The sequence below is a fragment of the Mesorhizobium sp. B3-1-7 genome (assembly GCF_006439385.1).
Classification (GTDB): Bacteria; Pseudomonadota; Alphaproteobacteria; order Rhizobiales; family Rhizobiaceae; genus Mesorhizobium.
In genome coordinates this window covers 1-52,746 of sequence record NZ_VFTL01000031.1, presented here as the reverse complement: position 1 = coordinate 52,746, position 52,746 = coordinate 1, and the positions used below count along the sequence as shown (strand labels likewise).

General features: G+C 64.2%; 64 protein-coding genes and 1 riboswitch (1 of these 65 only partly in view). Of the genes, 23 read left to right on the top strand and 41 right to left on the bottom strand.

Annotation, left to right across the window (positions count from 1 at the left end; all coding sequences use genetic code 11):
• The 5 genes from FJ417_RS24000 to speB all read right to left on the bottom strand — a co-directional run.
• Nucleotides 1-526: the 5' portion of an ABC transporter permease gene (locus FJ417_RS24000; protein ID WP_140680686.1), read on the bottom strand. The gene continues 350 nt to the left of window position 1, outside the view; 526 of the gene's 876 nt are visible here — the first part of the coding sequence; the start codon lies at nt 524-526; its stop codon lies off the left edge, out of view.
• Nucleotides 527-539: 13 nt separating this feature from the next.
• Nucleotides 540-1,394 (bottom strand): ABC transporter ATP-binding protein, encoded by an 855-nt coding sequence (locus FJ417_RS23995; protein ID WP_140785134.1) that lies wholly within the window; start codon nt 1,392-1,394, stop codon nt 540-542.
• Between the two features lie 259 nt (nt 1,395-1,653).
• A complete protein-coding gene (locus FJ417_RS23990) occupies nt 1,654-2,631 on the bottom strand; it encodes an ABC transporter substrate-binding protein (protein ID WP_246672542.1) in 978 nt (325 codons plus the stop codon).
• Between the two features lie 201 nt (nt 2,632-2,832).
• Nucleotides 2,833-3,606, bottom strand: a complete 774-nt coding sequence (gene dapB / locus FJ417_RS23985) for a 4-hydroxy-tetrahydrodipicolinate reductase (RefSeq protein WP_140785133.1) — start codon at nt 3,604-3,606, stop codon at nt 2,833-2,835.
• Between the two features lie 74 nt (nt 3,607-3,680).
• A complete protein-coding gene (speB, locus tag FJ417_RS23980; RefSeq protein WP_140785132.1) occupies nt 3,681-4,484 on the bottom strand; it encodes an agmatinase in 804 nt (267 codons plus the stop codon).
• 258 nt (nt 4,485-4,742) lie between these two features.
• On the opposite strand from speB, the gene FJ417_RS23975 reads away from it, so the two are divergent.
• On the top strand, nt 4,743-7,451 hold the full coding sequence (locus tag FJ417_RS23975; protein ID WP_140785131.1) for a sel1 repeat family protein: 2,709 nt from the start codon (nt 4,743-4,745) through the stop codon (nt 7,449-7,451).
• 23 nt (nt 7,452-7,474) lie between these two features.
• Here FJ417_RS23975 and FJ417_RS23970 read toward each other — a convergent pair whose 3' ends face one another.
• Nucleotides 7,475-8,962, bottom strand: a complete 1,488-nt coding sequence (locus tag FJ417_RS23970; RefSeq protein ID WP_140785130.1) for a winged helix-turn-helix domain-containing protein — start codon at nt 8,960-8,962, stop codon at nt 7,475-7,477.
• Between the two features lie 174 nt (nt 8,963-9,136).
• On the opposite strand from FJ417_RS23970, the gene FJ417_RS23965 reads away from it, so the two are divergent.
• Complete coding sequence (locus FJ417_RS23965) at nt 9,137-9,355, top strand: hypothetical protein (protein WP_140648072.1); 219 nt, start codon at nt 9,137-9,139, stop codon at nt 9,353-9,355.
• Nucleotides 9,356-9,439: 84 nt separating this feature from the next.
• Here FJ417_RS23965 and FJ417_RS23960 read toward each other — a convergent pair whose 3' ends face one another.
• Complete coding sequence (locus FJ417_RS23960) at nt 9,440-11,545, bottom strand: molybdopterin oxidoreductase family protein (protein ID WP_140785129.1); 2,106 nt, start codon at nt 11,543-11,545, stop codon at nt 9,440-9,442.
• Nucleotides 11,546-11,631: 86 nt separating this feature from the next.
• Complete coding sequence (locus tag FJ417_RS23955) at nt 11,632-13,509, bottom strand: ABC-F family ATP-binding cassette domain-containing protein (protein WP_140648074.1); 1,878 nt, start codon at nt 13,507-13,509, stop codon at nt 11,632-11,634.
• Between the two features lie 238 nt (nt 13,510-13,747).
• On the opposite strand from FJ417_RS23955, the gene FJ417_RS23950 reads away from it, so the two are divergent.
• From FJ417_RS23950 to FJ417_RS23940, 3 genes are all read left to right on the top strand, one after another.
• Entirely contained in the window at nt 13,748-13,984 is a 237-nt protein-coding gene (locus tag FJ417_RS23950) for a hypothetical protein (RefSeq protein ID WP_140785128.1), read from the top strand.
• A 242-nt stretch (nt 13,985-14,226) separates the two neighbouring features.
• Nucleotides 14,227-15,024 carry a lysozyme inhibitor LprI family protein gene (locus FJ417_RS23945; RefSeq protein ID WP_140785127.1) on the top strand — a complete coding sequence of 266 codons (798 nt, stop codon included), beginning with the start codon at nt 14,227-14,229 and terminating at the stop codon, nt 15,022-15,024.
• Between the two features lie 290 nt (nt 15,025-15,314).
• The gene (locus tag FJ417_RS23940) at nt 15,315-15,515 is read left to right on the top strand and encodes a hypothetical protein (protein WP_140648077.1); all 201 of its coding nucleotides are present in this window, start codon (nt 15,315-15,317) and stop codon (nt 15,513-15,515) included.
• A gap of 1 nt (nt 15,516) precedes the next feature.
• On the opposite strand, the gene FJ417_RS23935 is transcribed toward FJ417_RS23940, so the two are convergent.
• The 5 genes from FJ417_RS23935 to FJ417_RS33200 all read right to left on the bottom strand — a co-directional run bounded on the left by FJ417_RS23935 (nt 15,517) and on the right by FJ417_RS33200 (nt 18,639).
• The gene (locus FJ417_RS23935; RefSeq protein ID WP_140648170.1) at nt 15,517-15,819 is read right to left on the bottom strand and encodes a hypothetical protein; all 303 of its coding nucleotides are present in this window, start codon (nt 15,817-15,819) and stop codon (nt 15,517-15,519) included.
• Nucleotides 15,820-15,822: 3 nt separating this feature from the next.
• On the bottom strand, nt 15,823-16,266 hold the full coding sequence (locus FJ417_RS23930) for a MucR family transcriptional regulator (protein ID WP_140648171.1): 444 nt from the start codon (nt 16,264-16,266) through the stop codon (nt 15,823-15,825).
• 354 nt (nt 16,267-16,620) lie between these two features.
• Entirely contained in the window at nt 16,621-16,842 is a 222-nt protein-coding gene (locus FJ417_RS23925) for a hypothetical protein (protein WP_140648172.1), read from the bottom strand.
• Nucleotides 16,823-17,806: a DMT family transporter gene (locus tag FJ417_RS23920; RefSeq protein ID WP_140785126.1), complete on the bottom strand. Its 984-nt coding sequence runs from the start codon at nt 17,804-17,806 to the stop codon at nt 16,823-16,825. Before FJ417_RS23920 ends, FJ417_RS23925 begins: the two co-directional genes overlap by 20 nt.
• The gene (locus tag FJ417_RS33200) at nt 17,806-18,639 is read right to left on the bottom strand and encodes a hypothetical protein (protein ID WP_181181982.1); all 834 of its coding nucleotides are present in this window, start codon (nt 18,637-18,639) and stop codon (nt 17,806-17,808) included. Before FJ417_RS33200 ends, FJ417_RS23920 begins: the two co-directional genes overlap by 1 nt.
• Before the next feature lie 112 nt (nt 18,640-18,751).
• Here FJ417_RS33200 and FJ417_RS23905 point away from each other — a divergent pair, with 112 nt between their 5' ends.
• Nucleotides 18,752-19,720 carry a LysR substrate-binding domain-containing protein gene (locus FJ417_RS23905; RefSeq protein WP_140648174.1) on the top strand — a complete coding sequence of 323 codons (969 nt, stop codon included), beginning with the start codon at nt 18,752-18,754 and terminating at the stop codon, nt 19,718-19,720.
• A 123-nt stretch (nt 19,721-19,843) separates the two neighbouring features.
• On the opposite strand, the gene FJ417_RS23900 is transcribed toward FJ417_RS23905, so the two are convergent.
• The 3 genes from FJ417_RS23900 to FJ417_RS23890 form a co-directional block, all read right to left on the bottom strand.
• Complete coding sequence (locus FJ417_RS23900) at nt 19,844-20,284, bottom strand: hypothetical protein (protein WP_140648175.1); 441 nt, start codon at nt 20,282-20,284, stop codon at nt 19,844-19,846.
• A 65-nt stretch (nt 20,285-20,349) separates the two neighbouring features.
• Nucleotides 20,350-20,754: a hypothetical protein gene (locus FJ417_RS23895; protein WP_140648176.1), complete on the bottom strand. Its 405-nt coding sequence runs from the start codon at nt 20,752-20,754 to the stop codon at nt 20,350-20,352.
• Between the two features lie 263 nt (nt 20,755-21,017).
• Nucleotides 21,018-21,200 carry a hypothetical protein gene (locus tag FJ417_RS23890; protein ID WP_140648177.1) on the bottom strand — a complete coding sequence of 61 codons (183 nt, stop codon included), beginning with the start codon at nt 21,198-21,200 and terminating at the stop codon, nt 21,018-21,020.
• A 145-nt stretch (nt 21,201-21,345) separates the two neighbouring features.
• On the opposite strand from FJ417_RS23890, the gene FJ417_RS33195 reads away from it, so the two are divergent.
• The 3 genes from FJ417_RS33195 to FJ417_RS23880 all read left to right on the top strand — a co-directional run bounded on the left by FJ417_RS33195 (nt 21,346) and on the right by FJ417_RS23880 (nt 24,138).
• Entirely contained in the window at nt 21,346-21,513 is a 168-nt protein-coding gene (locus FJ417_RS33195; protein WP_181175235.1) for a hypothetical protein, read from the top strand.
• A 99-nt stretch (nt 21,514-21,612) separates the two neighbouring features.
• On the top strand, nt 21,613-23,694 hold the full coding sequence (locus tag FJ417_RS23885; protein WP_140648178.1) for an ATP-dependent helicase: 2,082 nt from the start codon (nt 21,613-21,615) through the stop codon (nt 23,692-23,694).
• Nucleotides 23,695-23,835: 141 nt separating this feature from the next.
• Nucleotides 23,836-24,138, top strand: a complete 303-nt coding sequence (locus FJ417_RS23880; RefSeq protein WP_140648179.1) for a DUF982 domain-containing protein — start codon at nt 23,836-23,838, stop codon at nt 24,136-24,138.
• A gap of 65 nt (nt 24,139-24,203) precedes the next feature.
• On the opposite strand, the gene FJ417_RS23875 is transcribed toward FJ417_RS23880, so the two are convergent.
• Nucleotides 24,204-25,019 (bottom strand): sterol desaturase family protein, encoded by an 816-nt coding sequence (locus tag FJ417_RS23875; protein WP_140644540.1) that lies wholly within the window; start codon nt 25,017-25,019, stop codon nt 24,204-24,206.
• Nucleotides 25,020-25,314: 295 nt separating this feature from the next.
• On the opposite strand from FJ417_RS23875, the gene FJ417_RS23870 reads away from it, so the two are divergent.
• Nucleotides 25,315-25,734 carry a hypothetical protein gene (locus FJ417_RS23870; protein WP_140644539.1) on the top strand — a complete coding sequence of 140 codons (420 nt, stop codon included), beginning with the start codon at nt 25,315-25,317 and terminating at the stop codon, nt 25,732-25,734.
• An 84-nt stretch (nt 25,735-25,818) separates the two neighbouring features.
• Here the strand turns inward: FJ417_RS23870 and FJ417_RS23865 are convergent, their stop codons facing one another.
• Both FJ417_RS23865 and FJ417_RS23860 read right to left on the bottom strand, forming a co-directional pair.
• The gene (locus FJ417_RS23865) at nt 25,819-26,604 is read right to left on the bottom strand and encodes a GGDEF domain-containing protein (protein WP_140651861.1); all 786 of its coding nucleotides are present in this window, start codon (nt 26,602-26,604) and stop codon (nt 25,819-25,821) included.
• A 370-nt stretch (nt 26,605-26,974) separates the two neighbouring features.
• On the bottom strand, nt 26,975-27,484 hold the full coding sequence (locus FJ417_RS23860; RefSeq protein ID WP_140651860.1) for a DinB family protein: 510 nt from the start codon (nt 27,482-27,484) through the stop codon (nt 26,975-26,977).
• Nucleotides 27,485-27,545: 61 nt separating this feature from the next.
• Between FJ417_RS23860 and FJ417_RS23855 the strand changes: the two genes are divergently transcribed.
• Nucleotides 27,546-28,238 (top strand): glutathione S-transferase family protein, encoded by a 693-nt coding sequence (locus FJ417_RS23855; RefSeq protein WP_140785125.1) that lies wholly within the window; start codon nt 27,546-27,548, stop codon nt 28,236-28,238.
• A 22-nt stretch (nt 28,239-28,260) separates the two neighbouring features.
• Entirely contained in the window at nt 28,261-28,557 is a 297-nt protein-coding gene (locus tag FJ417_RS23850; protein ID WP_140785124.1) for a DUF1905 domain-containing protein, read from the top strand.
• 3 nt (nt 28,558-28,560) lie between these two features.
• Here the strand turns inward: FJ417_RS23850 and FJ417_RS23845 are convergent, their stop codons facing one another.
• Nucleotides 28,561-28,827 carry a hypothetical protein gene (locus FJ417_RS23845; protein WP_140785123.1) on the bottom strand — a complete coding sequence of 89 codons (267 nt, stop codon included), beginning with the start codon at nt 28,825-28,827 and terminating at the stop codon, nt 28,561-28,563.
• Nucleotides 28,828-28,952: 125 nt separating this feature from the next.
• Here FJ417_RS23845 and ndk point away from each other — a divergent pair, with 125 nt between their 5' ends.
• The gene (gene ndk / locus FJ417_RS23840; protein WP_140644534.1) at nt 28,953-29,375 is read left to right on the top strand and encodes a nucleoside-diphosphate kinase; all 423 of its coding nucleotides are present in this window, start codon (nt 28,953-28,955) and stop codon (nt 29,373-29,375) included.
• A gap of 58 nt (nt 29,376-29,433) precedes the next feature.
• Here the strand turns inward: ndk and FJ417_RS23835 are convergent, their stop codons facing one another.
• The 4 genes from FJ417_RS23835 to FJ417_RS23820 all read right to left on the bottom strand — a co-directional run bounded on the left by FJ417_RS23835 (nt 29,434) and on the right by FJ417_RS23820 (nt 31,284).
• Complete coding sequence (locus FJ417_RS23835; RefSeq protein WP_140679906.1) at nt 29,434-29,778, bottom strand: DUF190 domain-containing protein; 345 nt, start codon at nt 29,776-29,778, stop codon at nt 29,434-29,436.
• Nucleotides 29,779-29,809: 31 nt separating this feature from the next.
• Nucleotides 29,810-30,217 carry a fluoride efflux transporter CrcB gene (crcB, locus tag FJ417_RS23830; RefSeq protein ID WP_246687530.1) on the bottom strand — a complete coding sequence of 136 codons (408 nt, stop codon included), beginning with the start codon at nt 30,215-30,217 and terminating at the stop codon, nt 29,810-29,812.
• 18 nt (nt 30,218-30,235) lie between these two features.
• Entirely contained in the window at nt 30,236-30,628 is a 393-nt protein-coding gene (gene crcB, locus FJ417_RS23825) for a fluoride efflux transporter CrcB (protein WP_140785122.1), read from the bottom strand.
• A 97-nt stretch (nt 30,629-30,725) separates the two neighbouring features.
• A riboswitch (Fluoride riboswitch) is annotated at nt 30,726-30,788 on the bottom strand.
• A 40-nt stretch (nt 30,789-30,828) separates the two neighbouring features.
• Nucleotides 30,829-31,284 carry a MarR family winged helix-turn-helix transcriptional regulator gene (locus tag FJ417_RS23820; RefSeq protein WP_140785121.1) on the bottom strand — a complete coding sequence of 152 codons (456 nt, stop codon included), beginning with the start codon at nt 31,282-31,284 and terminating at the stop codon, nt 30,829-30,831.
• A gap of 64 nt (nt 31,285-31,348) precedes the next feature.
• Between FJ417_RS23820 and FJ417_RS23815 the strand changes: the two genes are divergently transcribed.
• A complete protein-coding gene (locus FJ417_RS23815; protein ID WP_140785120.1) occupies nt 31,349-31,825 on the top strand; it encodes a cupin domain-containing protein in 477 nt (158 codons plus the stop codon).
• Nucleotides 31,826-32,103: 278 nt separating this feature from the next.
• Here the strand turns inward: FJ417_RS23815 and FJ417_RS23810 are convergent, their stop codons facing one another.
• The 7 genes from FJ417_RS23810 to FJ417_RS23780 form a co-directional block, all read right to left on the bottom strand.
• Nucleotides 32,104-32,373, bottom strand: coding sequence for a hypothetical protein (locus FJ417_RS23810; RefSeq protein ID WP_140785119.1), 270 nt, complete (start codon nt 32,371-32,373; stop codon nt 32,104-32,106).
• A 178-nt stretch (nt 32,374-32,551) separates the two neighbouring features.
• Nucleotides 32,552-32,965, bottom strand: coding sequence for a YbaY family lipoprotein (locus FJ417_RS23805; protein ID WP_140785118.1), 414 nt, complete (start codon nt 32,963-32,965; stop codon nt 32,552-32,554).
• Nucleotides 32,966-33,100: 135 nt separating this feature from the next.
• On the bottom strand, nt 33,101-33,580 hold the full coding sequence (locus tag FJ417_RS23800; protein WP_140785117.1) for a molybdenum cofactor biosynthesis protein MoaE: 480 nt from the start codon (nt 33,578-33,580) through the stop codon (nt 33,101-33,103).
• Between the two features lies 1 nt (nt 33,581).
• The gene (gene moaD, locus FJ417_RS23795) at nt 33,582-33,839 is read right to left on the bottom strand and encodes a molybdopterin converting factor subunit 1 (protein WP_041001878.1); all 258 of its coding nucleotides are present in this window, start codon (nt 33,837-33,839) and stop codon (nt 33,582-33,584) included.
• A 5-nt stretch (nt 33,840-33,844) separates the two neighbouring features.
• A complete protein-coding gene (gene pgsA / locus FJ417_RS23790; RefSeq protein ID WP_040984724.1) occupies nt 33,845-34,441 on the bottom strand; it encodes a CDP-diacylglycerol--glycerol-3-phosphate 3-phosphatidyltransferase in 597 nt (198 codons plus the stop codon).
• A gap of 324 nt (nt 34,442-34,765) precedes the next feature.
• Nucleotides 34,766-36,850 carry an excinuclease ABC subunit UvrC gene (uvrC, locus tag FJ417_RS23785; RefSeq protein WP_140785116.1) on the bottom strand — a complete coding sequence of 695 codons (2,085 nt, stop codon included), beginning with the start codon at nt 36,848-36,850 and terminating at the stop codon, nt 34,766-34,768.
• Nucleotides 36,847-37,611, bottom strand: a complete 765-nt coding sequence (locus tag FJ417_RS23780) for an SDR family oxidoreductase (RefSeq protein ID WP_140644523.1) — start codon at nt 37,609-37,611, stop codon at nt 36,847-36,849. Before FJ417_RS23780 ends, uvrC begins: the two co-directional genes overlap by 4 nt.
• A gap of 413 nt (nt 37,612-38,024) precedes the next feature.
• On the opposite strand from FJ417_RS23780, the gene FJ417_RS23775 reads away from it, so the two are divergent.
• Nucleotides 38,025-38,672, top strand: a complete 648-nt coding sequence (locus FJ417_RS23775; protein WP_140644522.1) for an outer membrane protein — start codon at nt 38,025-38,027, stop codon at nt 38,670-38,672.
• 93 nt (nt 38,673-38,765) lie between these two features.
• On the opposite strand, the gene FJ417_RS23770 is transcribed toward FJ417_RS23775, so the two are convergent.
• From FJ417_RS23770 to FJ417_RS23750, 4 genes are all read right to left on the bottom strand, one after another.
• Nucleotides 38,766-39,134: a TfoX/Sxy family protein gene (locus FJ417_RS23770; protein WP_140785115.1), complete on the bottom strand. Its 369-nt coding sequence runs from the start codon at nt 39,132-39,134 to the stop codon at nt 38,766-38,768.
• 130 nt (nt 39,135-39,264) lie between these two features.
• The gene (locus tag FJ417_RS23765) at nt 39,265-39,861 is read right to left on the bottom strand and encodes a glutathione S-transferase (protein ID WP_140785114.1); all 597 of its coding nucleotides are present in this window, start codon (nt 39,859-39,861) and stop codon (nt 39,265-39,267) included.
• A 270-nt stretch (nt 39,862-40,131) separates the two neighbouring features.
• Nucleotides 40,132-40,494 (bottom strand): hypothetical protein, encoded by a 363-nt coding sequence (locus tag FJ417_RS33190; RefSeq protein ID WP_181181592.1) that lies wholly within the window; start codon nt 40,492-40,494, stop codon nt 40,132-40,134.
• A gap of 411 nt (nt 40,495-40,905) precedes the next feature.
• Complete coding sequence (locus FJ417_RS23750) at nt 40,906-41,436, bottom strand: DinB family protein (RefSeq protein WP_140785113.1); 531 nt, start codon at nt 41,434-41,436, stop codon at nt 40,906-40,908.
• 102 nt (nt 41,437-41,538) lie between these two features.
• On the opposite strand from FJ417_RS23750, the gene FJ417_RS23745 reads away from it, so the two are divergent.
• The 3 genes from FJ417_RS23745 to FJ417_RS23735 all read left to right on the top strand — a co-directional run bounded on the left by FJ417_RS23745 (nt 41,539) and on the right by FJ417_RS23735 (nt 43,926).
• A complete protein-coding gene (locus FJ417_RS23745) occupies nt 41,539-42,129 on the top strand; it encodes a TetR/AcrR family transcriptional regulator (RefSeq protein ID WP_140680075.1) in 591 nt (196 codons plus the stop codon).
• A gap of 145 nt (nt 42,130-42,274) precedes the next feature.
• A complete protein-coding gene (locus FJ417_RS23740) occupies nt 42,275-42,679 on the top strand; it encodes a YciI family protein (protein WP_140644517.1) in 405 nt (134 codons plus the stop codon).
• Nucleotides 42,676-43,926: an RNA polymerase sigma factor gene (locus FJ417_RS23735; RefSeq protein WP_140785112.1), complete on the top strand. Its 1,251-nt coding sequence runs from the start codon at nt 42,676-42,678 to the stop codon at nt 43,924-43,926. Before FJ417_RS23740 ends, FJ417_RS23735 begins: the two co-directional genes overlap by 4 nt.
• A gap of 58 nt (nt 43,927-43,984) precedes the next feature.
• On the opposite strand, the gene FJ417_RS23730 is transcribed toward FJ417_RS23735, so the two are convergent.
• From FJ417_RS23730 to FJ417_RS23720, 3 genes are all read right to left on the bottom strand, one after another.
• Nucleotides 43,985-44,437, bottom strand: coding sequence for a hypothetical protein (locus tag FJ417_RS23730; RefSeq protein ID WP_140785111.1), 453 nt, complete (start codon nt 44,435-44,437; stop codon nt 43,985-43,987).
• Between the two features lie 107 nt (nt 44,438-44,544).
• Nucleotides 44,545-44,910 carry a DoxX family protein gene (locus FJ417_RS23725; protein WP_140644514.1) on the bottom strand — a complete coding sequence of 122 codons (366 nt, stop codon included), beginning with the start codon at nt 44,908-44,910 and terminating at the stop codon, nt 44,545-44,547.
• A 34-nt stretch (nt 44,911-44,944) separates the two neighbouring features.
• On the bottom strand, nt 44,945-45,367 hold the full coding sequence (locus FJ417_RS23720; RefSeq protein WP_140785110.1) for a VOC family protein: 423 nt from the start codon (nt 45,365-45,367) through the stop codon (nt 44,945-44,947).
• Nucleotides 45,368-45,549: 182 nt separating this feature from the next.
• Between FJ417_RS23720 and FJ417_RS23715 the strand changes: the two genes are divergently transcribed.
• Nucleotides 45,550-46,305 (top strand): helix-turn-helix domain-containing protein, encoded by a 756-nt coding sequence (locus FJ417_RS23715; protein ID WP_140785109.1) that lies wholly within the window; start codon nt 45,550-45,552, stop codon nt 46,303-46,305.
• A gap of 13 nt (nt 46,306-46,318) precedes the next feature.
• On the opposite strand, the gene FJ417_RS23710 is transcribed toward FJ417_RS23715, so the two are convergent.
• The 3 genes from FJ417_RS23710 to FJ417_RS23700 are packed head-to-tail and all read right to left on the bottom strand — an operon-like array spanning nt 46,319 to nt 48,508.
• Nucleotides 46,319-47,167, bottom strand: coding sequence for a 23S rRNA (adenine(2030)-N(6))-methyltransferase RlmJ (locus tag FJ417_RS23710; RefSeq protein WP_140785108.1), 849 nt, complete (start codon nt 47,165-47,167; stop codon nt 46,319-46,321).
• Between the two features lie 58 nt (nt 47,168-47,225).
• Nucleotides 47,226-47,855 carry a hypothetical protein gene (locus FJ417_RS23705; RefSeq protein ID WP_140785107.1) on the bottom strand — a complete coding sequence of 210 codons (630 nt, stop codon included), beginning with the start codon at nt 47,853-47,855 and terminating at the stop codon, nt 47,226-47,228.
• 32 nt (nt 47,856-47,887) lie between these two features.
• A complete protein-coding gene (locus FJ417_RS23700; protein ID WP_246677164.1) occupies nt 47,888-48,508 on the bottom strand; it encodes a TetR/AcrR family transcriptional regulator in 621 nt (206 codons plus the stop codon).
• A 135-nt stretch (nt 48,509-48,643) separates the two neighbouring features.
• Here FJ417_RS23700 and FJ417_RS23695 point away from each other — a divergent pair, with 135 nt between their 5' ends.
• The 4 genes from FJ417_RS23695 to FJ417_RS23680 all read left to right on the top strand — a co-directional run bounded on the left by FJ417_RS23695 (nt 48,644) and on the right by FJ417_RS23680 (nt 52,617).
• Entirely contained in the window at nt 48,644-49,117 is a 474-nt protein-coding gene (locus tag FJ417_RS23695; RefSeq protein WP_140785106.1) for a carboxymuconolactone decarboxylase family protein, read from the top strand.
• A gap of 251 nt (nt 49,118-49,368) precedes the next feature.
• A complete protein-coding gene (locus FJ417_RS23690) occupies nt 49,369-50,286 on the top strand; it encodes a lysylphosphatidylglycerol synthase domain-containing protein (protein WP_140785105.1) in 918 nt (305 codons plus the stop codon).
• A 5-nt stretch (nt 50,287-50,291) separates the two neighbouring features.
• Nucleotides 50,292-51,368: a glycosyltransferase family 2 protein gene (locus tag FJ417_RS23685; protein ID WP_140785104.1), complete on the top strand. Its 1,077-nt coding sequence runs from the start codon at nt 50,292-50,294 to the stop codon at nt 51,366-51,368.
• A 91-nt stretch (nt 51,369-51,459) separates the two neighbouring features.
• Nucleotides 51,460-52,617 carry a hypothetical protein gene (locus FJ417_RS23680; RefSeq protein ID WP_140785103.1) on the top strand — a complete coding sequence of 386 codons (1,158 nt, stop codon included), beginning with the start codon at nt 51,460-51,462 and terminating at the stop codon, nt 52,615-52,617.
• The last annotated feature ends 129 nt before the right edge of the window (nt 52,618-52,746 follow it).

Genomic DNA, 52,746 nt, shown 5'->3' with positions numbered 1-52,746 from the left:
CGCCCTGGAAGGCGTTGGCGAAGACGACGAAGAACACCATGACGACAGCCAGCGCCACCTTGGAGGCCATGCCGAGGCCAAGCGCGATGATGAAGACCGAGCCAAGCACCACGCGCGGCACGGAGTTGGCGATCTTGATGTAGATCGAAAAGACGTCGGCCAGCAGCTTGTTGCGGCCGAGGATGATGCCCGCCACGATGCCGCCGACGGCGCCGATGACGAAACCGAGGAAGGTCTCTTCCAGCGTCACATAGATCTGCAGCCAGAGCGGCCCCTGCGAAGTGCCTTCGGTGATCCAGGACCAGATCTGTTCCCAGATGCCCGACGGGCTGGAGAAGAAGAACGGATCGATGATGTTGTAATCGGCGCAGAGTTCCCAAAGCCCAAGGAAGACGACGAGGATCGCGAGGCGCAGGCCGATGACCAAGGCATGGCGCTTGCGCAGCCGTGCCCTTGCCTGCGCTTCGGCGGCGACGATCGAAGTGGCGCGGGCGGCGGCCTGATCGGTGGGAGAAATGGCGGTCATGCTGTGTCTCCTGTCAATGGCCGGTCTGGAGGCCGCGGCTCTGGCCGAGCTGCACTTCCTCGCGCAGATCGCTCCAGATCACCTTGGCAATCTCGATGAATTTCGGGTCGTAGCGAATGTCGGACATGACGCGCGGGCGCGGCAGGTCGATGCGGTAGACGCTCTTCACCGTGCCCGGGCCTGCGGTGAGCACATAGACCTTGTCGGCCAGCGCCACCGCTTCCTCGAGGTCATGCGTGACGAAAACGACGGATGATTTCAGCCCCGACCAGAGGTCCAGCAATTCGTCCTGCATTGCCGTGCGGGTTTGCATGTCGAGCGCGCTGAAGGGCTCGTCCATCAACAGGATCTTGGGCTGGTTGATGAAGGTCTGGGCAAGCGCCGCGCGCTTGCGCATGCCGCCCGAAAGCTGGTGCGGATAGTGCTTCTCGAACCGCGAAAGGCCGACCCGGCCGATCCAGTCGCGCGCCTTCTCATAGGCTTCTCTCTTCGGCGTGCCGCGGAAGAGCGGACCGGCGGCGACGTTGTCGAGGACGCTGCGCCACGGAAACAGCGCGTCGGCCTGGAAGACGAAGCCGATGTCGCGGCTGATGTCGGTGACCGGATTGCCCATGACGCGGACATTGCCGGTGGTCGGACGCAACAGCCCGGTGACCAGGTTGAGCGTCGTCGACTTGCCGCAGCCGGTCGGCCCGACGACACAGGCGAACTCGCCGCGCGCCACCGTCATGGTGAAATCGCGGATCGCCGTCATCATGTGGCCGTCGGGCGTAACGAAGCGCAGCGTCACGTCGTCGATGGCGATCGCGGCATCGGCCGGCGGCGCGGCCGGAGACAGTTTCTCCGCCGCCATGGTCTGCAACTGCATGGCACACTCCTATCGTGGTGGTGCGAAGATGCCTTTGGCTAAAGCCAGAGGGCTTGCCGCAGCTTGGCATCCGGAAGGCGCCGCTGCAGAATTGATTCAGGCAGCCGGCGCAAGTCGTTGTTCTCTAGAGCGGTTCGCCGTTTCACGCCAAACCGCTCTATCTCTTTGCTTGACGCAATTCCGGGCGGAAAACCGTTTCACACTTTTCCTGGAATTGCTCCAAGGGCGGACCGATCGGCCCGCCCTCGCCTGTTGATGCTTACTTCGCCGCGTCGACGAACTCGGTCGTGTAGGTTTTCGACAGGTCGATCTGCTTGCCCTGCAGGCTCTTGGAGAAGGTCGACAGAACCTTCAGCACGGTCTCCGGTCCATCGGCCGGCATGCGGCCATCCGGCGTGAACATCGCCTTGCCGCCGGCCAGGCCCTGCACATAGAGGTCCTTGCTGCCGGCGTAATAGTCCTTCGGCATCTTATCGGCGATCTCTTCGGCGGAGTGCCCGGCGATGAACTTCATCGTCTTGACGAAGGCATTGGCGAGCTTCTGCGCCTCGTCCTTGTGGCCCTCGAGCCAGCTCGACTGCACATAGAAGGAGGCCGCCGGATAGTCGCCGCCAAGTGCTGCCTTGGTCTTTTCGGGCGTGCGCATATCGACCAACACCTTGGCCTCGCCGGTCTGGAGCAGCTTGGCGATGGTCGGCTCGGTGGTCATGCCGGCCTGGATCTGGTCCTGCTTGACGGCGGCGATGAAGGTGTTGCCGGCGCCGACCGGAAGCAGCGTGTAATCGCCCGGCTTCAGGCCGCTGCGAACGGCGAGATACTGCGTCAGGAAATCGGTCGAGGAGCCGAGCCCGGTGACGCCGAGCGTCGCGCCCTTGAAATCGGCCGGCGACTTGATCTCCGGATGCTTGGCCGAGACCAGCTCGACCTCGCCCGGCGCCTGGCTGAACTGCACGATCGACTGGATGTATTTGCCCTTCGACTGCAGGTCGACGGTATGATCGTAGAAGCCGACGACACCCTGTACGGCACCAGCCAGCAATTCGTTTTCGGCCTCGACGCCGGCGCGCGAGTTGATCAGCTCGACATCAAGGCCTTCATCCTTGAAATAGCCGAGCTGCTGGGTGAGCACGGCCGGCAGATAGATCTGCTTTTCCATGCCGCCGACGATGATGGTGATCTTGTCGGCAGCCGATGCCGCCGATGCGCCAGCGCCAACCATGGCAAGCGTCAGCGCCATTGAGCGCAGCGCGCGTTTAGAGATGAAACCGGTCACGTAATTTCCTCCACTGGGCGGCGCGCCGCGCCGCATTTCCTCCTGCCGGCCGCTCCCAGGCCGCTCATGTGGCGAACGCCACAAAACCGTCATGGCATGGCCAAGCTTTCAGCTGGCTTTCAGCCGTTTTGGCGGCCGTGGAATGGAATCCGGCTTGGTTCCCGGTCACGAGGCAGTGAAGCCGAGAACGTCGCGCATATCATATTCGCTCGGCGGCCGCCCGGCGACCCAGAGTGCCGCCGCGATGGCGCCCCGCGCGAACATCGAGCGGTCGCCGGCGGCATGCGAGAGCGTGAGCGTCTCGCCTTCGGTGAGGAAGCTCACGCTATGCTCGCCGACGATGCTGCCGCGCACAACGGCAAAGCCGATCTCGCCGGTTGGGCGCGGACCGACGTGGCCGTCGCGGGTGCGCTGCGCCGCATCGTCCAGCTCGACGCCGCGCCCGCGCGCCGCCGCTTCGCCGAGCATCAGCGCCGTGCCCGACGGTGCGTCGACCTTCATGCGGTGATGCGCTTCAAGGATCTCGATGTCGCAATCGTCGGGGTCAAGCACCCTCGCTGCCTGCTCAACCAGCCCGGTCAGCATGTTGAGCCCCAGCGAATAGTTTCCGGAGCGCACGACGGCGATCTTCTTCGCGGCGTCGGCAATCGCCTCCAGTTCAGCGCCGTCGAAACCTGTCGAGCCGATCACCAGCGCCGGACCGCCGCGCGCGGCGCAGGCCTTGGCCAACTCGGCGGAAGCCGCGGGCGTGGTGAAATCGACGACCACATCGGCAAGCGCCAGCGCTTCGTCGCGCTCAAGCAGCCCCTGGTCCGTACTGCCCGGCCGATGGAAGCGCGTGACGAGCTGCAGCCGCGGATCGGCCGCGACGGTTTGCGCCATCTGCCGGCCCATGCGGCCGAGCGCGCCGGCGACGGCTATCCTGAGCGGCTGCGGCATGGCGATCCTTGTCGAAAGCTGAGTCGGAACAATCCTCTAGCACACCGCCCTGGCAAATTGATTCAAGCGTTGATTCAGGCGGCGCCGTTGGTCTTCAGCATCATGCCGGCGATTTCCTTGACCAGCTTGGCGGCGACCAGCGCCGTCACGTTGGAGAGGTCCTGGCGCGGATTGTATTCGACCACGTCAGCGGCGACGATCGGTTGGTCTATTGCCTGGATCAGGCCGATGACCTGGCGGGTGGTGAAGCCGCCCGGCTCGCGGTGCGAGATGCCGGGGGCGAAGGCCGGATCGAGAGCGTCGATGTCCATCGAGATGTAGACGGGCGTCTTGAGGTCGAACTGCAGCCCTTCCCTGAAATGCCGCATCTCCACCACCTCGACGCCGAAGCGCTTGAACTGGTCGCGATGGTGATCGTTGACGGTGCGCAGGCCGATCTGGATCAGCCGGTCGGCCAGCTTCTCCTCCATGACGCGGGCAAAGGGCGAGGTGTGCGAGCGCGGATTGTCGTCATAGGCATGATAGATGTCCGGATGCGCGTCGATATGGACGATCGTGAGGCTCTGGTGGCGACGGCGCACCGCGCGCAGCACCGGCCAGGAGATCGCATGATCGCCGCCGAGCGAGATCAGCGGATGGCCGGCGTCGAGCGCGCGGCCGACCTCGGCCTCGATCCGCTGCCACGGGTCGCCGGGCTGGGTGAAATCGATGTCGCCGTGATCGACGAAGCGGTCCGTCAGGTCGAAACCTGTTTCCGACCATGAAGTGTAGGCGTCGCTTGCGAGTTCGCGCCGGATCAGCGGCGGCGCCTCGGCCGGCCCGCGCAGATAGGACGAATTCTCGTCATGCGGAATGCCCAGAAGCGAGACCTTGGCCACGACATCCTCCTTCGTTGCCGAGACAAGGGCCTCTATAGACGCCGGAGCTGGCGTGTGCGACCGGAGCCATTTGGGCCAGATCGCAAAGCGTGGTGCAGTCTTAGGCAACGCTGCGTGAATGTGAAGCGCCACACTCATCATCACTCGTGCGATGTGCTACTTTAGCACCTGTGCGTCCGGCTGCACCCGGACCGTGTCCGAGGGGGGACGCCCATGCCGCGGCCAGTGCATGCCCTGGTTCTTTCTTGCCTCGCTTTAATGCCGTTTGCCGGCGGGGCCTTCGCGGCCCAGGCATCTTCCGACAAACCCGACGATGCGGCGAAGAAGGCGGCGCTCGCCGAGGCGATCAGTGTCTGCGACCGGGGCGCCTCGGTGCCGCTCGATCCTGGAGCCAAGGCGCCGCCTGTCCAGTATGGCGAGCTCTTCCCGCAAGACTTTGACCTCAGCAAGCTCAAAATCCTGGCCGACAAATGCCAGGCGGCAATGCTCGGCGCGCCGCAGGAAAAGCGGCTGACGCTTGAATGGCTGCGGGTCCAGGTCGCGCTCAACCAGGCGGGACTTACCTTTCTCCTCCCGCAGATCAAGCTGCTCGCCGACGGCGGCAGCCCAGAGGCGAATTATCTGCTCTACGAGGTCTATTCGGTGCATCGGCACGACGGCGCCGATGCCGGTCCACCGCCGGTCACACGGGCGATGGCGCTCGATGCCTTGCAGAAGGCCGGCGCTGCCGGTCATCTCACGGCGCTTGAGACGCTGCTCCGTCAGTATATCGAAGGGCCGCTGCTGCGCCGCGACGCGCATAAGGTGGTCGAGACCGCGCAACGCGTCATCGACGCGCCGGCCCAGGGCCAGTCGCCCGGCGAATGGGACAGCCAATTCCGCGCCGCCATGCCGCTGCTGATTGCGCGGACGACGCTGACGGAAGACGGCTTCACGAGCGACGAGCAGCAAAAGGCCTTTCATGCCGTCGAGACGGATTTCCAGTCCGGGACCAACGGCTCCGGACGATCGGCGCTGGCTTACATCAAGGCGCTGCGGCTGGGCCGCGGGACCTCGCAGGATGCGGCGAAGGCCAGGCAGTTGCTGGAGGCGCGGGTCGGCAGCGATCAATATGCCATACCGATGCTGGCCGACATGCTGGCCAAGGGCGAAGGCGGCCCTGCCGACGGCAAGCGCGCCATCGCCATGCTGCGTGCCGCCACCAAGAATGTCGCCGAGGCCGGGCCGATGCTCGCCGGCCTGCTCATGGACGGCAAGTTCGTCGGCCGCCAGCCACGCGAGGCGATCCAACTGCTCAACGCCTCGTGGGATCTCGACGCCGGCATCAGGCTTGCGGGCGTGCTCCTCGACTATGACGGCATGCAGATCGACAATCCGGACCAGTTGGTCGGGCGCCTGAGCGACGGCGCCGACGCCGGCGAACCAGGTGCCGCGCTGGCGCTGGCGCGGCTGCAACTCTCTGACAATCAGCAGTTCAAGAACGAGGATTTGGCGCGCGCCATGCTGAAGCCGTTGGCGGACGCAGGCGACCGCGACGCGCTCTGGCTCTGCGCCTCGACGCAATATGCCAATCTGGATTCGACCAGCTACCAGCCGTCGCGCCGCGACGACGGCTTGAGCGACGATCAATTGAAAGCCTTGATCGACGAAGGCGAGGCCAAGAAAGAGCAGGAAGCCTATCTGCTGCAGGCGAAGCTCATGCGCAAAGGCGCGGTCTATCCGCAGGACGACCAGAAGGCGACGGCGATGCTGATCAACGCCGCCAACCTCGGCAGCGTCGATGCGATGGTGCTGCTGGGCGACGCCTATGACGACGGTCTCGGCATCGACAAGAACCCGCGCGAGCGACTGCATGCCTGGCGCGAGGCGGCGCGGCTCGGCTCGCTGAAGGCAAAGAGCAAGCTCGCCAACGCCTTCACCTTCGATAGTTTCGACCATCTGATGACGCTGCGCGAAGGTATCACCGACCGCATCGCGCTTTACAATGACGGCATCGGCAGGATGGGCGCCGGCGTGCTCGGCAACGACGCGGCAAGCATCGAACTGAGCGGCCTCTTTTCCGGACCGGCCTCCAGCGCCGGAACGACGGCGATCGCGGCCGCGGTGATGGATGCTTTTCGCGAGGCGCCGGCAGGGCTCGCGGAAGACAACCTCGTCGGTTTCGGCAAGGCGCTGCCGGACGAGATCCGCGCCGCGATCGAGACGACGCTGAAGAGCGAAGGCTTTTACACCGGCGAGCCGAAGGGCTATTTCGGCCCGGACGCGCGCAAGGCGCTGGCCGCCTGGGTCGACGCCAAAGGCCCGCTCGCCGAAATCCCCGTCCAGACCGCGGCGACGCAACAGGCCGCGCCGGCTTCAGGCCTGCTTGCGAACGAAATCATCGACCGCATCGGCAAGAAGGTCTTCGCCCAGGCGCAGGCCGCCAAGACCGACAAGCAGAAGATCGCCGCCATCAAGCAACTCGATTTGCTCGCCCGTTACGGCGACCTCCCGTCGCGCTGGGCGCTGGTGCGCAACTACCATCAGGCAAAGGTGGTGCGCGCGGTGGTCACGCCCGAGAAAGTCACCCGCTATGGGCTGGACATTCTTGTGTCGAAGCCTGCCGGCGTCGACAAGGCGGAATTCGAGTTCATCTTCGACCTGACGCAGATCGCGCAGGATCGCAAATCCAAGGTGGTGGGCAGCGCCACCATCCAGGCGATCCGCGATGATCCGCGCCTGCAGGATCCGCTCACGCTCGGCGCCATCATTGGTCAGTTCGCCTTCGCTCCGGACGCCTACGACTCCGTGCTCGCCGCCGCCAAGAAAGCCGGCATCGACGGCGTGGGTTCGGACGGATGCGACGAGGACACGCGCACCGCCCTCATTGCCTTCGCCAAGGAGAAAGGCGCGTCCGGTGTCGATGCGGCGGCCCGCAAGGCGGCCGCGGATGAGATCAAGACGCTGGACGCTCAGGCGGCGAAGTAGCAAGGCAACAAGCCGCGACGGGCCTATTCCGCCTTGTCAACACGATCGAGGATCGCGCGATAGCGGCTGCATACGGTGGCGTCCTGATAAAAATCCACTTCCGTATCGATGATCTGGTCAAGGCTTAGTCCGCGATAATGTGCCTTGACCTTCGCCAGCACGTCTTGCGCTTGCCTGATTTCGCCGAGTTCGAAATGGCATATGATAAGACGAATGAGCGACCACGGCGTTACAGTCGCCATTTTCGCGTAGCAGGCAGCCGCCTCGCGATATCGCCCAGCCGTCGTCAGCAGAACGCCGCGGAAGTCGTCATACCATCCCACGGCGTATGGGTCGCGGCGCTGGGCTTCGGTTATTTCATCAAGCCCTTGCTCCGGCCTGTCAGTGTGATTGAGGAAAATAGCACGGATGCTAAGAATGAACGGATCGTTCGGATTGAGCGCAACGGCCCGGTCAAGGCTGATTTCAGATTGCCTGAATTGGCGGAGGTACAAGTGAGCGAAGCCGGTGGCGAGATGTCCATAGGCTTCGTCGGGATCAAGGCCCAATGCTGTTCTTGCGATCTCCAGTCCGGAATGCAGATGGCCGGGATTGTTGTAGTCCCAATAGTACTTGATGGACTCCACAAAGCTCAGCATGGCGTGGGCAGCAGCAAACTGCGGATCGAGCTTTACCGCCTGGTGCAGAAACGGTTCCGCTTCAAGCACCGTGTCATAAACGGCTGCCAGTTGCAGCGCCCGTAGGTAAAACTCGTAGGCCGACATGTTGTTGGTCGGCCGGGCCCTGGCGCGCGACGCAATCGCGGTTCTGGCCTGCCGGGCCAGACGCGCTGCAATCATCCGGGTGATTTCGTCCTGGATGGCGAAAATGTCGTCGAGTTCCCGATCGTAGTGTTCGCCCCAGATATGAGCCATCGACGACGCATCGGTTAGCTGTACGGCGATCCGCACCCTGTTGCCGATCTTCCGCACGCTGCCTTCGACGACATATTGGACACCAAGCTTGCTCGCCACCTCGGCCGGGTCATGCGCCTTGCCGCGAAACTGGAAGGAGGAGTTCCGCGCAATGACCAGAAACTCCTTATATTTGCCGAGCTCGACGATGATGTCTTCGGTAATCCCGTCGCTGAAATAGTCTTGCTCCGGGTCACCGCTCATGTTGTCGAAGGGAAGTATGGCGATGGACGGTCTGGACGCCGCCGTATCATCTGCTGTGACCGCGAAGGGCCTGGGGCCTGCATATTTGTAACCGCGACCATGCACGGTTGCGATCAGCTCGGCAGACAGCAGTTTTCGCAGCGCCGAAATGTGGACCTGCAGCGTATTCTCCTCCACCACCACGCCGGGCCAGGCCGCATCGAAAAGTTCGGTCTTGCCGATCACCTCGTCGGGCCTGTCGAGCAACATGGCGAGGATGTCGAAGGACCGTGCCGAAAGCTCCACCGGCCCTTTTGGGCCCAGCAACTGCCGTTCGGCTCGTCTCAAACGATAGTTCCCAAACTCCAGGTCCATTGGCCAAGAACCACCCTCGCGGGCAGGATAATCCAAGATGACCCTGAAGGCGAACTTCAGGGCCGTTTGGGATTCTTCGCTTCAAGCAATTTCAGAGCGATTCAGGACTCTTCAGGTTTAAGCCAAGGACCTGGGTGGGAAGCGCTGCCATTGTCGCCGCCACAGGAGGGCATCATGACCGACATCCTCACCACCGGCCCAACTGCCGTCCGGCGTCTCAAACTGCCGCGGCCAAGCATCCCGAGGCTGGCAATGCTCGCGACGTTCAACACCATGTTCAGTTCGATGGTCAATGCACGCAAGGCAGCCTATCTGGACCCTTTCACCAGTCTTGACCGCCGACCGCCGATCATCCCGGAAGACGATCTCGAAGGCCGGAATCCCAACTGGTGATCTGCAACGCCCTTGCGGATTGATGCCTGGCGGTGCGGCCTGCAGATCCGCGTTCTGGGCGCTTGCGCTTCTAATCCGAAGCGATCAAAGCGCCTTGAGCCAGACCTTGTTGTCATGGACGGCAGCGCCGCCATAGGGCGCCGGAGCATCGGCGCCGGTCAGCACGTTGATGCCCTCGCCGCGTTCATGCGCGCTGTTCGGCCAGATGCCTTCGGCGATCACCACGCCGCGCTTCACGCCATCGAAGAACCTGGCATGCAGCACCAGGTCGCCGCGCCGGTTGCCGACCTCGACGCGGCCGCCATCCTCGATGCCGAGCACTGCTGCATCTTCGCGGTGGATGAGCAGCTCGGGCCTGCCTTCCTTGGCCTTCGAGACCGGCGTCTCGGCAAAGCTGGAATTGAGGAAGTTGCGCGCCGGCGAGGTCGCCAGCCGGAACGGATGCTCCTCATCCGCCAACTCGATCAGTTCGACATGGTCGGGGAATTCCGGCAGCCGCCCGACCGGGCCGAACAGGCCCATGCTTTTCGGCGGCCGGTTGGGCGCCGACTGCCCGGTCCAATTCGGCCGGAAGTGGAACTTCCTGTCGGCATGGCCGAAGCCGTTGATGAAATGCGCGTCGTCGAAGCCGGGCTGCAGGTCGACCCACTTTTGTTGCTTCAGGCTGTCGAAGCTGCCCAGCCCGCGCTTGCCGAGGATGATGTCGATATGTTCGCGCTCGGTCAGGCCGAAACCCGGCCGGTCGCCGACGCCCAGCCGCCTGCCAAGCTCCTCATTGACGTAGTGGTTGGTGCGCGGCCCTTCCGGCGGCTCGATCAGCTTGGGGCCGAGCGTGATGTGCTGGTTGCCGCCGCCCTTGTAGATGTCGTCATGCTCCAGGAACATCGTGGCCGGCAGCACGACGTCGGCGAGCTTGGCCGTGTCGGTCATGAACTGCTCGTGCACGCAAGTGAACAGGTCCTCGCGCATAAAACCCTGTTTCACCAGCCGCTGCTGCGGCGCGACATTGGCCGGATTGGTGTTCTGGATCAGCATCGCCGTCACCGGGAGACCGCCATAGAGCGCATCCGCCGCACCGGTCAGCACCGGGCCGATGCGCGAATGGTCGAGATAGCGCACCTTCGGGTCGCGCATCGCTGTACCTTCCAGCACATCCTGGTTCAGCTTGAAGATGCCGGAGTTGGAGTGGAAAGCGCCGCCGCCCTCATACTGCCACGCGCCGGTGACGGCGGCGATGCAGGAGGCGGCGTGCATGTTGACCGAGCCGTTGCGCTGGCGGGCAAAGCCGTAGCCGAGGCGGAAGTAGGTTTTCTTCGTCGTGCCGACCAAATGCGCGAAAGCCTGTATCTCATCGGCGCTGAGCCCGGTGATGGCGGCCGCCCATTCGGGCGTGCGCGTCTTCAAATGCTCTTCCAGCCCGCGCGGATCGTCGGTGTATTTTTCGAGATAGGCACGGTCGGCCAGCCCATCGCGAAACAGCACGTGCATGACCGCGCAGGCGAGCGCGCCATCGGTGCCGGGCTTCAGGACAAGGCCGAGATCGGCCTGCTTCATCGTGGCATTGTCATAGATATCGATGACGACGATCTTGGCCCCACGCTCCTTGCGCGCCCTGGTCGCATGGGTCATCACGTTGACTTGGGTGACCACGGCATTGGTGCCCCAGATCACCACGCAGTCGGATTTCGCCATCTCGCGCGGATCGGGACCGCGCAGCGCGCCCGCTCCCATCATCCAGCCGGTCCAGGCCAGATTGGTGCAGATCGAACCGAAGAAGCCTGAGTATTTTTTCGCGTGGCGCAGCCGTTCGATGCCGTCGCGCTGCACCAGCCCCATCGTGCCGGCGTAGAAATAGGGCCAGACCGTCTCCGAGCCGTATTTCTCTTCCGCCGCGATGAATTTTTCCGCCACCAGGTCCAGCGCGGCTTCCCAGCTGGATTCCTTCCAGGCACCCTCGCCCTTGGCGCCGGCGCGCACCAGCGGCTTCAACAGCCGGTCGGGATGATGCACGCGGTCGGCATAGCGCGCCACCTTGGCGCAGACGACACCCGCCGTGTAGCTGTTCGCCTTGGCGCCATGGACGCGGCCAATGCGGTTGTCGTCGAGCAGCTCGACCTCGAGCGCGCAGGTGGAAGGGCAATCATGCGGACAGGCCGAATGGCCGATCCGGAGCTTGGCGTGCTGGTTCATGCGGGGTGTTTAGCGGGTTTTGCGGGAGAGGTGTAGGGCCAGATAGAGCTCCTCCTTCTCCCCTTGCGGGAGAAGGAGAAACCGCGCTATTCCGCGATCCCTTCCTCATATTCCGCCGACATCGTCAGCCACTTGTCCTCGTTCTGCGCCAGCGTCTGCGCCAGTTGCGAGCGCTCCTTGGCCAGCCGCGTGGCGGTCGAGGGATCCTTCTCGTAGACCGCCGGATTGGCGAGCTCGTCCTCGATCAGGTCGATGCGCTTGCGCATGCGGTCCATCAGCGCCTCGGTGGCGCGGATTTCCTTCGCCAGCGGTTCCAATGCGGCCCGGCGCTGGGCGGCTTCGCGGCGGCGATCGGCCTTGGACGCCTTGTCCGCTTCCTTCTGCTCGCGGCGGTTGGACGACACGCCGGTGACCAGGGTCTTGTAATCCTCGAGATCGCCGTCATAGGGATTGACCGCGCCGTCCTTGACCAGCCAGAGCCGGTCGGCTGTGGCTTCGAGCAGGTGCCGGTCGTGCGAGATCAGGATCACCGCGCCCGGAAAATCATTGAGCGCATGGATCAGCGATTCACGGCTGTCGATGTCGAGATGGTTGGTCGGCTCGTCGAGGATGAAGAGGTTCGGGCCCTCGAAAGCCGACAGACCCATCAGCAGCCGCGCCTTTTCGCCGCCGGACAGGTCTTTCGCCGCGGTGTTCATCTTCTCGGTCGCAAGGCCGAACTGGGCGACGCGGGCGCGCACCTTGGCTTCCGGCGCGTCCGGCATCAGCCGGCGTACATGCTCGTAGGCGTTTTCCTCGGGACGCAAATCATCGAGCTGGTGCTGGGCGAAGATCGCCACTTTCAGCCCGGGCGCAACCGTCACCGTGCCGGTCTCGGCCTTCAGCCGGCCGGCGAGCAATTTGGCGAAGGTCGACTTGCCGTTGCCGTTGGCGCCGAGCAGCGCGATGCGATCGTCGGCATCGATGCGCAGCGTCATCTTCTTCAGGATCGGACTGCCCTCCGTGTAGCCGACATTGACGCCATTGAGCGCGACGATCGGCGAAGCCACCGTCTTCACTGGCTCCGGGAAGGAGAACGGCCGTACCGTGTCGTTCACGACAGCGGCGATCGGCTTCAGCTTTTCCAGCGCCTTCAGGCGCGACTGCGCCTGCCGGGCCTTGGAAGCCTTGGCGCGAAAACGCTCGACGAAGGATTCCATATGCTTGCGCTGGGTTTCCTGCTTGACGCGGCTCTTTTCCTGCAGCTCGCGCTGCTCGGTGAGTTGGCGTTCGAACTGGTCGTAGCCGCCGCGCCAGAAGGTCAGCTTCTTCTGGTCGAGATGGACGATCGAGTTGACGGCGCGGTTGAGCAGGTCGCGGTCGTGCGAGATCAGCAACACCGTGTGCGGATATTTCGCGACGTAGTTCTCCAGCCACAGCGTGCCTTCGAGGTCGAGATAATTGGTCGGCTCGTCGAGCAGCAGCAGGTCGGGCTCGGAGAAGAGCACGGCGGCCAAAGCCACGCGCATGCGCCAGCCGCCGGAGAAGGACGAGGCCGCCCGCCGCTGCGCGGCATCGTCGAAGCCGAGGCCGGCAAGGATGGTGGCGGCGCGGGATTCGGCCGAATGCGCGTCGATATCGGCCAGCCGCGTATGGATCTCGGCGATGCGGTGCGGATCGGTCGCGGTCTTTTCCTCCTCGAGCAAGGCCTGGCGCTCGACATCGGCTTTCAGGACGATGTCGATCAGCGGCTCCTCGGTGCCGGGCGCTTCCTGCGCCACCTGGCCGATGCGGGTGTTCTTCGGCAGGCTGATCGAGCCGGTCTCCGAAGGGAAATCGCCGGTGATCGCCTTGAACAGCGTGGTCTTGCCGGTGCCGTTGCGGCCGACGAGACCGGCCTTGGTGCCGGCCGGCAGGGTCAATGAGGCATGATCGAGAAGCAGTCGCCCCGCCATGCGCAGCGTAAGGTCGTTGATGATAAGCATGGCCGGCTTTTGCACGGGAGATCGGCGCTTCGCAAGAGCCAGGGGCTCGGATGAGGCCCGCCGCGCTGACTTAAAAGCGCGTCGCGCTGAAGAGGATCAGGCGACGCGCTTTAAGCCTTTGTTTTGCTGCATGTCGTTGTCCCAGAACCGCTGCACACTTCTGGGCGACATGCCTTGGCCGTTCAGCAGAAAACACGACGGACTGGAACCAGTTGCCGGCCGAAGCGTTTGGAGGCCCGTGATCCGCTATCTCGCCCTAGCCTTCATCTTCTTCCAGGTCGCCACGACAACCGCGCTGGCGACGCAGGTGGTTCTGTTCGAGGACCAGACTGCTCAAACTGCTGTCCCGACTGAGCCCGCGAGTGGGCCGCAGGCCCAACCAACCTCTCCGCAGGCGGGAAAGATTGCGAACAGACCAGAGACGCGGGCGCCGGAACACCTGTTGATCCAGATCGATTCCGGGAAGGTGTTTTAGGCGTCGCCTATGAACGACTAGAGCAATTCCAGGAAAAGTGTGTGCGGTTGGGCTCGGCGCCTTCGCCGTAGCCGCCGTCCGGAATTGCGTCAAAACACGGAGATAGTGGCCGGCAGGACAGCACCCTGCCCTTCCAGCCTCCGCAGCGATCGCGGAGAGCGGCGAGGCACCGTCCAGAGACTGGGCGCTGCTCCGTCGTAGCCAATCCGCGCCGGTCACGCTTTGCTTGCCGCGTCGTGGGATTGGCGTTGATCGCGGCTGTTGTCTCAACCTATGCTGGCGCGAGCGGCGGGGTTCGATTCAAGCAGAGGGCAGATCAGATGTCAGGCAAGACCACGCTCATTTCGGCTTCACTGGTGATCGGGATTTTCGCGGGCGCTGCCAGCCTGTTTCTCACCACGCCATCGGCCCACGCGGCAGCCACTGACTGCGCGGCAGCGAAGACGCAGGCCGACCTTGCTACCTGCACGGCCGCGAATGCCGCTTCGGCCGACGCGGGCCTCAACGCAGTCTACAAGGCGCTGGCGGGACGTCTCGCTCCCGCCAACCTGAAGCGCTTGCGCGACGCGCAGCGCGCCTGGATCCCGTTCCGCGACAAGGAGTGCGCCTTCCGCACCCATCCTTATGCCGATGGCTCAGTGTACTCGACCCTCATCGAGACCTGCAGGGCGGAGTTGACCAAGGCGCGGCTGGCGCAGTTGCAGCACCAATTGCAATGCCCCGAAGGCGATCTCTCCTGCGTGCCGCAAAGCGGCGGCAGTGCCGCGCCTGCGAAGGCCGCGCCCGCGACGGCTGGCGCCGCGCCCGCGAAACCCGCCCCTGCCAAGGCAAGCCAGAACGACACGCGGCCATGCGTGCAATCCGCCGGCAAGGCGAAGTCGGACCAGTATGTCTCGCAGTGCATCCAGGTGTCGCCGGCGACCAATCCGCCCTGCAACGGGCAGAATGCCTGCAGCATGATGATCGACGAGATCAAGCGCGGCTGCGCCATGATCGGCAAAAACAACCCGCCGGGCTTCTGCTCTGCTTATAAAGGCTGAGCGGCCATAGCCGGCCTGCTACGATCAACATTCCCTGGCGGAAAATCAGCCCAGCGCGGCAAGACGACCGCAAGTTCGGCTTTGGTTCAATATTAGCACCACAAGTGGTGATACCACCAAAAAAAGACGGCAAAATCTTCCGGGCTAAGCATGATGCTTATCAAAAATGATTTTCAGTTTTGCCGCAAACCTGCAAACCTGTAGGCGCGCCGTGAGTCGTGAGTGGGCGCCAACAATAACTTGGTTCACGTAACTTGGCCCAAATAACTTGGCCATATCAGGAGCTCACGATGGATAGAGCGCCCAGCGATTTACGAACGTTGCGATATGTCGCGGAGATCACGCGCAAGCTGGCCAAAATGCTCTCGCGCACGCGCTACCAGATGCTTGTCTATCTCCTTGAAATGACAGCGGTCGAGGCGGAGAGCCTTGCCGGCGAGCAGGATTCCAAGCGAGCCCGGCCGGTCAAGCCGCCTCAGGCCCACCGCTAGTCTAGGCGCGCGGCGAACTGTTTGCCGCAAGGCGGTCCAGGATAACCAAGCAATTCAGTCTTCGCGCTTCGATGGCCGACGGGTCGTCGCATTCGACGATGGCGCGCTCGAAACGGTCAAGCGCGTCGAGCGCGGCAAGCATGTCGCCGGAGGGATCGCCCAGCGAAAACAGGATGCGCCGCGCCCTGACGCCGTTGGCCGCGTCCACCGAGGACTGGGCGGCTACGCCACGGCGCAACGCGCCGAGGGCGGCCAGATGGTCGCGCCATGGTAATGGCGCGACATCATCTGTTGCGGGCAACATGCCTCAGGCCTTGGCCTTGCGCTTGCCCTTGCCCGCGTCGCCGCCGGCTGGCTTGCGGCCGAGGCCGGAGGATTTGGCCAACGCCGAGCGGGTCGCCGAATAGCTGGGCGCCACCATCGGATAGTCGGCTGGCAGACCCCATTTCGCGCGGTATTCGTCCGGCGTCAGACCATGGTCGGTCGCGAGATGGCGCTTCAACGACTTGAACTTCTTTCCATCCTCCAGGCACACGATGTAGTCGGGGAAAACCGAGCGCTTCGGGTTAACGGCGGGCGTCAGAGCCACCGCCTCCTTGACAACGCTGCCGCTGGCGAGCTTGCGAACCGAGGCGCTGACGCTGGCGATCAGATCAGGCAGGCCAGAGGCGGGGAGCGGATTGTTGCCGACATAGGCCGAGACAATGTCGGCGGTCAGCTCGATTGCAGTCTTGTCGTCGATGTTGGACAATTTTTTCACCTTCTGCTGGCCCTCAAATCGCCAGCTCTTTTTTAAGACTTTCGTCGGTGTATCGAATTGGACCTGTCCCCCAACGGACCGTCCATAGTCAGTAAATCTACGAAACTCAATACCGGGCGATGTTTATACGCGGACTGGAAACGCGCAAGTTAGGAATTCTAATAGCTATAGCCAGCGTTTTATAGCTCAGGCGGTCCGCCTGGATGCGCAAAAGGCGCTATAGCACTTCGATTCGCCGTGAAAGTTGCTGAAAAATCAAAGTTCAGGGCAAGTTCCGGCACGGCCGCGACAATCTACCGTCGGATAATCGAACATGCGCGATTCGGCGGCCCCATGGCAAATCGGTCATTTGGCGGCGACACCGCGCCTGAGTTCCGCGGGCGGCTTGTCCGCGAGGATCTCCAGCACGCGCTTCCAGCGCGCGCAGCGGCCGAAATCCTTCTGCTCGATGGCCTTTTCGGCCTTCATGGCCGCATAGAGCGGCGCCTCCGCACCAAACTCCCTGACCAGCCAGTACGCCTCCTGCCTGGCGCGGCGTTCGTCATCGTCAACGGCCGTCTTGGACATCGTTCCGGGTCTCCGTACCTTCGACGCCGACCGCAAGGCAGCTGCCGATGACGAGGACGGCGCCGGCAACCGCCGTCATCGACAGGCTTTCGCCCGAGAGCGTCAGCAGAAATGTGGAAGCAATCGGCGTCAGATAGGCGACGACCGCTATCCTGCCGCCATGATCGAGCTTCGCCGCGCGCGACCAGAAATAATAGCCGAGCCCCATCGGGCCGGCACCGAGATAGAGGCCGAGCAGAAGGTGCGCGCCGGTCGGGCGCACGACGCCGTCATGCAGGCACCAGGCAAAGGTGAGCGCGACGCCGATCAGCGCCGAGGGCAACAGCAGGCGCTCCGGCGACACGGCAAGGCGGCCGACGGCGAGCGAGTAAAAGGCCATGCAGAGCGCCGAGCCGAAAGCGGCAAGGTAGCCGACGAGGCTGCCGCCTTGGAACCAGGTCTGCGCGCGGCCGCCCGAAATGACCAGCGCCACGCCGACGAAGCCGAGCGCCGCCGCCAGCCCGAGCAGGAGCGGACGGCGCGGACGGCCAAGCAGGATAACCGCCGCGGCGGTCATCAGCGGCCAAGTGTAGGCGACGAGGTTTGCCTCGATAACCGGCATCGAGGCGAAGCCGATATATTGCAGCACCATCGTGCCGACCAGGCCCACGAAGCCGACAAGGTAAGCGGCAAGCGCGGATCCACCTTCCCCGACAACGGGGAAAGGAGGAGTGCTCGTCAGCCGGATCAGCGCGAAGACCATGGCCGCGCCGCAAAACTGCAGAAACTGCACTTGCGACACCGGATAGAGGGCAAGCAGCGTCTTGCCGACCAGGGCGTTGGTGGCCCACAGCGCCACGGCGCCGAGGGCGAAGGCCAGCGCCGCCCCGGGGGCGACGCTGGAACGGTTTTGACTTTCCGGCGCGACCGGGCCGAGGCTCAGAGACCTTGACAGCGGCTGACGGTCGACCGGGTCGTGGCTCATTACCACGACTCCCTCGCCGCGCCGGAAACCGCTTCCGCCGTCGGCTGCGGCACGGGATGCTCCTCGGCATGGCGGCGGTAGGCTGGCAGTTGGTTGGTCCAGACATCCTCCGCCAGTTCGTTCACCCAGGCACGGTCATGGTCGTTGTCGGCGGCAAGGTAGAACATGCGGTTATCGTCGACATAGGGTTTGATCGCCGAGCGCTGGTTGAGCACCAGCGTGACGCGCTCGCCGAGCTGTATCGGCGCGGTGCGGTGGAGCACGCCAAGGAACTGGCCGAGCGTGGCATAGTTCATCTTGTGGTCGATGCGCATGATCTTGTTGCGCGGCAGATCGCGGCCGGATTCCAGGATCGAGCGGCCGGTCTCGGAATCGTCGCAATAGATCTCAAGATGGCCGCCGATGAGCGGGTCGCTGATCGACAGCGGAATGAGCTCGGTCACCGGAACGCCGTCGCAATGCCATTCGACCGCACCGTCTTTCGGATTCATGAAGGTGACGGTCGAGCCGACGATCGACAGTGGATACGGCTCAAGCTTGGTGCCCATCATGTCGGACAGTCTTTCCAGGCGCAGCTTGTCGTGCAAAAGCTCCTTGATCTCTGGAATAAAGCGGTCGGCGCCGGTGATGAAGGTGAGGTCGAGGTGCTTGTGCACGGCATGGCTGGCCTTCAACTTCAGGGCGGCTTCCTCGATGGCGGCAAGCAGAGCGGGGTCGTAACCGTGACGATACTGGGCGACGCCGAAACCAGACACTTTCCAGGACGTCTCATGACCAATGATGGCCTCGCGACTCATTGCGCAACGCAGTTCGGGAATTGTATGGGCGTTCATTCTACTTTCTCCAAGGTGGGGGCAACACTTGGTTAACAGTCATTTAAACGCCTACCCCTGTAAATTTAGGAATGCTGGTGGTAGCGTAAGCCCAGCTTAAGGACGAAACCCCGTGCGTCTGCTCAGTCAGGTCAACCTCAACTCGCTGAAAATCGTGGAGAGCGCCGCGAGGCACAAGAATTTCACGCGTGCCGGCGAAGAGCAGTTCATCACCGCTTCCGCCGTCAGCCAGCGCGTGAAGAGCCTGGAGGATCAGCTTCGCTTCAAGATCTTCGAGCGCGGCGGCAATGCCGTGTCGCTGACGCCGGAGGGTGAGACCTACGTGGCGCGCGTCCGCGAGGCGCTGGAGCGGATCGTGGCGGCCAGCATGGAGGCTACGGGCCAGTCGCAGGCGCATGTGCTGCGGATCTGCGTGCTGCCGACTTTCGCCGCGCGCTGGCTGTTCCCGCGGCTTTCGGCCTTCCAGCGGCAATATCCCGACATCGAAATGCGGGTGTCGACCTCTTACGCCACGCATGAATTCTCAACCTCGGAATACGATCTCGAGATCCGATATGGCGACGGCAACTTCCCCGGCCTCACCTCGGAACTGCTGTTCAAGGAAGACCTGACACCGGTCTGCAGCCGCAAGCTCTTCCACGATGTGCTGGGCGACAAGCCGCTGTCGAAGGTGACGCCGGAAGACCTGCGCTATTTCACGCTGCTTCATTCCGACACCTGCACGCAGAACTGGCAGTCGTGGCTGGGCTTTGCCGGCGCGAGCTTCGTGCTTGGCGAAACCAGGAGCGTCTATTTCGATAGCTGCATGATGTCCTACGAGGCGGCCAATGCCGGAATGGGCTTTGCCGTCGCCAACCGCGCCTACATGGCAAGCGATATCCGCGCCGAACGGCTGGTGGCTCCCTTCGCGGTCCACCACCCCAATACGGCGGGCTGGTATTTCGTCAGCCCGATCAAGGCGCTCGGCGCCCGCAAGGTGGAGCTGTTCAAGCAGTGGCTCATGTCCGAAGCGGCGCTGACGCAGCGCCAGCTGGACATCGAGATCGCCGGCGGACAACAAGCGCGCTCGGCGGTGGCGTGAGGCCCCACGAATGCGCGCTGGAACGAATCCAGCACCGGCCGCGCAAGATATTCCGCGAAAGTGTGGTCGCTGGTGCTGATAAAGGCTTCCACCGGCATCTCGAATGGAGATGCTCGAACCCTTTTAATACTGCGTCGCCATCGGCTTTCGCACACTTGACATCGAGTACCTGTCGATCGACGTACCACAGCCATCTATTATATTGGTTGTTTGCTGGTAGGCGCCGTCAGCATCCGGATGCTTCCGCGGATAGATTAGGGTAACAGCAAATCCACGCGTCCCCGACAGGACAGTCAAAAAGGGACTTGTCATGAACGGATGATCCCATCGCTCGACGGCGCAGCAATCGGGGTTATCTTTTGCGTATTCGCCTGCGGCAGCGGCGCCGGAAATTGCGCGGGGAAAATCCGACTCCCGGGCTTCCAGAATGAGCGCGCTCTCAATCAACGCAGCGTCGGATGCGATCTGGCCCGTTTCACCGCAGTACCCATTCAACTCACCGGAATACCACGACGCCGCTGCCAATACGGCCAATAGAATTGCTGTTGTTGCCAACGCGCCCAATGCAAGCTTCCTAGTCATCCATGCCTCGATATTGAGAATGCGCCGATGCGGGCGGCGATTGCCGGCTACCAATGCTCTTGCATGTCTGTCTCAATGCCCCTGGTCTCCAATATTCGGCCATCCGCATCGATCGCGACTTCGCGGAAGTAATATTCCGGTTTCGGCGTCCTTTCGATGAGATAGCTCATCTGCACGATTGAGACGCCGTCTTCGTAGAGGCGCGCCGGAAACCGCAGCCACTCGTGATTGGAGTGACTGACGATGCAGCAGCCGGGGTTGCTTGACAGCAGTTCCTCGGCGGAGGCGTAGGCGATCGCCCCAAGCTCAACTCTTACCACATCCTCGGCAGCGATCGAGATGAGTTCCCGGTCGCCGAGATGTTGCTGATGGTTATACGCGACCATCCAGATGACCGGCCCAGCGACGGTGAGCGCGGCGAGAGCAAGGGCAGTTGTTGCAACAGTCTTCATAGTTGGCTCCGATCGCGCGTCACCCAAGGCGGCACCAGAGACCCCACAATGGTGGAGTCTTGCAGAATTTCGGGATTTTCCGGTGATTTGCTCGAGGCTGTATAGCCGGCTACCGCGATCGCACCATGACGCAGGGTCGAGACTCAGCTATCTTTGGTCCCGCGGCGGGCCTGATTTTCCCGCTTGGCCGGCGCTATCAGCTTCCTCCCAAGCAGCGCCGGCCTTCTTCGTTTCAGGCTGACGACAATTCAGCCCGCCCTGCCCTATTGCTTCGGCGCTGTACCCTGCTGGTCGCCACCGGTGGTCGATTTCGGCACCGGGTTCTTGTCGACCTGAGGGTTCTGGTTGACTTCAGCGCCCGGCGCCTTGGTGGGTTGCACGCTGTTGTCACAGGCGACGAGCACGAGCCCTGCCGCAAGAGCCAGCAGCACAGGAAGCTTTTTCATGACAAGCTCCTCTCGTTTGTTCCTTGATCTCAAGGGCAACGAAGCGGTGGCGGTTTGGTTGCGTGGCGCAGTTTGGCTGGCTGGAGGGGGAACCAACCGGCGCGCGCCCGGTTGAGACCCGATCGAACCGCGTAAGGAGATGGCCATGATCCGCCTGCTGTTAACAGGGCTGTTTGCCTACACCGCCTACCGCGTCGCCATGAGGATCATCGACGAGGTTCCCGGCGATGTCGCACCGCTGGACATGCCGGGCGACGAGAGACGCGCGCTGCGGCGACAGTCGGCGGCGATGGGAGTCGAGCCGAAGCGGTAGAATCTCCCCTTCTGGGGAAGATCGTCTGTCGCGTCGGCTTTCGCCAATCGCCAGCGCCATACCCGTTGCGAACAAAGCGGAAACGATGCTTGATGGGCGATGAACATCGCCGCTCGTGATTCGTCCTTCGAGGCGCCCGCCTATCTTGCCCGGCTGAACGACGAGCAGCGGCTGGCGGTGATGCATGGCGACGGCAAGGTGGCCGCGCCGCTGCTCGTGATCGCAGGTGCCGGTTCCGGCAAGACCAACACGCTGGCGCATCGCGTCGCCCACCTCATCGTCAAGGGCGCCGATCCGCGCCGCATTCTGCTGATGACCTTCTCCCGTCGCGCCGCTGCCGAGATGGCCAAGCGCGTTGAGCGCATCGCCGGCGAGGTGCTGGGGCGCGACGCGGCCATCATCGCCGACGCGCTCGCCTGGGCCGGCACTTTCCACGGCATCGGCGCGCGACTGCTGCGCGATTATGCCGAGCAGATCGGCCTCGATCCGGCCTTCACCATCCACGACCGCGAGGATTCCGCCGACCTGATGAACCTTGCCCGGCACGAGCTGGGATTGTCGAAAACCGAAAGCCGCTTTCCGACCAAGGGCACCTGCCTGCAGATCTATTCGCGGGCGGTGAATGCGCAGGCGCCGCTGGGTGAAGTGCTGGGCTCGGCCTTCCCGTGGTGCGCGGCATGGGCGGACCAGCTCAAGGCGCTGTTCGCGGCCTATGTCGAGGCCAAGCAGGCGCAGAACGTGCTCGATTACGACGACCTGCTGCTCTACTGGGCGCAGATGGCGGCGGAGCCGGAGATCGCCGCGCATCTTTCCAGCCGCTTCGACCATGTACTTGTCGACGAATACCAGGACACCAACCGGCTGCAGGCCTCGATCCTTCTGGCGCTGAAACCGGACGGCGCGGGCTTGACCGTCGTTGGCGACGACGCGCAGTCGATCTATTCCTTCCGCGCCGCGGAAGTGCGCAACATCCTCGACTTTCCAAGACAGTTCGCGCAAGAAGCAGCGGTCATCATGCTGGAGCGCAATTACCGCTCGACCGAGACGATCCTGGCCGCGGCCAACAAGGTGATCGGCGAGGCCAGCGAGCGTTTCACCAAGAATCTCTGGACCGAGCGGCGGTCATCGCACAAGCCGCAGCTGGTCAGCGTGCGCGACGAGGCCGAGCAGGCCAATTATGTCTGCCAGGCGATCCTCGCCGAACGCGAGGCCGGCACGGCGCTGAAGGCGCAGGCGGTGCTGTTCCGCACCTCGAGTCATAGCGGGCCGCTGGAGGTCGAGCTCACGCGCCGCAACATCCCTTTCGTCAAGTTCGGCGGCCTGAAATTCCTCGATGCCGCGCATGTCAAGGACATGCTGGCGATGCTGCGCTTCGCCGAAAACCCGCGCGACCGCGTCGCCGGTTTTCGGGTGCTGCAGCTCATGCCGGGCATCGGCCCATCCGCCGCCTCGCAGATCGTGGACGCCATGGCGACATCGCTGGACGAGACGCTGGGCCTTGCCCGCTTCCGGCCGCCGCAGCGCGCCGCGCAAGATTGGCCGGTCTTCCTCGACATCTATGGCGGCTTGCGCGCCGGCGCCAAATGGCCGGCCGACCTCGAGCGGATCAGGCTCTGGTACGAGCCGCATATGGAACGCATCCATGAGGATGCGATCACGCGCCGCGCCGACCTCATCCAGCTCGAACAGATCGCATCGACCTATCCGTCGCGCGAGCGCTTCCTGACCGAGCTCACCCTCGACCCGCCCGACGCCACCAGCGACCAGGCCGGGCCGCCGCATCGTGACGAGGATTACCTTATCCTATCGACCATCCATTCGGCCAAGGGCCAGGAGTGGAAGAACGTCTTCGTGCTCAACACCGTCGACGGCTGCATCCCGGCCGATCTCGGCGTTGGCACCAAGGAGGACATCGAGGAGGAGCGGCGCCTGCTCTACGTGGCGATGACCAGGGCCAAGGACAGCCTGCATCTCGTCGTGCCGCAGCGCTTCTATCCGCACAACCAGCCGGCGCGCGGCGACCGCCATGTCTATGCCTCGCGCACCCGCTTCATCCCGGCCTCGATGCTTTCAGCCTTCGAGCAGTCGTCCTGGGCAAGCGCCGCGCTCAAGGACGACCCGCGCCAGAAGCCGGGCGTCAAGGTCGATCTCGGCTCCCGCATGCGCGGGATGTGGAAATAGGCCGCCTGCCCGACGGATCACGTCCAGGTACGGAAAAATCGGCACGCGCGGAACCACTCGCCGCAAGCCGCGTTGTGTGACGTCCTCCCTCCAGACCGGAGGCGGCAGCCCCCGCTTCCACAGCCAATAGACGAGGTCCGAATGTACGACAGGATGTTCTTCACCCCGGTCGCCCTCAGCGTCGGCGCCGGCCACAAGCGCATGATCGCCTCGCTGTTCGAGATGCATGACTTCCTGACCGAGTTTCCGCCGTCGCGCCGCCGCCTCAGCTACGGCGCCGCGGTGAAGGCCTGCGAGGCGGCGCGCAGTGGAGAAATCCCGGCCGAGGCGGCGCGCGATGCGCTGATCACCTTCGCGGTGACGGCGGGCGTGCTCTGGCCTTCGGAGCAGCCGGTCGTCTCGGTCAAGCCGGTGGCGCGCGGATATGGCGGTTTCGCCGGCTGAGTTTTACGGCAAAGGACTACCCTCCCGCGAAAAACCCGCCCTCAGTGGCGGGCTTTTCCGTGCCGTCATTCCGGCTTGGCGGCGGCGGGCGCGGCCTCAGCGATCGGCGCGGCCGGTTCGGCCGCGGCGACGAAGGGATAGACAAGTTGCTGGTGATAGAATTGCGGCACCGGCTCGTCGACGCCGTATTTTTCCGGCATTCGTTGCGGCATGAACAACGTGCCGCCGATCAGGTCGAGAAAGGGCAACTGTCCGGCGAAATTCCTGTCATAGGCCTGGCGTTCGTTGGCATGATGCCAATGATGGAACTGCGGCGAGCCAATCAGCCATTTCAACGGCCCGAATTTGATGCGCGTGTTGGAGTGGATGAACACCGACTGCCAGTGATAGATCAGCACGTAGATAAGAACCGCCTCGCCGGAAAAACCCAGCGCGAACAGCGGCAGGAACGAAGCCGACTTGGTCAGGATCTGGTCCACCGGATGCACGCGGTGGGCGGCCAGCCAGTCCATCTCCTCGATCGAGTGGTGGATGGCATGAAAGCGCCACAGGAACGGCACCGCGTGAAAGGCGCGATGGGCAAGGTAGAAGCCGATATCGGCGATGAGCAGAGCCTCGATTGCCTGCAGCCATAAAGGCTGCGACTGGACGGCGGCGGTGAGCGCTTCGGGAACGAAACGCTGCACCACAAGCATCGCCGCGCCGACCACCAGCAACATGCCGAGCTTGATGACGATGCCGTTGAAGAGCAGATAGACAACGTCGTTCAGCCAGTGCCGGCGCGTCGCCGATTGCTCGGCATGCAGCGGCAGAAGCTGCTCGAGCGGAATGAAGATGAGGGCGATGCCCAGCACCGCCTTGAAATCGATAAGGTCGAACACGGTCGCTCGCGGATCGGCTGAGGCCAGCCTCCGATACTAGCCGCCAAAGGATGAACGGACCGTTGATGGCAGAGCATGATGCCGAAAAGCGTGAAGCGGTTTTCGGGCGACATCATGCTCTATCTCTTTGATTTAGAGCCGGATTCAGATTTCAGGTCGAACAGACCTGAAATCATCCGGCTCTAGGCATGCGCGGCGCCGCGACACCCTATGAAACTTTTCGAGCGCTGCGTGAAACACCGCACGGACCGCTCGCGTTCACCATGTCAGTGCGGACGCGCGGCAAGGAGGGCGGATGTTTCTCGATCGCGAGCGTTTCAAGCCGGCGGCCGAAATGCGGCTCGGCCGGGACAGATCCTCCATCCGGGTGACGATAACCGACCCCACGGTGTGCGAACTCGGCGAAGCCGTCTATGCCTGGATCACCGCCGGAGGCAAGCCAGTCAGGATCGGCACCTGCGGCGCGTCGGCGGGCAAGCGCCTGCTTTCCTATCCCGGCTATATCAACCGCAGCCTCACCGGCCGCGGCGGCGCGACGCCCAAATGGGAGGCGCTGAAGTGGCTGAATCTGCTCACCGAACACGGCACGCTGACGGCGGTGGTGCACCAGCCGGAGCCGACCACGACCGCGGCCGGCCTGATCAGGCCCTATCTCGATGTCGAGCGCCAGTTGATCCGCCAGCACAGGCCGCTGCTCAACCGCAGCCACCGTTGACCTCGCCTTCCAGGGCCGCAGGCACGGCAATGGGCGGCTACGGCGGTTGCCAAGCCTAAACGGATCGCACTTTCCTGGAATTGATTAGTGGACCGTGCCAGCGGCGTCGCCCGCCAGCCCGCCACGCGGGCTCTCGAAGCTCACCTGGTCGCGGCCATTGGACTTGGCCTTGTAGAGATGGCGGTCGGCGACCTCGAACATGTCGTGGTAGGTGGTCGGGCCGCGGAAGGCGGTACCGCCGATGCTCACCGAAAGCGGCCAGGGCCGCCCGCCGGGTGCAAACTCGGCCTCGCGGATGCGGCGCCTGATGGATTCGGCGACCAGGAAGGAGCGCGCGGCGTCGGCGCCGGGCAGGAAGACCGCGAATTCCTCGCCGCCGATACGCCCGACAATGTCGGCGCCGTGCAGTTGCCCCTTGATCGTCGCCGCGATCAACCTCAGCGCCTGGTCGCCGCAATCGTGACCGAGGCGGTCATTGATCGACTTGAAGTGATCGGCATCGACGATCAGCAGCGCGCCGGCATCGGCGACCGTCTGGCCCCGCGCCCGCTCGAGATAGGCCTCCACCAGCATCGAGAAGGCGCCGCGGTTGAAGACCGCCGTCAGGCTGTCGGTCGCGGCAATGACGCTGAGTTCCTTCTGCGTGATCGCCAGCTGGCGCATCTTCCACATCAGGAAGAACAGGAAGGAGCCGCCGAGTACAAGCGGCAGGAACAGGTCCGTGAGTTGCGCCCACAGCAGCGCCTGCGGCGACAGCGAGGGGAAATTGAAGGAATCGACGAAGAAGGCGGCGGCAATGAAAAAGGCGGTGCCGGCGGCGGTGACCACCACGACCCTGCCCCAACTCGTGGGGGACAAATCGATGCGCATGTCATTGCTCCCACTGCAACTGGCTTATTGTGCAGCGCGAGCGCAAAAGAAGTCCTAACATATTAGCTTCAACGCAAGTGTGGTTAACACGCCGTCGGCATCGCCTTTAGTGACGGGCTCTCCGGCTGGCCGGAGGTTCTCGTCAGCGCGCCGCCGCAGCCGGCGACGCGGTAGGAGAATGCCGCGGAGCCTCACGGCCGGTTCGACACTCCCGGTTGGCCGTTGCCTTGACTTTTCTTAAATTTGGAAAACTTCTCAATAACAACCCGGCCGCAAACTCAGCCATTCATGGACAATGCAGCCCGATATGCCACTTGACCGGCTATTGCCGGATAACTCGCGCCGAGCACTTCTTCCGGCCAACGCGCTTTCAGGCGTAGGCGCGACCTTCCTCGGAGCGCTGGAACAGCGCAAGGTCGAGCGGCACCGAGGGTCGGCCGAGCACCGTGAGCAGCATATGCGCCTGGCCGCGATGGTGGGTCTGGTGGTTGAAGAAATGGCTGAGCGCAGGCGAAAGGCGCTGCGAGACGGTGCGCATGTCCACCGTCATGTAGGAGAAACGGCCGGTGATCGCCTTGTCGCCCATCCCTGTCACCCAGTCGACGACCCTCCTGTCCTCGGCCTCGCGCGCCAACCTCAGGGCCGGCAAGGCGTGGTAGAGTATGGCGGCGGTGTTCGAGGGCGCGTCGCCCTCGCCGGTGAAACGCTTCATCCAGACGCGGTCGACGGCGAGCAGATGGTTCAGCGTGCCGAGCATCGAGCCGAAGGCGGCGCCGACGTCGCGACCGAGTTCGTTTTCGCCAAGATCGGCGGCGGCATCGTAGAGGCGGCCATTGGCCCATTGATTGTAGGCCGCAAACATCATGAAATGCTGCTTCATTCTTCCCACCCGGCTTAACCCGAATCCAGCCCCTTCGTAACCCGCAGCAACGGACCCGCCAATGACCATTCTGCTTTACGACCTTGTCGGCCATGACACCGCCCGACCCTTCAGCCCGCATTGCTGGAAGACCAAGATGGCCTTGGCGCATAAGGGGCTTGCCGCCACCAAGGTGCCGACGCGCTTCCTGGAGGTGCCGAAGGTCGAGGGCGGCGTATCGAAGACGGTGCCGGTGATCCGCGACGGCGAGCGCGTGGTGGCCGATTCCTTCGCCATCGCGCTCTATCTCGACGAAGCCTACCCCGAACGGCCGACGCTGTTTTGCGGCGAAGGCGGCAAGGCGACGGCGCGCTTCATCGAGCGCTGGTCGCAGTTCACCATCCACCCTTATATCGCGACGGTGGCTCTGACCGATCTGCATGCGATGCAGGATGAACCGAACGCTGCCTATTTCCGCGAGAACCGCGAACAGCGCTACGGCAAGCGCCTGGAAGACGTCGTGGCCAATCGCGAGGCCGGGCTCTCGGCCTTCCGCGCCGCGCTGGAGCCGCTGCGCTCGACGCTGACCTACCAGCCCTTCATCGGCGGCGAGGCGCCTCTGTTTGTCGATTACATCGTGTTCGGGGCGCTGCAATGGGGCCGCATCGCCTCGTCTTTCCAGTTGCTCGACGATGCCGACGGCATCGCGCGCTGGTTCGAGCGCTGCCTCGACCTGCATGGCGGGGTCGGCCGGCAGGTCGCGGCTGCGGCGTGAGCGCCGCGAGCGCGGGACTGCCATGTTGCGCTATGAGATGCAGGCCGAGATCTGGGTCTATCCCGGCAAGGGAGGTTGGCATTTCATGACGCTGCCGACGGACGTCGCGGCGCGGATCAAGGCGGCGACGGCGGGGCTGGCGCGCCCTTGGGGCTCGCTCGGCATCACGGCGACGATCGGCAAGACCAGGTGGCAAACGTCGCTCTTTCCCGACAAGCCGTCCGGCAGCCTGCTGTTGCCGGTCAAGGGCTCGGTGCGCCAGCAGGAAGGCCTCAACGCGGGCGATGAGCCTACAGTGACCGTTGAGATCGAGCTTTAGCGCCTATTTCTGGGGCGCCTTGGTCGTCTCGCCGTTGTCGACCAGCCTCACGCAAATCGGGTCGCCCTCGCCCATGCGCGTGCATTGCCATTCCGGGCCGAAGCCGAAATTGTGATCTCGCGGCGGCAGGGCCAGCAGGACGAAGATGATCACGGCGCACATGACCGCCATGAGAACTATGCCTGCCATGTCGCCGCGTCTGAGATAAGGCCGGTTCATCGCCTCGGGCTCCACCGCCGCGGTGCTCCGGACCTCGCGCCCGAGGCGCATGCAGCTGCCTGATTATCCCGCAAACGGCTCGCCTTGACCAGAAGCCGCCTCCCCTTGGCAAGCCGCCGGGCGACTTGTATAGAGCCCGCCACTCCAATTTCCATTCCCACAACAAGGACGACCCTATGGCGATCGAACGCACCTTCTCCATGATCAAGCCGGACGCGACCAGGCGCAACCTCACCGGCGCCATCACCAAGATGCTGGAAGACGCCGGCCTGCGCGTCGTCGCATCGCGCCGCGTGTGGATGAGCCGCCGCGAGGCCGAAGGTTTCTACGCCGTGCACAAGGATCGCCCGTTCTTCGGCGAACTGGTGGAATTCATGTCGTCGGCGCCGACGATCGTGCAGGTGCTGGAGGGCGAGAGCGCCATCGCCAAGAACCGCGAAGTGATGGGCGCCACCAACCCGGCCAACGCCGCCGAGGGCACCATCCGCAAGGTGCATGCGCTGTCGATCGGCGAGAACTCCGTGCATGGCTCCGACGCGCCGGAGACCGCCGCGCAGGAGATCAAGTACTGGTTCTCGGACACCGAGATCGTCGGCTGATCCTGTAGGTCGAAATCTGGAAAAGGGTCGGCGCTTCGCCGGCCCTTTGTTTTTGGGTTCAGTCGCCATCGCCGTAGCGGATGACCTCGACCTTCTCCCTTGTGATCAGGCAGCTCTTCGTCCTGGTCAGCGCCTTGATCTCAGGGATCAGCGCATCGATCTTCTCCGGCGCGTCGACGATCTCGACGACGATCGGCAGATCCTGCGACAGGCGCAGGATCTTGGCAGTGTGCAGCACGCTCGAGCGGCCGAAGCCGAGCGGGCCCCTCAGCACCGTGGCGCCCGCCATGCCGGTCTCGCGCGCCTTGATGACGATCGCCTCGTGCAGCGGCTTGCCGTCGGCTGCTCTGTCGTCCTCGCCGAAGAAGATCCTGAGCAGCGCGCATTGCGTGGGAAGTTCCATGTTTTTCCTCCCTTATCGCCTGTTGGCCCAATCACCTCTCGACCGGTAAGCGGTTGAGCCTGGACGCCATGAGATAGCCCAGCCACGCCGCGGCGAGCGACAGGCCGACCACACTGATGAGATAGGTCGCGGCCAGCGGCCAGTCGCCCTCGAACAGCAGGATAAATGTATCGAGGCTCATCGCCGAAAACGTGGTGAGGCCGCCGCAGAAGCCGGCCATGACGAAATTGCGGCTGGCCGGGCCGACCATCAGGCGCCCGTCCGGCCCGGTCAGCGTGGCGAAGGCCGTGATGACCCACGAGCCGACGACATTGACGAAAGCAGTCGACCAAAGCGCGTTCATGCCGAGCAGAGAGACGATGACATAGCTCGACAGGAAGCGGGCCAGCGAGCCGATCGCCGCGCCACAACCGACCGCCAGATAAAGCCGCATCGTCATCTGCCTGTCCATCATCGCTCAGCCCACTACCCAGGCGACGGCCCAGAAGCCGAGCGCGACGAACAGCACGCACAGAACCGACGAAGCGACGACGTTGAAGGCTGCGAGCCGCCCCTCGCCGTCGAGCGCCAGGTTGAGCGTCTGCAGGCAGAAGGACGACACCGTGGTGTAGCCGCCGAACAGGCCGACGACGATCAGGTCGCGGATGAGATCGCCGGCGAATACGCCGCCGGCAGCCCGCGCCGCGCCTGCGAAGGCGCCGATGGCCAAGGCGCCGGAGACGTTTACCAGCAACGTGCCCCAGGGAAAGGTCTCGCCGATGGCACGGCCGACCACGCCGGAGAGGAAAAAGCGGGAAATGCCGCCGAGGAAACCGCCAATCAGGACCAGGGCGCAAGCCGCAAGGGTCATCGCTTCAATGCCTTTCCAAACGCGATTCCGCATCGGAACCACTTCACGAAATCAGGCATGATGCGAGCGGGAAAACAAATCCTGCCGCGCGAGAGCACGCCTGGCAGGAGTCATCAGCCCATAAGGGCGGTTTCGGGGGAACCCCATCCCCATTTTCGAGGGAGCCTAGGGAGTCGAGGCGGCGCGGTCAATTGGTGCCCTCAGCGGATCAGCGGCGTGTCCCAGAGATCGCCGAGCAGCGTCTTCAATTCCTGGAAGCGCTTCGGCCCAAGCTCCTCGGCCCATTCCCGCTCGATATCGAGCAGGATGTCCGCCATCTTCTGGTAAGCGGCCCTGCCCCTGTCGGTGAAGTTCACGACGGTCCCACCGGCATCGTCAGGCGCCGCGCTGCGGGTGATGTAGCCCATCCCTTCCAGCGTCTTCAGCAACTGGTTCATGGCCTGCTTGCTCATCGCGGCCCGCTCGGCAAGCGCGCTGGGGCGCATCCCGTCCGGTCCTGGATACTGGATCACGGCCATATGCGGCGGGCTCAAATCGTCGAAGCCGGATGCCCGCAAATCCCTGATCAGCTTGCGGTGGATGGCCAAGGCCGGCACGCGCAACAGCGCGCCGATCAATGGCGGTTTTTGCGGAGGATCGTCCGTGGATTGGGGCATTGACATGCTGGTAAATTGAGTTTACTCATTTCGGTAAATTCGATTTACCACATGGGAGGATGGAATGCTAGGGAAAGCCAGCAATGTGCGCGTCAATCCAGCGGAAGAAACGATCGGCGATGACGGCGGCCTCGCCATTCGCTTCCTGCTCACCGGCGACCAGTCCAACGGCAGCATCGCGGCCTTCGAACTGACCGTGCCCGGCTCGCAGCGGCTGCTCGCCCCGGCGCACAGCCACGACCACTACGAAGAAACGATGTACGGCATCGAGGGCGTGCTGACGCTCACGGTCGACGGCCAGAGACACGAGGTCGGGGTGGGACAGGCTCTCTGCATTCCGCGCGGCGCGGTCCATCGCTTCGACAACAACACCGCGGAAACCGCCAAAGTGTTGTGCGTGGTCACACCCGCGGCGATCAGCCCGGACTATTTCCGCGAGGCCTTTGCCATTTTTGGCGCCGGCGGCCCGCCGGACCGGGCGAGGATCATGGACCTTATGCGCCGCTTCGGCCTGACACCAGCGGCGACGCCGCAGGCTTGAGCGCATGCCGCAAATCGAACTGGGCTGAATGGAACCGGGACAGACCTCAACTCGCGCCAAGCAAATCAAACCGGCAGGCTTGGGAAGGATAGCGGTCGTTCGATGGCCGAACGGGATTTTTATTCGCGCTGTTGACGCGGTCCGGCATGCTAGAGCGTTTCACCATTTCCTGGAAACGGCGAATATCTCTTTGTTTCACGCAATTCCGGACGGAAAACCGCGTCCCACTTTCCTGGAATTGCTCTTAAGACCCGCCGGCCCCCCCCGGCGGGCAGACGTCATTTGGCTTGACGGTCTTTCACATTCGCATGGGCGTTCGCCGCCTCGGTATCGGTAGACGGCGTCTTCGTCTCCTCGCCGGCGAACGGACTGCCCTGTCCAGGCGCAAGGTCGCCGCTGTGGCCGGCCTTGTTGGTCTGGAAAGGCTGGCTGTCGGGGCTGAGGCCGTGCTGCGTGGCGTTGAACAGGTGATCGTCCGCCCTGGCAAAACCGGCCAAGGCGATCAGCGATATGCTTGTGATTGCGAGAAAGAGCGTGTGCTTTTTCATATCTGGTCTCCTTTGAGTGCCAGATCGATCCGCGCCTTCGGTCTGGCGGTTAAGTGAAGGGACATCGTCCCTTTGCCTGCCCGCCATCTGCATAAGTCAACGCCTGGCGTTGCCGGCTTATTCCGGCGAACACGGTTTCGAGGCGGAAAAGTCGCGCGGTCAGGCGCGGCGCACGACGTCAGTGCGCCATTTTCAGCAAAACCGTCTGCGGCTTGCCGTCCAGCGGATCGACCTGATGACGAGTATCAGGGATGAACATCAGCCGCTCGCCGACCGTGATGCGGGCCTGCAGCGCGTAGGTCCGGCCCTTCTGGATAGCCTTGGGGTCAAAGCCGATGTCGAATTTGATCGGCACCTGGCCGGTGGGCGCTATCCTGCGCTTGGCGATCACGGTCGCCGGTGCGTCTGCCAGCGAGACGTCGGCGAGCTCGACCACGAGCACGGCATCGGGTGGCAGGGCGACGCGTTCGCGATAGGTCACCTCGCCCGCAATCGTCTTTTCGCCGGCATTGGTCATTTCCGGCACGGCAAGCACGCCGACGACCAGCGGCACCAGCCCGAAGATGAAGAACTCCGCGATCCCGTCCAGCATGAGATTGCTCCGCCAAGCAAATCAAACCGATTGGCAAGCTTGGGAAGGATTGCGGTCGTTCGATGGCCGAACGGGAGTTTTTTTCTGACGCATGTCGTTGCCCCAGAACCGCTGCACACTTCTGGGCGACATGCATTATTCGCCCTGTTTCTTCCAGCGGTCCGCGGCGTGATCGTCGGCTTCCTTGGCCTCGACCCAGCCACCTTGAGTTCCGTCGGCGAGATGCTCCTTCTTCCAGAAGGGCGCGCGCGACTTCAGGTAATCCATGAGGAAATTCGCCGCCTCGAAGGCCGCCTGGCGGTGCGACGAGGCCGCGACCACCAGCACGATGTTTTCGCCCGGCGCTATCTTGCCATGGCGATGGATGACGGTGAGCCCCTGCAGCGGCCAGCGCTCGAGGGCTTGCGCGGCGATGCGGCCGATCTCGGCCTCGGCCATGCCCGGATAGTGCTCGAGCTCGAGCGCCGACAGCGCACCCTGCTCGTCGCGGCAAAGGCCGGAGAAGGTGACCACGGCGCCGATATCGGCCCGGCCCCCGGTCAGGCCGGCGATCTCGGCGGCGACGTCGAAATCCTCGCGCTGGATGCGGATGGCGGGCACTACCGCGCCGACCATCTCAACCCCCGGTCATCGGCGGAAACAGCGCGATTTCGCGCGCGCCCGCTATCTTCTCGCGGTGGCCGACATGTTCCTGGTTGATGGCGACGCGGATGACGTCGGGGTATTGCAGCGCGTTCTCATACTCCTCGCCGCGCGACTTCAGCCAGCGCAGCAGATCGGCGACCGTCTCGATGCCGGAAGGCAATTCGACGTCCTCTTCCGGCTTGCCGATCCGCTCGCGCACCCAGGCGAAATAGATGAGCTTCGTGGACATTGTCTTCACTCGTCCATGATGTGCTTGAGGCCGGCGCGGAAATAGTCGTAGCCGGTGTAGAGCGTGACGAGCGCCGCGACCCACAAGAGCACCAGGCCGATCTGGGTGGTCAGCGGAAAGATCTTGTCGCCGGCCGGGCCGACCAGCAGGAAGGCGATGGCGACCATCTGGATCGTGGTTTTCCACTTGGCGAGCTGGGTCACCGGCACCGACACCTTCAAGGCAGCCAGATATTCGCGCAGGCCCGAAACCAGGATCTCGCGGCACAGGATGATGATGGCCGCCCAGAGCGACCAGCCGGCGATGCCGCCATGGCGGTCGGTGTCGGCGGCAAGCAGGAGCAGGCAGGTGGCGACCAGCAATTTGTCGGCGATCGGATCCAGCATCTTGCCGATGTTGGAGGTCTGCTGCCAGGCGCGCGCGAAATAGCCATCGAAGTAATCGGTGATGGAGGCCAGCAGGAAAATGACCAGCGCCGACCAGCGGGCGAAGTCGGACGACTTCAGATGCCCCTCGAGAAAGAAGCACAGCACGACCAGCGGCACCGCGACGATGCGGGCATAGGTGAGGATGTTCGGCAGGTTGAACGCGCGTTGTGCCATGTTGTCTCGGGAAATCTCCTCCGCCAGACGTACTCAAATCAGAAGCGAATGTAGGGGGTCAACAGGCGAGATTCGATTGGACAGGGAAAAATGCCACGGATGCGTCGAGAACAAGGACGATGCAGACGTCTGATCGCCAGGGCGAGCTATCGCGGACCTTCGAGTTAGCGGAGGTCTCTGTGCGTTCGTCATCCACGGGCGGAGCGGGAGCGAAGCGGACGCGCAGACCCTAGGATAACGAAGGCGCGGGGTTCTCCGCCAATCTTCTGACTAAAGTTAGCCAGCGCAAGTCTCTTCAACCTTCCGTGCCCGACCCTAGCCCTCTCAGCTCTCGTGGAAGTGATTGTAGACCAGCTTCGCCACATGCTCGGAAATGCCGTCGACTTTGACCAGGTCCCCGACCGCGGCGCGGCTGACCGCCTTGGCGGTGCCGAAGGCGAGCAGCAGGGCGCGCTTGCGGCCCGGGCCGATGCCGGCGATCTCGTCGAGCGGGCTTTTGACCATCTCCTTCTTGCGCCGCGCCCGGTGCGAGCCGATGGCGAAACGGTGCACCTCATCGCGCAGGCGCTGGACGAAATAGAGCACCGGATCGCGCACCGGCAGCATGAAGGAGTCCCTGCCCTTGACGAAGAAGCGCTCGCGGCCGGCGTCGCGGTCCGGGCCCTTGGCGATGCCGATGGCCACCACCCGGTCCTCGACGCCGAGATCGGCGAGGATCTGGCGCACCGCCGTCATCTGGCCTTGGCCGCCGTCGATCAGGATGACGTCCGGCCAGGCCGGGAAGCCGCCATTGCCGGCGACCAGATCCTCCTCGCCTGTTTCGTCCTCGACCGCCGGGCCGGGCTGAACGTCGCCATGTTCCTTGAGCAGCCGCGAAAAGCGCCGCTGCATCACTTCGCGCATCATGCCGAAATCGTCGCCCGGCGTGATCTCGGTCGAGCGGATGTTGAATTTCCGGTACTGGTTCTTCACGAACCCCTCCGGCCCGGCGACGACCATGGCGCCGACCGCATTGGTGCCCATGATGTGCGAGTTGTCGTAGACCTCGATGCGCACCGGCGGTTTTTCCAGGCCGAAGGTCTCGGCAAAACCCTTGAGCAGACGCGCCTGGGTCGAGGTCTCGGCCAGCCTGCGGCCGAGTGCCTCGCGCGCGTTCTGCAGCGCATGGTCGGTCAGGTCCTTCTTCTCGCCGCGCTGCGGCACCGAGATGGATATCTTGCGGCCGGCATGGGTCGAGAGCGCCTCGGCGAGCAGTTCCTGCTCCTGCGCGGTCTGCGACAGCAGCAGCGCGCGTGCCGGCAGCTTGTCGTCATAGAACTGCGCCAGGAACGAACCCAGCACCTCCGCCGGCTCCAGCGCCGGATCGGCCTTGGGGAAATAGGCGCGGTTGCCCCAGTTCTGGCCGGTGCGGAAGAAGAACACCTGGATGCAGGTCTGGCCGCCTTCCTGGTGGATGGCGAAGACGTCGGCCTCTTCCACCGTCTGCGGGTTGATGCCCTGATGCGCTTGCACATGCGAGAGCGCCGCAAGACGGTCGCGATAGATGGCGGCGCGCTCGAAATCGAGCTCCTCCGAGGCCTGCTGCATGGCGGCCGAGATTTCGGTCTTCACCTTCTGGCTGCGGCCGGAAAGGAAATCCTTCGCTTCTTCGACCAGCTCGGCATAGCCCTGATGCGAGATCTCGCCGGTGCAGGGACCGGCGCAGCGCTTGATCTGGTAGAGCAGGCAGGGCCGCGTGCGGTTCTCGTAGAAGGAGTTGGTGCAGCTTCGAAGCAGGAAGGCGCGCTGCAGCGAGTTGATGGTGCGCCCGACCGCGCCGGCCGAGGCGAAAGGGCCGAAATAGTCGCCCTTGCGCGAGCGCGCGCCGCGATGCTTGTAGATGCCGGGCGAGACATGGTCGCCGGTCAAGAGGATGTAAGGGAACGACTTGTCGTCCCGCATCAGCACGTTGAAGCGGGGCCTGAGCCGCTTGATGAGGTTGGCCTCCAGCAGCAGCGCCTCGATCTCGGTGCGGGTGACGACGAACTCCATCGTCGCCGTCTCGCGCACCATGCGGCCGATGCGGGCGGTGTGGAACCGCCCCTGAGCATAGTTGGTGACGCGCTTCTTCAGGCTGCGCGCCTTGCCGACATAGAGCACGTCGCCGGCGGCGTTCATCATGCGGTAGACGCCGGGCTGGTTGGGCAGCCGCTTGACGAAGGTCTGGATCACCTCGGCGCCGACCATGCCGTCGGCGTCGCCGGCATGAGGCGTCCAGTCTATGGCCGTGAAGGCGACGTCAGGCCCGGTCGGGATCGTCTCCGGCTCGACGATCTCCTCCGCCGCCTCGTCCTCGATGTCGAGATCGACATCGGGCGGCAGATCGTCGGCGGCGCCGTTTCTTTTATGTCTTTGGGCTGCGGGACTCATTCCACCATGCCTGTCACATCGGGCGTCTGCCACGCAAGATGCTGGCCGCCGTCGAGCGCGATCATCTGGCCGGTCACCGAGCGCGCCTGCCAGAGATAGCGGATCGTGGCGCCGAATTCGGGCAATTGCGGGCCGCGCTTCAGAATGAGGCCGTCGACCTGCTTGCCGAAATCATCGTCGTCCTGTCGCTTGTTCTTCAGCGTCGGGCCAGGACCGATGGCATTGACGCGGATGCGCGGCCCGAGCGCCTGGGCCAGCATCTCGGTTTGCGTCCACAGCGCCGATTTCGACAGCGCATAGGAGAAATAACGTGGCGTCGGCCGCCAGACGCGCTGGTCGATGATGTTGACGATCAGCCCCTCTTCGCCTTCAGGCAGGGCGCGGGCAAAGGCCTGCGCCAGAAGCGCCGGCGCCTTCACATGGATGGCGAAGTGGCGATCCCAGGCCTGCCAGTCGAAATCCTCGACACGATCGTCGACGAACAGGGAAGCGTTGTTGACCAGCAGCGTGACAGGTCCGAGCACCGCTTGCGCGCGACCGACAAGGCCGCCCACGGCTTCCATGTCGGTGAGGTCGGCCGCTACCATGGCGGCGCGGCCGCCTTCGCCCGCGATCTTCTCCGCCAGCGCCTCTGCCTCGTCGCTTGACCGGTTGGCGTGGATGGCGACAGCAAAGCCATTGGCGGCAAGGTCCTCGACGATCGCCTTGCCGATCCGTCTTGCTCCACCCGTCACCAGCGCGACAGCCGTGGCTTGTCTCATCTTGTCAATCCTCAATCGGCTTCACGATTCCGGGAAGCCGGCACAATATGACGGGCCAAGCGTTAAATGCCATTTCCACCTGGGGCAAGAATGTGGCGAAGCGGCCCGGACGCGCTTCCACCCCGCCGGATTCGGGGCACCGCTCCCGGCAATATATGTCGCTGGACCCCTTGAACCAAGCGGTGTGCAGCGCAACATATTTAGCCTGCTGACATTCGCTGTTGCGAAGATGCAACGTCAACTTTCGGCCTCATTCGCGCCGGGATATGACCCAAGTTCAGGTTCGCTTCAGCCGCATTTCAGCACGACATTTGGAACCGTTGAGCGCCAAGCCCGTTTATCCCCCCGGACGGGCCGGGGCGTTTCATGAACAAACAAGCCTAAGTGTCTTGTGGCTTAAGGAGAGTATAACAATGAAGACCAATCTCAAATTCGCGCCGCTCGCTGCTGCGCTCGGGCTGTTCGCCCTTGGTGGTACCGCCTTCGCGGCCGACGTCGTTTCCGAGGAGCCGCCGGCTCCCGCCCCGGTTGCCGAGCTTCCGGTTGCTTCCTGGGCCGGCCCTTATGCCGGTATCAATCTCGGCTACGGCTTCGGCGGCCATGTGAAGGCCCCGGGCGTCGACGCCAAGACCAAGGGCTTCATCGGCGGCGTTTTCGGCGGCTACAACTGGCAGCAGGATAACTTCGTCTACGGTGCTGAAGCCGACCTCGGCTACAACGGCACCAAGGGTTCGGACAACGGCCTTTCGGCCAAGACCGGCATCGAAGGTTCGCTGCGCGCGCGCCTCGGCTATGCCGTGACCCCGGAAATCCTGCTCTACGGCACGGGTGGTCTCGCTGCGAAGAACCAGAAGATCGACGACAGCGTCACCGGCGTGAACGACAGCAAGGCCATGCTCGGCTGGACCGCCGGCGCCGGTACCGACATCAAGATCACGGACAACGTGTTCGGCCGCGTCGAGTATCGCTACACCGACTACGGCAGCAAGAACTTCGGCGACACGGGCAAGGTCAAGTCTTCGGACAACCGCGTCACGTTCGGCGTCGGTATGAAGTTCTAAGTCGTAAAAGCCACGACACGGAAAAGCCGGGCCTTGCGCCCGGTTTTTTTGTGTCCGTGGAAGACGGAAGGGCTGCGAGCTCCCCAGTCGTCCTCATTTCGACCGCTTCGGCAGTTTCGCCTTCGCCGGCAGCGTCTCGACGAAAGCCAATGCGCGGCCGAGCCAACCGGCAAGATCGGCGTCGGTTGCCGTCCCTTCGGACGCGACACGGATATAGCCTTCCATCGAGCGTCCACCCATCTCCATCGCGCTTGCATGAGGAAGTGCCGCGGCGGCCGCATGCGCGCCCTTGCCGACGCGTACCAGAAGCCCGCGCTTCGAGGTGCCGATCAGCATGTTGCCGTTGATCATGAAACAGGTGCCGCCGAACATCTCCTGCTCGGTGAAGGCGCGTCGACCGAGGGCGGCGCGCAGGCGTGCGACCATCGGATCCGGCGCGGCGCTGGTTGAGGGCTTTGCCATCTTCACCACTCCGACTTGGGTGATGCCAGGCAAGCATGGAAGGGAATGGGGTTCAAGTGGGGGCGGCGTTATGGAGAAGTGCAGCGGCGAAGCTGCTGATCTCCCCCGCAAAGGGGGAGATTGGCAGTTCTCACCCCGGCACGCTTGCCTTCAGCTCCGGGAACTTCTCGTCAAACCTCGCGGCCCAGCGCACGAGCCGGCTGCGGCCTTTCTCCCATTGGCCGGAAAAGCGCAACGCGAGATAGCCGAGGGCGGCACGCAGCGCCATGTGGCCGGCGGTGATCTTCTTCGGCAGCTTCGGCGGGTTGGCGTTGATGAAGTCGAGCGCGGTGGCGATCTTGGTCCACTGGCGGTCGAGCCAGGGCTGGTAGACCATCGCCTCCGGCCGCGTGCGGCGCTCGTAGACCATCGACAGGGCGCAGTCGCAGATGCCGTCGGCCAGCGCCTCGAGAACTTCCGCCGCGAGCCGCTTGTCCGGATTGCGCGGGAAGAGCGCGTTCCTCGACAGCCGGTTGAGATGCTGGGTGATGGCGCGGCTGTCATGGATGGAGCGGCCGTCCTCCAGCACCAGCGCCGGGATCTTGCCGAGCGGATTGGCCGAGATCAGATCGGCGGGCTTGTCCTCCGTCTTGACCGGCACGAGGTCGATCGCGATGCCGGCATAGGCGGCCGCCATGCGGACCTTCGAACTGTAGGGCGACGTGGAAGCGTAGAGCAGTTTCGGCATGATCGGGTTCCCAGTTGTTTACGGCACTGTTGACCGATCGGGATCCGAAGGGCAACGGCCAGCCGGGCAATCCGGATTGGCCAATGCATCTTGCCGGCGCAGGCACCCCAAAGAAAAAGCTCCCGGACGTTTTGCCTGGCGGCAAAATTTCCGAGAGCTTTAGGAGGAGCGCCCGCTCCGACTCCGCTCGCTCTTACACCGAATTGGCGAGAGGGGTGCCAAGGTGGCACCCGCCCTCACCTGTTGCGGTTCGCGAGCGAAGCTACGCGATTACTTCTTGGCGGCCGGCTTCTTCGCCGGAGCTGCCTTCTTGACAGCGGCCGGTGCCTTGGCGGCGGCGGCCTTCATCGGAGCCTTGGCGGCGGGCTTGGCCGCGGCCTTGGCTGCCGGCTTCTTGGCGGCAGGCTTGGCCGCCGGCTTTGCCGCGGCCTTGGCGGCGGGCTTGGCCGCTGCCTTCGCCACCGGCTTCTTGGCGGCGGGCTTAGCCACAGCCTTCGCCGCTGCCTTGGCCGGAGCCTTGGCGGCGGGCTTGGCCGCTGCCTTCTTCACTGCTGCAGGTTTCGCGGCAGCCTTAGCTGCCGGCTTCTTTGCCGGCGCTTTCGCCGCCGGCGCCTTGGTTGTCGTCTTTGCCATGCGATGCCCCTTGCGTTTTGCCGATGGTCGTGAGTGACCCGGCGTGTCTATGCATATCTGACTCGCGACTGTCTAGCCAGCGAAGCAACACAATGATTTTCAGTTATTGAATTTTGGTTACACGAAACGCTCGAAGATGCATCTCATTGAAAAATTGTGAGCGAATCTGTCACTTTCGAAGTGACGGCCCGGCCCACAGATTTTCGTGCGGCTTCTATCGCCCGATCCTCCACCGACCGGCGGCATAACCTTGCATCACAATGTGAGCAGAGTGCTCATAATAGACAAGAGGCCGTCGGAGGTCGACTTCATCTTGTCCAGCAGAAACATCTACAGATGAACCGGCCATGCGCGACGGCCAAAGCTTGAGCGCTTTAAAGTGAGCTTAAGGCTCATATTCAGGCGCCACAATCAAGCGCCCGCCGGTTGGCGTCCGTGCTGCAGGCGGCGCGCCGGCTCGACCCGGTGCAGATGGACGGCGTAGGTGTCCCAGGGCGGCGAGTGCGCGATCCTGGCTAGCATGCGGCCGATCTCGCCGCGATGGTAGCTGCCGTGCAAGACGATATGGGTCAGCATCTCCTGCCTCGTCATGCAGCCCCTGTCGCCGTCGGTGAAGGTGAAGGCGACCGGGTCGGCAAGCTCTTGCTCCGCAACGGTTTCAAGATAGTCGAGATACCAGCCGTCGATCTCGGCCAAGGCGACGCGCAACGCGCGCGGTTCGGGCGTGTCCGGCGTATTGTCGCTCGCATAGCCATGGGCGACGCCCCTCAGATGCGCGGCAAAAATCCGCGACACGACATGGATATGGTTCATCAGGTGGATCGCGGCGCGCCGCTCCTCGGGGTCGCGGGACGGATCCATCCCCGCAAGCTTTCCCGCGAGCTCATCATTCGCCCAGGCCTGATAGACAAGCAGGCTCTTCAGCAAGGTCTTGGCGCTCATGTTCCGGCCCATTTGCGTTGGTGAAATGAATGTGAGTATCCTGTTTATATTCTCGGGAGACGGGCCAGCATGTCTACTCGCATTGCAAAGCCGGCCGCGCGCATGCGCAAGCAGCCGCGCCAGGCGCGTTCGATCGCCACCGTCGAGGCGATCATCGAAGCCGGTGCTCGCGTTCTTAGCGAGCTCGGCTGGGCGGGCTTTTCCACGAACAAGGTGGCAGAGGCCGCAGGCGTCAGCATCGGCTCGCTCTATCAATATTTCCCCGACAAGCTCGCTCTGGTCGAAGCGATCCGGCGCCGTCACTTCGATCATGTGCTGTCGGTGATTCGCGAAGCGGCGGCCGACGAGAAGCCGCTGAGGCAATTCGCGCGCGAGCTGGTGCGCGGCATGATCGGCGCCCACTCGATCCATCCGACGTTGCACCAGGTGCTGCTCGACGAGGCGCCCGGCGACCGCGGCTCGCGTGCCGCGCATGCCTCGTTCCAGACGCGCTATCTCGAACATTACGCGGCGGCCGTCGCGCAGTACCGCAAGCGCCGCAAGGATACCGAGACGATGGCGCGCGTACTCTCCTCGGCGATCGAGGGCGTGATCCACAACGCGGCGCGGCGCAACATGCTCGACGCGCCGGAATTGCAGAGGCAACTGGTCGAGCTGATCGAGGCTTACGTATCGGGCGGCAGGGCAGCCTGAGGCAGCCACGGCAGACAGGCTGGCGCCGGCCGCATGCCCGCGCCTCCTCGGTTGCCGGCATCGCAATTAAATTCGTATCGACTGTCGATTCCCACGATCGCCGTTCGTCGTATCATCGCATTCTGCAAACCGAAGGAACACAAAGATGCGTTTCATGATGCTGATGATCCCCGGCGGCTACGCGACCGCGGCTCCCGACGTCAGGCCCGAAGCCGAGGCCGTGGCGACGATGATGAAATACAATGAAGAGCTGAAGCGGGCCGGCGTGCTGCTTGCGCTCGACGGGCTGCATCCGCCGTCCTCGGGCGCGCGGGTTTCCTTCAATGGCGGCAAGCCAGCCGTCACCGACGGCCCGTTCGCCGAGGTCAAGGAAGTGCTCGGCGGCTATTGGATGATCGACGTGCGCTCGCCCGAGGAAGCCATCGAATGGGCACGCCGCTGCCCCGCCGGAGAAAACGACGTGATCGAGGTCCGGCGCGTTTTCGAGATGAACGATTTTCCCGAGGACGTCCAGAAGGTCGTCGACGGGTTCGACGAGCTCAAGGATTGACCACGACTGCAACGGTCGAAGCGGTCTGGCGGATCGAGCAGCCGAAACTCGCCGCCAGGCTCACCCGCACCCTGCGCGATGTCGGGCTGGCCGAGGAGGTGGTGCAGGATGCCTTTGTCGAGGCGCTGGAGCGCTGGCCCGGCGACGGCATTCCGCACAACCCGGCCGCCTGGCTGACCAGGGTCGCCATGAACCGCGCGCTCGACCGGCTGCGCCGCACCGTGCTGATCGACGGCAAGCATCGGCAGCTGGCCGTCGATCTCGCCGAGCTGGAGTGCGCCATGCCCGACATCGAGGCGGCGCTCGACGAGGATATCGACGACGATCTGTTGCGACTGATCTTCACCTCTTGCCATCCGGTGCTGCCGGCAGAGCAGCGCGCGGCGCTTGCGCTGCGGATGCTGGGCGGACTGTCGACGCCGGAGATCGCGCGCGCCTTCCTGGTGCCCGAGGCTACCGTCGCCCAGCGGATCGTGCGCGCCAAGCGGACCTTGCGCGACGCCGGCATCGCCTTCGAGACGCCGCGCGGGCAAGAGCGGCGCGAGCGCCTGACTGCTGTGCTGGAGGTGATCTACCTGATCTTCAACGAAGGCTATGTCACGTCCTCCGGACCGGACTGGCTGCGCGCCGATCTCGGCAACGAGGCACTGCGCCTCGGCCGCCTGCTGGCGACGCTGATGCCGGAGCAACCGGAGGCGATCGGACTGCTGTCGCTGATGGAACTCGGCGCCTCGCGCTTCGGCGCCCGCACCGACGGAGCCGGCAATCCGATCCTGCTGCTCGACCAGAACCGCGGCCGCTGGGACTGGTCGCTGATCCGGCGCGGCCTCGACCGATTGAAACGCGCGATGGCGCTCACGCCGACGCCCGGTCCCTATCAGCTGCAGGCGATGATCGCCGCCTGCCATGCCCGCGCGGTGAGCGCGGCCGACACCGACTGGATCGCCATTGCCGCCTATTACCAGGTGCTCGCGCTGGCGGCGCCCTCGCCCATCGTCGAGGTCAATCGGGCGGTCGCCGCCGGCATGGCGTTCGGACCGGCGCAAGGGCTGGCCATCGCCGATGCGCTGCGGGACGAACTGCGGCTGAAAGAGTCGCACCTCTTGCCCACGGTGCGCGGCGACCTTCTGGCGAGGCTCGGACGGATGGAGGAGGCCCGCGCCGAATTCCGCCGCGCCGCCGAGCTGACAGCAAATGAGCGGGAGCGCGCGCTGCTGCTGGCGCGGGCTGGTGACGGTGATGGTTGAGAGAAAAGGATAGGCCGGCGGGACAGCGCCCCTCCGGCCTGCCTATCAGCCGGAAAATTTACCTAAGCACGCGGCAGCGGCCGTTATAAACCAGCCAGCGGTCGAAGCCCGAGACGCAGAATTCGACATTGTCGCCGATCGAGGCAAAGCCCTGGCCTTCCTCGATCAGGTAGAAGATCGAGCGGTCGCGGCCGTCCGACAGGTTGACGGTGGCGCGGCAATAGTGGCGGCCGATCGGCCATTCGTCGCTCGCCGGCTCGTAGCGGTGCTGGCGGATGTTGCGGAAATCTGTGATCGCGACATCCGGCAGGTGCGGCACGTGATGCACTTGGTAGGAGAAGCGGTCGGTGATCTTGCTCAGCACCCAGCTTTCGCCGCAGACGCTGCCATCGTCGCCGCTGTAGACGGAAAGGTCTGCGGCCTGCGCCGCCTGGGTGAAGCCCAGCGGAGCGGCAAAGGGAGTGGACAGCGCAACCAGCGCGGCAAGGGCGGAACGGGCGAAGCGAGTCATGACAGCCTCTCAAGGTCGGTTCCGCACACTGTGCGGATTCGCTTGGCGGCGGTCAAGCGGTCGCGAAAACAATGGTTTCCGCAAAACTTCGTTCCAGACTTGACCAGCTAACCAAGAGTGCCGGCAAGCAGCAGCCCGCCGATGACCGCGATGTTGATCAGGAACGCGTTGCGCAGCACCTGGCGCTCCGGTTCCTCGCTGGCCCAGAAACGCAGCAGCATCGCGTTCGTCGCCAGCGTGAAGATGACCAGCGCGCCGGCGGCGAAGGGCCGGGCCATGCCAACGGCAAGCAGGAAACCCGCAACGATCTCGACCGCCGAACCGGCGGCCAGCATCAAGGCCGGAGCCGGAAATTTCTGCGCGGCCAGATAGCCGCGCATCGCCCCGAATTTCAGGAAATGTTCGATGCCGGCGAAGACGAACACGCCACCGATGAGGAGAGCGCCAAGCGCTTGAACGGTTTGACCAGGCATGGCGGCCTCCCCTCGATGATCTGCTTCGCTCCGCTCAGTCCTCGGGGACGAAGGCCGGGTTATAGACGACCTCCCACAGATGATCGTCGGGATCCTGGAAGTAGCCGGCATAGCCGCCCCAGAAGGTTTCTTGCGCCGGCTTGACCACGCGCGCCCCGGCCTTGACGGCCTCGGCCATCACGGCGTCGACCTCGGCCTCGCTGCCGACATTGTGGCCGATGGTCAATTCGGTCGGGCTGCGGCCGCTCTGCGGCACCGTGGCATCCCAGGCGATGTTGGCGCGTTCGTAGATGGCGAATTTCAGGCCGCCGGCGAGCTCGAAGAAGGCGACGGCGCCATGCTCGAATTCCCGGCCGATGATGCCTTCGGTCGGCAGGCCGAGGCCGTCGCGATAGAATTTGAGCGACGCTTCCAGATCGTCGACGCCGAGCGTCAATACGGTGATGCGAGCTTTCATTTCTCTCACTCCTTTCTATATTCGAAACCAACATCCGAAATCGGATCTGGTTGGCAAACGCGCCGATGGGCGCCATCAGGCTGCGTCTGTTCTGCCATGGATGAAGTGGCCGGCCTTGAAGATTTCGGCCAAAATTGACCGTCGCACCGATCCGGCATCCGCCGGAGCAGATCGGAGAAGAGATGGAACCGGTCCTGGCGCAGACAACCGGCTTCTTCCAGGAACGGCCCGCTGGCAAAGGCCTGGCCGATGCCTTCTGTGCGATCTGGGTCCACCGCATGGACGAGCGCGCCGCCCCGCCCATCGTCATCACGCCTGACGCGACGATCGACCTGCAATGGATCGACGGCCGCTTCCGCGTTGCCGGGCCGGACAGGGAGCCACAGATCGAGACTCCTGCCGCCGGCGCGGTGATCGTCGGCTTCCGCTTCCGGCCGGGCGCGGCCGCCGGCTGGCTCGGCGTGCCGGCCAGCGAAATCGTCGGCGGGCGGCTGGACCTCCAGGAGTTATGGGGCACGCGTGCCCGCGAACTGTCGGATCGCATCAACGCTGCGACCGATCTGCCGGCCATGCTGCGGCAGTTGGAAGAGACGGTGGGCATGCACACCGAGGGCCGCGATGCGCTGGACCCGCGGATGGGCCGGGCCTTTGGTGTCCTCGACGAGGGCCTGTCGCCGGAAACGCCGCTGGTTCCCTTCCTGCAGCGCCATTTGCATATGAGCGAACGGACGCTGCGACGCCGCTTCGAGGACGCCTTCGGCTATGGCCCGAAGACGCTCGACCGCATCTTGCGCTTCCACCGGTTCCGGCGCCTGCAACGGCAGCAGGGCGAAGCTTCGACCGCGCTGCTCGCCATCGAGGCCGGCTATGCCGACCAGGCGCATCTGATCCGCGAAAGCCGGCGGCTGACCGGTGTGACCCCTACGGCGCTGGCTTAGGCGCGCGGTCGCCCTACTCGCCCGCCAGCCAATCAAGCGTCCATCGCGACGGCTGCCGGAGAGCAAGCGCCTTGTGAAGGGCGGGCAACAGCACCTTCAATTCGCCTTCCAGCGTGTAGGGCGGATTGACCACCACCATCCCGCTGCCGTCGAGGCTGGGCTCGTCTGAGGCAGGCCGGATATCGAAGGCAATGTCGAGCAGTTTTGGAATGCCGGTCTCCCTCAGCGCCGCGCGGAAAGCGGTCACCGCCCTGCGATCCTTGATCGGGTACCAGAGCGCGTAGATGCCGCCCGGCCAGCGCCGATGCGCCTTCAGCAGGCCATCGACGAGCCTGGAGAACTCGCCCTCCTCCTCGAAGGGCGGATCGATGAGGACGAGGCCGCGCTTCTCCTTCGGCGGCAGTTGCGCGCCCAGCGCCAGCCAGCCGTCGAGCTCGATCACCCTCGCCTGGAAATCGCCGACGAGGACGGATTTCAGCCGTGCGGCATCCTCGGGGTGAAGTTCGACCGCCGTCAACCGGTCCTGGTTGCGCAGGAGATGTCGCACGATCAGCGGCGAGCCGGGATAGTGCTTGAGGCCGGCGTCGGGATTTTGCGCGCGCACCGCCTCCAGATAGGGCTGAAGCAGCGCCGCCGCCCGCGGCTCGAGCGTCGCCTCGGCCAGCCGGCCGATGCCGCCCTGCCATTCGCCGGTCTTGCCTGCCTCCACCGAGGCAAGGTTGTAGCGGCCAATGCCGGCATGGGTGTCGATGACGCGAAACGCCTTATCCTTCTGCTTGAGGTATTCGACGAGGCGCGCGAGCACGGCATGCTTGACGACATCGGCGAAATTGCCGGCGTGGTAGGCGTGGCGATAATTCATGCGCGCCTACCTCTAGAGAGCATGATGTCGACCGAAAACCGCTTCACACTTTTCGGCATCATGCTCGTGGCGAACCGTTGCGGCCCCAGCGTGGCGGTGGCGGCTGCGAATTGGGATTCTGCGGATCGCCTCCGCCGCGGCGCCCGAAGACCAGCGACAGCGCCAGTCCGGCAAGGCCGACGCCCATCAGCGTATAGCCGGCCGGCTGCGCGCGTTCGTCGATCGAGCCGGTGCCGGCGCGCAGGATGAGATCGACCGCGCGCATGTCGATGCCGTCGGCATCGCCGGGGCCGACGGTGAACACATAAGGACCGGGCGTGACCCTATCGATGACGCCGCCCTCGTCGCGAAAGATCTTGTCGGGCAGTTGCGGGCTCGCCTGGCGGGGATTGTCGGTGTGGTTGAAGGAGAGCGCCGACGCCAGCACCGTGCGGCCGCCGTTCGCCGCGGTCAGCGTCAGCACCGTGCGCTGCTGGCCAGCGACCCGTTCGGCCCGCGCTGTCAAGTCGACCAGCACCCGCACCGGCGCGTCGCTTGCGGCGAGTTGCACGGTGACCGGCCGGAAGCGGCCGCCCTCATAGACGCGGTAAGTACCGATCGCATGGCCGGAAAAATTGCTCATCGCCCAGGGATAGAAGATGCCGATGGCGGCACCGGCGATGAGGAGAAGGACACAGAGGAAGCGCATTCAGAGCCTTGGTTTTCTGGGCGAGATCGCCGCTATTTTTTGGCGGGTTCGTTTCGGGCAGCTTCGCGGACCCGCTCCATCTCGTCCAGAAACATTTCCAGGCCAAGCTCGAAAGTCTTGTCGAAGCCGCTGGCGCCGAAATAGGCGCCGGCCTTAATAACGCTCGGATAGTCGCGCGCCAGTTCCTCGTCGCTGACGGTGGTGACCGCCGAAGGCCCCTTGGCGTAGCCGGCCGTCTCGTCGAGGATCGCCCCCATCAGATAATAGCCGGCGGCGCGGAACAGGCGGGCGCTGAGCTCGGGGCCGAAACCGCCATCCTCGAACAGGCCGATGATGGCGTTGAGCTTGGCGAGGCAGGGCGGCGAGTTCATGCGATAGACGACGATGAAGGGCGCGAAGGCCGGGTGCTCGGTGGCGACGCGGCGGAATTCCTGCATGCCGACACGCGCCCGCTCGCGCCACGGCAGGCTGTCGTCAGGGATGACAAGCCTGCTCATCTGCCGGTCGACCAGCGACTCGTACAGATGCGCCTGCGAGGGGAAGTGGTGGTAGATGCTCATCGCCTCGCAGCCGAGCCTGGCGGCGAGCTTGCGCATCGAAAAGCCGGAAAGCCCTTCCCGCTCGATCACCTCGAAGGCGGCGTCCTCGATCATCTCGCGGGAGAGCTTTCCCCGGGGTCGCTTTTTTTTGCTCTGTGCATCCATGGCGGCGCTTGACAACTTACACTGTAAGGTTCATCTTCCACACACCTTACAACGTAAGGCTAACAAAAACCAGAGGAGAAGATCATGTCAGTCATTCGCATCGTCTCAACCGTGCATTCCTGCCTTCGTTCCGCCTCGCTCATCGCCGCCGCGAGCGTGTTTGCCACTGCCCTGGCTTCCGCGCCCGCCCGGGCCGATGACTACGACGCCGCCCTCAAGGACATCCAGTCGACGATGGGCGGAGTGCCGAGCTTCGTGAAACAGTTCCCGAAAGCCGGTCTGCCCGGCGCCTGGGCCGAGGTCAAGGCCATCGAGCTCAGCGACAAAACGGCGCTGACGCCGAAGGAGAAGTCGCTGATCTCGCTGGCGGTCGCCGCGCAGATCCCGTGCAGCTACTGTATCTGGTCGGACACCGAGAACGCCAAGCACGCCGGCGCCACCGACGAGGAGATCCAGGAAGCCGTCGCGATGGCCGCGCTGACACGCCACTGGAGCACCATCTTCAACGGCATGCAGGTCGATTTCGACCAGTTCAAGAAAGAGATGGCCGGGCAGTAAGACTTATCCCGGCATAGCTTATCCGGCAAAGCGGGCGGGCGCGAACCCCGCCCGCCTTTCGCCGCCTCGATCGACGCTCCAACCAAGCTTGTGGATTCGCCGCCGCCGCTGCTCTATAGGAACAGCGCCTTGAAAAACGCCGGCACCGATATCGGACCGCCGCCGGCCGGGCCGACATTCGAGAGTTGCCGCTTTGCAGGCCTTCGGATAGCGCTTTCCGCCCCGGCCGGGCGGCCCATTGGAGACCCTGATTGAAGCGAGCGATATCGATAATCGTCACTCTGGCGCTGCTGGCATGGCTTGCCAGCGACCAGCGCTGGAAGATGGTGGGCGATGCTTTCGCCTCCATCACGCCCGGCGCTTTCGTGGCGGTGGCGGCGGCGCTGTTCGTCACCTATCTGCTCAGGGCGCTGCGTGTCTGCGACGAGTTTCGCGACGATGTGAACGGCCGCTTCGGCGCCGTGCTTCGCGTCATTCTGATCCACAATGCGATGATCAACGTCGTGCCGTTCCGCGGCGGCGAGACGGCCTTCCCGATCCTCTTGCGCCAGGTGTTCGGCGTCTCGATCGTGCGCGCCAGCGCTTCGCTGCTTTGGTTTCGGCTGCAGGACGCTTTTGTCGTCGGTGTGCTGGCCTGCCTGGTCTGGCCGGGCCTGCATCCGGCGCTCAGGGCCGCCGGCATCGCGGCGCTGATCGCCGCCGCATGGTATCTGCCGCGCTGGGCGCGCGCGCCGCATAACTGGACCACTGGCGGCAGGATCGTCTCGAAGCTCGGCAAATTGCGCGATATCTTCACCGAAGCGACCGGACGCTCACGCTATGGCTGGTGGTGGACGATCGCCAACTGGGCGCTGAAGCTCGGCGTGCAGGGATGGCTGCTCGCAATGCTGCTCAACATCTCCTTCCAGACCGCCTTTCCGGGCGCCGTCGGCGCGGAAGCCGCGGCCATCCTGCCGGTGCAGGGCGTCGCCGGCTTCGGCACCTATGAGGCGGGCGCCGCAGCCGCGTTGCTCTATTCCGGCATTGCCATGAAGGATGGCCTACAGGCGGCGCTGGCGCTGCATCTCTTCATCCTCTGCTCGGCGGTCGCAACCGGTGCGATCGCCTGGCTGTTCCCCTCGAAATCGACGCTGCCGGAAACCCCGACGGCAGGACCGGCAAGGAAATGACCGCCATGAACGTGCTTCCCATTCCCGCATCGGGACTGCCCGAGGGCGCCGTCATGCCCGAGCACAAGCTCTCCATCGTCATCCCGATGTATAACGAGGCTGACAATGTCGAGCCGCTGCTCGTCCGCATCCATCAGGCGATGGAGAATTACAGCCAGCCCTGGGAAGTGGTGCTGGTCGACGACGGCAGCACCGACGCCACACCCGCCGAGATCCGCCGGCTGGCGGCTCAATACGGGCCGCATGTGCATGGCGTGGAACTGGTGCGCAACTACAAGCAGACCGCGGCCATGCAGGCCGGCCTCGACGCCGCGCGCGGCGACGTCATCGCGACACTGGACGGCGACCTGCAGAACGACCCGTTCGACATTCCACGCATGGTCTACCGCCTGCTGACCGAGGATCTCGACCTCGTCGCCGGCTGGCGCAAGGACCGCAAGGAAGGTTTCTGGATGCGCCGCTTGCCCTCGCGCATCGCCAACAGGCTGATCGCGCGCGTCACCGGCGTGCAGCTCAAGGACTATGGCTGCAGCCTGAAAGTGTTTCGTGGCAGCGTCATCCGCAGCGTGCGGCTCTATGGCGAGATGCACCGCTTCATACCGGCGTGGCTGGCGACGGTGACGACGCCGCGCCGCATCGCCCAGGAAGTGGTGACGCATCACGCACGCATCCACGGCCAGTCGAAATATGGCATCTCGCGCACCTTCCGCGTGGTGCTCGATCTCGTCTTCATGTTCTTCTTCCTGCGCTACCGCACGCGACCCGGACATTTCTTCGGCGGCATCGGCATCGTGCTCGGCGTGCTCGGCTCGCTGATTCTTGCCTATCTGTTTGCGATCAAGGTTTTGTTGGGACAGGATATCGGCACCAGGCCGATGCTGATCACCGGCTTCTTCCTGGTGATCGCCGGGCTGCAGGCGGTGACGTCGGGCGTGCTCGCCGAGATGCTGTCGCGCGTCTATCTCGAGGCCAATGGCGCGCTCGCCTATGTGGCGCGGCCGCAGCCCGCGCATGGCGAGGGCGACGGCTGGCACTGGCCGAGCAAGCCGGCGACCGAGAAGGCGAAGCCGCGTAAGAAATGATCTTGCCGCTCCGGCATCGATCGCTGCCCGCGTTGCCAACCACGCCGATTTCGCGCACGATTTTTCGCGACGGGAACGACGCGAATGAGCGATGCCGGGGGCTGACGGATCCATCCTGATTACCGGGGCGCGGGCGCCGGTTGCGCTGCATCTGGCGCGCCTTTTCCATGGCGCGGGCCATAGGGTGATCCTGGCCGACACGCCGGCGCGGCCCATCGCGGCGGCGAGCAAGGCCTGCGCGCGCTATTGCCGGCTGCCGCCGCCGCGCTTCGAGCCGCAAGCCTATGCCGAGGCGGTCGAGAAGCTGATCCGGGCCGAGGGCATCAGCCTCGTCGTCCCGACCTGCGAGGAGGTCTTTCACCTTGCGCTTGCCTGGCGCGGCAGGAGCATGCCGGCGCTTTTGTTCGCACCCGATATCGAGCTGCTGGCGGAGGTCCACAACAAGCACAGCTTCATCCGGCTCGCCGAACGGCTCGGGCTGGAGGTGCCGGAAACGACGTTGCTCAGCTCGCGTGGCGATATGGAGGTCGTGCGCGGCCGCTCTCGCGAGCTGGCGTTCAAGCCGGTCTGGTCGCGCTTTGCCAGCCATGTGCTGCTGCGTCCGCCGCCCGAAGCGCTCGATGCGATCGCGCCCTCGGCCGCCATGCCCTGGGTGGCGCAGCGTTTTGTCGAGGGCAAGGAGATCAGCGCCTATGCGGTGGCGCTAGAAGGCAGGCTCAAGGCGCTTGCGCTCTACCGCTCGCTCTACCGCGCCGGCAAAGGCGCCGGTATCTTCTTCGAGCGGGTCGAGGACGATGCGGCGCGCGATCTGGTCGAGCGCATCGTCGCCAGCACCGCATGGACCGGGCAGATCTCCTTCGACCTGATGCGCGAGGCGCGTGGCCGCGTGCTGCCGCTCGAATGCAACCCACGCGCCGTGAGTGGCCTGCATTTCTTCCGCGATCCGGCGCGCTTTGTGGATGCCGTGCTCGGCGACGGTCAGGAAGTCGCGCCCGACGTCACCGCCCCGCAAACGGTGCGGCTTGCGATGTGGATTTACGGATTGCCGGCGGCGCTGCGTTCGGGAGGGCTTGGCGGATTCCGAAAGGCGATGCGCGAGGGCAAGGAATTGCTCAATTGGACGGAAGATTCAGCGCCGGTTAAGGCGCAATGGCCGGCGCTGGCGGAGATTGCACGGGTGGCATTGCGCGAGCGGGTCAGCCTGCAGTCGGCTTCGACGCGGGATATCGAATGGAATGGGTCGGGCTAAGCATGCATATTGTAGAAGATGGCGGGACAGCGCCCCCCTCTGTCCTGCCGGACATCTCCCCCACGAGGGGGGAGATTGGATGTCGCGCCGGCTTTGCCAATCGCCGGCGTGGCAGAAGGAGCGAGGCGC

Coding starts and splice junctions, on each gene's coding strand:
- FJ417_RS23995 (WP_140785134.1), bottom strand. CDS start 1,394: ATGCAGTTGCAGACCATGGCGGCGGAGAAACTGTCTCCGGCCGCGCCG.
- FJ417_RS23990 (WP_246672542.1), bottom strand. CDS start 2,631: ATGGCGCTGACGCTTGCCATGGTTGGCGCTGGCGCATCGGCGGCATCG.
- dapB (WP_140785133.1), bottom strand. CDS start 3,606: ATGCCGCAGCCGCTCAGGATAGCCGTCGCCGGCGCGCTCGGCCGCATG.
- FJ417_RS23975 (WP_140785131.1), top strand. CDS start 4,743: ATGCCGTTTGCCGGCGGGGCCTTCGCGGCCCAGGCATCTTCCGACAAA.
- FJ417_RS23970 (WP_140785130.1), bottom strand. CDS start 8,962: ATGGACCTGGAGTTTGGGAACTATCGTTTGAGACGAGCCGAACGGCAG.
- FJ417_RS23965 (WP_140648072.1), top strand. CDS start 9,137: ATGACCGACATCCTCACCACCGGCCCAACTGCCGTCCGGCGTCTCAAA.
- FJ417_RS23960 (WP_140785129.1), bottom strand. CDS start 11,545: ATGAACCAGCACGCCAAGCTCCGGATCGGCCATTCGGCCTGTCCGCAT.
- FJ417_RS23955 (WP_140648074.1), bottom strand. CDS start 13,509: ATGCTTATCATCAACGACCTTACGCTGCGCATGGCGGGGCGACTGCTT.
- FJ417_RS23940 (WP_140648077.1), top strand. CDS start 15,315: ATGGATAGAGCGCCCAGCGATTTACGAACGTTGCGATATGTCGCGGAG.
- FJ417_RS23935 (WP_140648170.1), bottom strand. CDS start 15,819: ATGTTGCCCGCAACAGATGATGTCGCGCCATTACCATGGCGCGACCAT.
- FJ417_RS23925 (WP_140648172.1), bottom strand. CDS start 16,842: ATGTCCAAGACGGCCGTTGACGATGACGAACGCCGCGCCAGGCAGGAG.
- FJ417_RS23920 (WP_140785126.1), bottom strand. CDS start 17,806: ATGAGCCACGACCCGGTCGACCGTCAGCCGCTGTCAAGGTCTCTGAGC.
- FJ417_RS33200 (WP_181181982.1), bottom strand. CDS start 18,639: ATGAACGCCCATACAATTCCCGAACTGCGTTGCGCAATGAGTCGCGAG.
- FJ417_RS23895 (WP_140648176.1), bottom strand. CDS start 20,754: ATGAAGACTGTTGCAACAACTGCCCTTGCTCTCGCCGCGCTCACCGTC.
- FJ417_RS23890 (WP_140648177.1), bottom strand. CDS start 21,200: ATGAAAAAGCTTCCTGTGCTGCTGGCTCTTGCGGCAGGGCTCGTGCTC.
- FJ417_RS33195 (WP_181175235.1), top strand. CDS start 21,346: ATGATCCGCCTGCTGTTAACAGGGCTGTTTGCCTACACCGCCTACCGC.
- FJ417_RS23885 (WP_140648178.1), top strand. CDS start 21,613: ATGAACATCGCCGCTCGTGATTCGTCCTTCGAGGCGCCCGCCTATCTT.
- FJ417_RS23880 (WP_140648179.1), top strand. CDS start 23,836: ATGTACGACAGGATGTTCTTCACCCCGGTCGCCCTCAGCGTCGGCGCC.
- FJ417_RS23870 (WP_140644539.1), top strand. CDS start 25,315: ATGTTTCTCGATCGCGAGCGTTTCAAGCCGGCGGCCGAAATGCGGCTC.
- FJ417_RS23865 (WP_140651861.1), bottom strand. CDS start 26,604: ATGCGCATCGATTTGTCCCCCACGAGTTGGGGCAGGGTCGTGGTGGTC.
- FJ417_RS23860 (WP_140651860.1), bottom strand. CDS start 27,484: ATGAAGCAGCATTTCATGATGTTTGCGGCCTACAATCAATGGGCCAAT.
- FJ417_RS23855 (WP_140785125.1), top strand. CDS start 27,546: ATGACCATTCTGCTTTACGACCTTGTCGGCCATGACACCGCCCGACCC.
- FJ417_RS23850 (WP_140785124.1), top strand. CDS start 28,261: ATGTTGCGCTATGAGATGCAGGCCGAGATCTGGGTCTATCCCGGCAAG.
- FJ417_RS23845 (WP_140785123.1), bottom strand. CDS start 28,827: ATGCGCCTCGGGCGCGAGGTCCGGAGCACCGCGGCGGTGGAGCCCGAG.
- ndk (WP_140644534.1), top strand. CDS start 28,953: ATGGCGATCGAACGCACCTTCTCCATGATCAAGCCGGACGCGACCAGG.
- FJ417_RS23835 (WP_140679906.1), bottom strand. CDS start 29,778: ATGGAACTTCCCACGCAATGCGCGCTGCTCAGGATCTTCTTCGGCGAG.
- crcB (WP_246687530.1), bottom strand. CDS start 30,217: ATGACGATGCGGCTTTATCTGGCGGTCGGTTGTGGCGCGGCGATCGGC.
- crcB (WP_140785122.1), bottom strand. CDS start 30,628: ATGACCCTTGCGGCTTGCGCCCTGGTCCTGATTGGCGGTTTCCTCGGC.
- FJ417_RS23820 (WP_140785121.1), bottom strand. CDS start 31,284: ATGCCCCAATCCACGGACGATCCTCCGCAAAAACCGCCATTGATCGGC.
- FJ417_RS23815 (WP_140785120.1), top strand. CDS start 31,349: ATGCTAGGGAAAGCCAGCAATGTGCGCGTCAATCCAGCGGAAGAAACG.
- FJ417_RS23810 (WP_140785119.1), bottom strand. CDS start 32,373: ATGAAAAAGCACACGCTCTTTCTCGCAATCACAAGCATATCGCTGATC.
- FJ417_RS23805 (WP_140785118.1), bottom strand. CDS start 32,965: ATGCTGGACGGGATCGCGGAGTTCTTCATCTTCGGGCTGGTGCCGCTG.
- FJ417_RS23800 (WP_140785117.1), bottom strand. CDS start 33,580: ATGGTCGGCGCGGTAGTGCCCGCCATCCGCATCCAGCGCGAGGATTTC.
- moaD (WP_041001878.1), bottom strand. CDS start 33,839: ATGTCCACGAAGCTCATCTATTTCGCCTGGGTGCGCGAGCGGATCGGC.
- pgsA (WP_040984724.1), bottom strand. CDS start 34,441: ATGGCACAACGCGCGTTCAACCTGCCGAACATCCTCACCTATGCCCGC.
- uvrC (WP_140785116.1), bottom strand. CDS start 36,850: ATGAGTCCCGCAGCCCAAAGACATAAAAGAAACGGCGCCGCCGACGAT.
- FJ417_RS23780 (WP_140644523.1), bottom strand. CDS start 37,611: ATGAGACAAGCCACGGCTGTCGCGCTGGTGACGGGTGGAGCAAGACGG.
- FJ417_RS23775 (WP_140644522.1), top strand. CDS start 38,025: ATGAAGACCAATCTCAAATTCGCGCCGCTCGCTGCTGCGCTCGGGCTG.
- FJ417_RS23770 (WP_140785115.1), bottom strand. CDS start 39,134: ATGGCAAAGCCCTCAACCAGCGCCGCGCCGGATCCGATGGTCGCACGC.
- FJ417_RS23765 (WP_140785114.1), bottom strand. CDS start 39,861: ATGCCGAAACTGCTCTACGCTTCCACGTCGCCCTACAGTTCGAAGGTC.
- FJ417_RS33190 (WP_181181592.1), bottom strand. CDS start 40,494: ATGGCAAAGACGACAACCAAGGCGCCGGCGGCGAAAGCGCCGGCAAAG.
- FJ417_RS23750 (WP_140785113.1), bottom strand. CDS start 41,436: ATGAGCGCCAAGACCTTGCTGAAGAGCCTGCTTGTCTATCAGGCCTGG.
- FJ417_RS23745 (WP_140680075.1), top strand. CDS start 41,539: ATGCGCAAGCAGCCGCGCCAGGCGCGTTCGATCGCCACCGTCGAGGCG.
- FJ417_RS23740 (WP_140644517.1), top strand. CDS start 42,275: ATGCGTTTCATGATGCTGATGATCCCCGGCGGCTACGCGACCGCGGCT.
- FJ417_RS23730 (WP_140785111.1), bottom strand. CDS start 44,437: ATGACTCGCTTCGCCCGTTCCGCCCTTGCCGCGCTGGTTGCGCTGTCC.
- FJ417_RS23725 (WP_140644514.1), bottom strand. CDS start 44,910: ATGCCTGGTCAAACCGTTCAAGCGCTTGGCGCTCTCCTCATCGGTGGC.
- FJ417_RS23720 (WP_140785110.1), bottom strand. CDS start 45,367: ATGAAAGCTCGCATCACCGTATTGACGCTCGGCGTCGACGATCTGGAA.
- FJ417_RS23715 (WP_140785109.1), top strand. CDS start 45,550: ATGGAACCGGTCCTGGCGCAGACAACCGGCTTCTTCCAGGAACGGCCC.
- FJ417_RS23710 (WP_140785108.1), bottom strand. CDS start 47,167: ATGAATTATCGCCACGCCTACCACGCCGGCAATTTCGCCGATGTCGTC.
- FJ417_RS23705 (WP_140785107.1), bottom strand. CDS start 47,855: ATGCGCTTCCTCTGTGTCCTTCTCCTCATCGCCGGTGCCGCCATCGGC.
- FJ417_RS23700 (WP_246677164.1), bottom strand. CDS start 48,508: ATGATCGAGGACGCCGCCTTCGAGGTGATCGAGCGGGAAGGGCTTTCC.
- FJ417_RS23695 (WP_140785106.1), top strand. CDS start 48,644: ATGTCAGTCATTCGCATCGTCTCAACCGTGCATTCCTGCCTTCGTTCC.
- FJ417_RS23685 (WP_140785104.1), top strand. CDS start 50,292: ATGAACGTGCTTCCCATTCCCGCATCGGGACTGCCCGAGGGCGCCGTC.
- FJ417_RS23680 (WP_140785103.1), top strand. CDS start 51,460: ATGCCGGGGGCTGACGGATCCATCCTGATTACCGGGGCGCGGGCGCCG.